Source organism: endosymbiont of Galathealinum brachiosum (genome assembly GCA_003349885.1).
In the GTDB taxonomy this organism is placed as follows: domain Bacteria; phylum Pseudomonadota; class Gammaproteobacteria; order SZUA-229; family SZUA-229; genus SZUA-229.
Map to the genome: position 1 here is coordinate 749725 of QFXC01000013.1, position 44830 is coordinate 794554.

The window sequence follows — 44830 nt, forward strand, 5'->3', positions numbered from 1 at the left end:
ACTTTACTGGTGCGTCCCTTGTTTTAGATCAAATGGGTGAACCGGATAATGCTTTTACAACGATATCTGGTGACAACTTTGGAGCCAGTTATATAAACCTCGATTTACTTAAAAAAATCCACGCAGCTTAAATCCCGGAAATCATTCACATGTGGACACAACACGAAATCAAACTGCCTGCCAGACACAGAGGCTTTCATTTGATTACCCGTGAAGTCATCAATGCTCTGACGGAGATAAATACTATCCAGACGGGCATACTGCATTTGTTTATCAAACACACCTCTGCTTCATTATCAATTAATGAGAACGCAGATCCATCTGTCAGGTCTGATCTTGAAAGTCATTTTAATAAGTTTGTACCTGAAGGTGCAGCCTACTATCAGCATACTGACGAAGGAGAGGATGATATGCCTGCCCACATTAAAAGCTGCATTCTGGGCTCCAGCCTGACTATACCCATTTCTAACGGTAAACTTAATATGGGGATATGGCAGGGAATTTACCTGTGCGAACATAGAAACCATGCATCTGGTAGGGAACTTGTAGCAACAATCCAGGGTCAGGTATACTGATAACCCTGAAAACATTAATACTTATTCTTCTCTATTACGGTGAATAAAGAGCAGCACTGCTATACTTTAAATGATAAATAAACAGGAATATGACAGGAAAATATTTATGTCAGATACCGCACCACAAATTAAAGATGATGAACTTTACCGCTTATTGAGAGAGGGTAAAATTGATGAATTCAACTCACGCAAAGCGAGTGGTGAAAGCTGCGATCTGAAATATGCTGATTTTCGCAACGTAGACTTAAAAGGTCTGGATGCAAAAGGTCTGGATCTGAGTAATTGCTACTTCAGAATGAGTAATTTACGGGGTGTTGATTTTTCCGGTACTCGCCTTGAAGGCGCAAGCATACATGGTGCTCAAATTTCAGGCGTATTTTTTCCTTCTGCCCTCGACGCAAATGAGATTTTACTTTCGCTTGAGCATGGCACTCGCATGAGATATAAGGCTTGATTCGATAGCATGAACTCAGTTAATTCAAATACAGATGCATTTAAAGTCCTGCTAAATCAACCTGACAATGATATAAGTCTGGCTAAAGCGGCTCTCATGATTGCAAGATTAGAATATCCTGAGTTAGACATTGATGATTATCTATCAAAAATACACAATATTGCCGAAGAAATAAATAACAGACTACCCGCCACTGCTAATGCTGCTGAAATTTTAAAACAGTTAAATCATGTGCTTTTTATTGAAAAGGGCTATGAAGGCAATAGCACGTCTTATTATGACCCCAGAAATAGCTTCTTAAATGATGTTATTGAAAGAAAACTCGGCATTCCTATTAGTTTATCTATTCTTTACATCGAACTAGGTAACGCTCTTGGCCTGCCTTTAAGTGGAGTGTCTTTTCCTGGTCATTTTTTAGTAAAGCTTGAAATAAGTGATGGAGCAATTGTGCTTGACCCGTATTTTGGCGGCATTTCACTTAATGAAGAGGATATAGAAGAGCGCTTACGTGAATATTATGGTTCAAAACTTAATAAGTCACGGGCTCAGGGTGTACTCGCAAGCAGTACTAACAAAGAAATTGTTCTTCGCGTAATGCGCAACCTGCGTAACCTCTATTTACAGGAAGAGAACTGGACAAAAGCACTACCATTAGCTGATATTATGGTGGAAATGGATGACGATCAGGCTGACGCACTCAAAGCACGTGCCGCAATTTACGATCAACAGGAATGCCACACACCTGCGTTAGCTGATTACAGCGCCTACCTCAAACTATCACCGGATAATCCAGGTAATCAATTCATACGCGCCAGAGTAATTGAGCTGGCAAAATCTGTACGCAAGGTCTGTTAAAATACTCCGATTGCATTTTTGACAGCCACCCCCATATAAAATTAGAATAGCGCCTGAATTTAAAAATCATCTCCAGTATATTTTACTGTTTATCAATTAGGGTTAAATGAAAACTTCAAAACCACCTGTCGTACTTTGCTTTTCCGGTTTAGATCCAACTGGCGGTGCAGGTATACAGGCAGATATAGAATCCATAGCAAAACATGGTTGTCATGCTGCGCCAATTATCACGGCAAATACGGTTCAGGACACTCATAACGTCATTAGTTATGAACCAGTTAATGCGACATTATTACTTAAACAGGCTCGTGCGATTTTAAAAGATATGCCCGTAAGTGCCATAAAAATAGGTATGTTAGCTTCGGGTGAAATTGCTGAAGCCATATACACACTCTTTAGACAGTACAGTGATATCCCTGTTATTTTAGATCCTGTTTTAACTGCGGGCGGTGGCACATCACTTGCGAAAAAAAATCTAATTGATGCCATTAATACACTCATTATCCCGCGCACATATATTCTAACGCCTAATATTCCAGAATCTTTATTGCTAACTAATACAAAGTCAAACCCCGAATCTGCTGCTCAGCTTTTAAACAAAATGGGCGCTAAATACGTTTTACTCACTGGCACACATGCAAAAAACACCGATGTTATTCATAAGCTTTACTTAAAATCCAGAAGTCAGAAAACATACAAATATAAACGACTAGAAAATGAATATCACGGCTCTGGTTGCACTCTTGCAGCCAGTCTTGCTGCACTGATTGCACAAAAAATGGAACCCATCAATGCATGTCAGAATGCACTGGACTTCACCCATAAAGCACTCACTTATGCAAACGCATTAGGCAGTGGTCAACTTATACCCAATCGATATGTATGACAAAAAAACTATCCGGCCTTTATGCAATCACCAATGAAACCCTGATGCCTGAAAATCTTTTTTTAAGCATGGCAGAAGCAGCATTAACATCTGGTGTTTCAGTTTTACAATATCGCGACAAAAGCACCAACCAGAAAAAAAGACAATATCAGGCCAGTCAACTTAAATTACTTTGCGATCAACATAGTGTGACTTTTATTATTAATGACGATATCAACCTTGCAATGCAGGTTGATGCAGACGGCGTGCACATTGGAAAAAATGACCAGTCTATTTATGAAACAAAAAATCAGCTAGGTAAAGACAAAATCATTGGTGTTAGTTGTTACAATCAAATGAGCCTGGCGACAGATGCCATTGAGAACGGTGCGGATTATATTGCTTTTGGGAGTTTTTTTGGATCATCTATAAAACCAGAAGCGCCTCAGGCAAACCGTGAATTAATTACCACAATCAAAAACCAGTACAGCACACCAGTTTGCTGTATTGGCGGCATAACCACTGAGAACCACAAACCTCTGCTTGATGCTGGCACTGATATGTTAGCTATTATTAGCGATATATTTTCTCATACCGATAATGCCTACATATCTCACCAATGCACACAATTCAAAAATGCCTTTGACAGCAGAAAAACAGGTTAACACTTTCGATCAAATACCCAAAAACACAGTGCCTATTATTAACTGTGGCCTTAATGTAAAATACCCGACCTTGTAAACACCGCACTCAGGAAACCCAATATGTCCCAGAACAAATCTCAGGCTGACCTCTTTAATCAGGCTCAATCCGTTATTCCAGGCGGTGTAAACTCACCTGTCAGGGCATTTAAAGGCGTTGGTGGAGATCCGATATTTATTGGCAGAGCTAACGGTGCGTATATATGGGACACAGATGACAAGCGATATATTGATTATGTCGGTTCCTGGGGGCCAATGATTCTTGGTCATGCTCACCCTGAAGTAATTAAAGCGGTAAAAACAAGTGCTGAAAAAGGCCTGAGCTTTGGCGCACCAACAGCCATTGAAACGGAAATGGCCGAACGAATTTGCCAGCTGATCCCTTCCATTGAATCTGTGCGCATGGTGAGCTCAGGCACTGAAGCGACTATGAGCGCCATTCGTCTGGCTCGTGGTTTTACGGGGCGTGACAGTATTGTAAAATTTGAAGGCTGCTATCACGGCCATTCAGACTCTCTTCTGGTTAAAGCCGGTTCAGGTGCATTAACACTTGGCGTACCCAGCTCACCAGGCGTTCCAGCCTGTCTGGCCGAGCACACTATAACGCTCACTTATAACGACCTTGACCAGGTAAGAGACACTTTTAAAAATGCCGGCGACAAAATTGCCTGCATTATTGTAGAGCCGGTTGCAGGCAATATGAACTGCATTCCACCAGTTGAGGGCTTCCTTGAAGGTTTGCGTGAAGTATGTGATGAACATGGTTCTGTCTTGATTTTTGACGAAGTAATGACTGGCTTTCGTACAGCTTTAGGCGGCGCTCAATCGGTATACAAAATTAAACCTGACCTGACTACACTCGGTAAAGTTATTGGGGGGGGGATGCCTGTCGGCGCATTTGGTGGTCGAAAAGACATCATGGAGTACATTGCACCAACCGGGCCTGTTTATCAGGCAGGCACTTTATCCGGCAACCCTATTGCTATGGCTGCAGGCCTTAAAACACTGGATCTCATTTCTGCCGATAATTTCTTTGAAGACTTAAATGCCAAAGTAAACACGCTGGTAACAGGTATCATGCAAAAAGCGGCAAGTCATAATATTCCCATGACACAGAATATAGTAGGCGGCATGTTTGGCCTGTTCTTTACTGACGAAGAAAAAGTAAGCAACTTCGCTCAGGCTACACAATGCAATGTTGAAAGATTCCAGAAATTCTTCCATGGCATGTTAGAACACGGTATTTACCTGGCTCCTTCAGCATATGAAGCCGGTTTTGTCAGCCTCAAGCACAGTGATGAGGATATTCAGGCAACCATCGACGCCGCCGATAAAGTACTGGGAAGTTTGTGATGCCATTACCAACTTTCTGCTACATATATCGCTGCGGCGCCAAACAGGATATGTACATTTACCTTGCCGAGGAAAATGATTTTGACTGCATCGACGAAAGAATAAAAAACTCTCTGGGTGAACTATCTCTGGCGATGACTCTGGAAATTAAGAAAGACACCAAACTCGCAAAAGAAGATCCTGAAAAAGTTCTGGCTAACTTAAAAAAACAGAAATTTCATTTGCAACTACCACCGGAAACTTCAATAGAAGCATTGATGGCTAAACTTTCAAAATAACGCCTGTTTACACTGGTAGGGTTTTAATTTTTAACTATAATAAGATTTCATTTTCAGTTAGTAAAAACACAATTTCGATATATTTTTTGAACATAGAAGAATACACAGCACTTTTATGGGGATTTACTTTTACCCGACGCTGTCATTTATATTTATTACATTTGCATTAGGAAACACTTACATGAACTCAGCTTTATTCCGCACAATTACTATCAGCTTATTAACAACCGCCATTGCAACCGGCATTTCTACACAAGTTTTAACACTTGAGAACTTTTCTACAACAAACGGTCTAATCACACTCGCAGCTTTAATTTTTGCATCAACTTTAGCAACTGCATTAGTCACATCTAATAAAGCTAAAGCAAAATCAGTTAAAACTGCGCAAAATGTCTCAATTTCTGATAATTCCCGTGAATCGGGCACTGTAAAGTGGTTTAATACGAGCAAGGGCTTTGGCTTTATTACCCGTGATGCGGGCGATGATGTCTTTGTTCACTTCCGCTCAATTCGTGGCCAGGGTCATAGAACTCTGTTTGAAGGGCAACGCGTTGAGTTTAATATCACCGAAGGTGATAAGGGGCTACAGGCAGAGGATGTTGCCATCGCCTCATGACGTTGTGTCTTTGATATGCTTATGGATGGGTGTACCAAATAAAATGATAATTAAAAAGGTATAAGTAAATGTCTGATCGTGAGATAGGAACCGTTAAATGGTTCAACAATTCTAAAGGATATGGTTTTATAGAGCGTGATACTGGTGATGATGTATTCGTTCACTTCAGAGCAATTCGAGGTGATGGGTTCAGAACACTTAAAGATGGCCAAAAAGTTGAATTCAATTTGATTGATAGTCAAAAAGGCCTACAGGCGGAAGACGTTAGCCACACTGACACATAAATAAAAAGGCTGGTTTTTAAACCAGCCTTTTTATTTGCTATCCGTAAAAATGAAAATGTAATACTTCAGCTTATCTCTATAAGTTGAAGTATTGCTCGCCCTATATTACTCACCCCATCTGGGTAGCAAATCCTGCTTAACCCCAAGATGATCCAGTACCCGGGCAACCATAAAGTCCACGATATCTTCAACCGTTTGTGGTTTGTTATAAAACCCCGGATTAGCCGATAACATTACCGCCCCCATGCGAGAAAGCTTGAGCATATTCTCCAGATGAATATCAGAAAAAGGAGTTTCCCGCGGCACCAGTATTAAATTCTTGCGCTCTTTCAAAACAACATCTGCCGCCCGCTCTAAAAGATTTGCACTCGCTCCCACCGCTATAGATGAAAGCGTCCCCATAGAACAGGGACAAACAACCATCGCATCCACAGACGAAGAGCCACTCGCTATAGGAGAAGCCCATTCAGACTCACCACACACTTTTAGCTGCTTATCATCTACGCCATAACGCTTGCATAACTGATCGTGTAATTCATGATTATTAGCTGGCCAGGACAACTCCGTTTCCATACTAATCACCACATGTGCAGCACGAGTAACCAGCAAATACACCTTATGCTTGTGAGTTAATAGCTGTTCCAGTAGACGAATACCATACTGCACACCGGAAGCACCAGTGATAGCTAGAATGATAGTTTTGTTATTTGAATTCATTGTCTAGTAATTCCTCTGGAAATAATAACCTCTGAGACTCCGCATCAAAGCTTTTCTAAAATCTTATGATGTATTCCACCAAACGCACCATTACTCATAACCAGTATATGATCACCCGGCTGAGTTTGCTCAGCTAACAGATCAACGACATCATCAATTGAACGCATCAATTTCGCCGAGCCACTCACCTCATCCACCACAGATTGCATATCCCAGTCTACATCAGCAGGTTGAAACAATATCACTTCATCTGCTAAATCCAGCGAAGGTGCGAGCTGCTTTTTATGTACTCCCATGCGCATTGTGTTTGAGCGAGGCTCTAATACCGCCCATATTTTTGCCGAACCGACAGCATCTCTTAATCCCTTCAAGGTTTCAGTAATAGCAGTAGGGTGATGCGCGAAATCATCATAAACTGTTTTATCATTAACCTCACCCGCCACTTCCATGCGCCGTTTAATACCTTTAAATTCTTTCAAAGCATCAATCGATTGCTCAACCGGCACACCCACATGTTGTGCTGCAATAATTGCTGCCAGCGCATTCATACGATTATGCGGCCCGAGTAAATTGCCTTTTACCGTACCTAATTTTTTCTGTTTATATAACACATCAAAACAACGTCCATCTGAAGAAACGTTATCAATCATCCATAAACTTTCTTTTTTACCGGCAAACCCGGCCCGCTCACTCCAACAGCCTTTTTGTAATACATCCTGTATATTTTCTTCATCATCATTGTGCACAATAAGGCCGTCACCCGGCACCGTTCTCACTAAATGATGAAACTGTTTTTTTATCGCATCTAAATTTTCAAAAATATCCGCATGATCAAACTCAAGATTATTTAAAATTGCTGTTCGAGGATGATAGTGAACAAACTTGGAACGCTTATCAAAAAATGCAGTATCGTACTCATCGGCCTCTACAACAAAAAAAGGCCCTTCACCCAGTCTCGCAGAAATACCAAAATTAGCCGGTACGCCGCCAATCAAAAAACCCGGCTGCAGCCCTGCATATTCCAGTATCCAGGCCAGTATTGAGCTGGTTGTTGTTTTGCCATGAGTACCTGCTACTGCCAGCACCCATTTATCTTTTAAAACATTTTCAGCTAACCATTGTGGCCCAGAGGTATAACTCATATTTTCATTCAGCACATGCTCAATAGCCTCGTTACCACGAGACATAACATTGCCCACCACAACCTGATCCTGTTCAGTCAGGTGCTCAACCTTAAACCCCTGCATCAGCTCTATTCCCTGCGCCTCTAGCTGCGTACTCATTGGTGGGTAAACATTCGCATCCGATCCGGTCACTTTATGACCCGCCTGCCTTGCAAGTACTGCGACACCACCCATAAATGTTCCACAAATACCTAATATATGTATATGCAATATAAACTCCGTTAAAAATTATTGAATTAGCTCTGGAAACAGAAGACTACTTATAATTTGACTCATGAACCCATAACAGATGACTAAACCAATCGCTGCTGGTAAGCGTATTGAAAAAGATTCTTTAAATATATAGACGTAAATAGAAAACATCCATATAGCAACAAGTAAAATCAAACTGAGAGTCGGGTCCCCCTGTTTCACATCTACTCCAATTTCAGATACCAGTGGATACATTAAGATCTGAAAAAAAACACCCACAAAAGCCAGACTGGTTATCGTTTGAATATACCTGGCAGATTTACTAAATGCCTGCAGACAAAAATAGACGAATAGCATAAGCAACGCCACATCTAATGCCATTGCTAATATAGCCTTTTCAAGACCAGCATGTGTCATCACACTGGGTAAACCCGTTACAAAGTAACCCAAAAGGCATATACGCATCAATGTAATTGAGTGAGGAAAATCCTGTGGCCCCTTATTAAAAATAAGAACCCCTAATAGAAGCTTTAAAAAACTATTCATATTTAATTTGGCAATATCTGTTTAATCAATGATAATTATAACTCAAGAAGACGAGGCTCTGATAATTATGCAAATCACTATAATACGTCCTGATGACTGGCATTTACATGTACGTGATGATGACGCACTTAAATACACAGTGCCTTTTACGGCTCATCAGTTTTCCCGCGCGATTATTATGCCCAATTTAACGCCGCCTAATATCTCAACCAGTCAGGCATTGGCATACCGTGATCGCATTCTTGCAGTTACCCCTGAAGGATCAGACTTCCGTCCTTTAATGACATTGTACCTGACAGATAACACACCAGCCGATGAAATTGAAAAAGCCAGGCAAAGCGGGCATGTTGTTGCCGTAAAATTATACCCCGCTGGCGCAACAACAAACTCAGATGCGGGTGTAACAGATATTACAAAATGTTATAAAACACTTGAAGCATTACAAAAACACAATATGCCCTTGCTTGTTCACGGTGAAGTAACTGACCCGGATGTAGATGTATTTGATCGGGAGAAACAATTCATTGATAAAGTATTAACACCAACCCGTAAAGCATTCCCTGAACTTAAAATTGTCTTTGAGCATATCACCACAAAAGACGCAGTAGATTACGTATTAGCTGAAGATAAATTCACAGCAGCTACCATTACACCACAACATTTACTTTATAACCGTAATGCTATTTTCAAAGGCGGAATCCGCCCACATTACTATTGTCTACCCGTTTTAAAAAGAGAAGAGCATCGCGTTGCATTGAATAAAGCAGCCTCTTCAGGAAATACAAAATTTTTTCTGGGTACCGATAGTGCTCCACATGCACAAAACAGAAAAGAAAGCGCCTGCGGTTGCGCAGGAATTTTTTCTGCCCCTCTGGCTATTGAATTATACGCCCGGGCATTTGATGCTAATAATGCATTAGACAAACTGGAAGGTTTTGCCAGTTTTTATGGTGCAGATTTTTACGGCATCGAGAGAAACACCGAAACGATAACTCTGGAGAAAAAAGACTGGGTTGTCCCGGACAGTTACCCTTTTCTAGATGGTGAGATTGTGCCTTTACACGCGGGTGAAACCGAGAGCTGGCAGCTGGTTTAACTGACGTAAAATTATGTAATTAAAGAAATAAACTACTTCGTTCAATTTTTGGTGGTATTACAACAGGGAGGGGCAGACTTTTAAAAAAAGCCTTCCTCAACTTAAATAAAGCCATAAACAGACAAGGTTAAGGCTTATATCACCCGGGGACAGAGATTCTTTATATCTCTGTCCCCTGTTGTAATTCCACACTAATAAATCGGAGTAACCTCGTACCCCTGCTGCTCAAGCAAGTGCAAAACACCTTCTTCTCCCGGTAAATGCAGCGCACCAATTGCGATAAAGGCATTCCCCTGTGTTAAAACAGGTGAAATTCGTTTTGCCATTTTCACATTACGAACGTCTAACAGCTGATGCATAAACCGATCATCAACCTCTGAATCATCATACATAAATGCCTGTTGAATTCTCACCAGTTGCGCCAGGTCTCTACCTACATAAGCATTTAGCATCTCTGGTAACTGCGCATCCGTATTATCAATTTCTTCAATTGAACGATTTAACATCCACAACTGATCATCCATACTCATAGATTCAAATACAGCAACTTGCTCCTGCGCAGTTTCAAGCCCGGTTAATTTCACTTTTCTCTGGCTCGCTCGTCGATAAAGAACCATATCAAGGGCAGCACCGCTCTGTGCCTGCTGGTCAGCAGGCATCATTAGCAACATTAACACTGCCCATGGTTTCATGTGCTTGAGAACATCTTCAGAAAGAAATATACGCTTATTTACCAAACTGGTGAGACGTTTATATTCCAGGTGCCCCATTACATCCTTTAATGTTCGCCCATCACTAAAAAAACTGGCACTTGCCATATAACCCATTGCTTTAAAGTTCATTAGCACTTCCATTACAAAATGATCCGCCTGCATAAAGGCTCGCTCAACCTCTGGAGCTAAATTAACAACTCTGGGATCGCCTACGTGCATCGTGCCATAAAGGTAGCTATCCTCCATTCCCTGCTTTTCAATTTTCCATAACAGGCCATAGGGGTGTAGAATACCCTGCCTAACTTTTGACTCAGCGTAACTATTCTGCAAAGCAGTAAAAAGCAGCAACGTCAGAATTAACCATAATTTAATATTTTTCATACGTAAAATATATAATAACTTACTAAAAGAATCATCACCCATATGAGTACAGACACAAATAAACCAACACCTATGTCACGACGCTTCAGAGGTTTTATGCCTGTAGTTATCGATGTTGAGACAGGGGGGTTTAATGCAAAAAAAGATGCTTTACTGGAAGTTGCAGCCGCCACACTAAAGCTTGATGACAATGGCATCATAGAAATTGACGAGCAAATTTGTCGTCACATTGTTCCTTTTGAAGGATCAAATATGGAGCCTAAATCACTGGAAATAACCGGCATTGACCCTTACCATCCTTTTCGTATGGCAATTGCTGAGGCTCAGGCACTGGGTGAAATTTTTTCCTTTATTCGTAAGAGCCTGAAGAAAAATCAGTGTAAGCGCGCCATTATGGTTGGTCACAATACCGTGATGGATTTAAGTTTTATCAACGCTGCAGCTGAACGCTGTAATATAAACCGTAATCCATTTCATCCCTTCAGTACTTTCGATACGGTTTCCTTTGCCGGTCTGGCTTATGGCCAAACGGTACTTTCGAGAGCCGTTAAAGCTGCCGGGATTGAATGGGATAACGATCAGGCTCACTCGGCAAGTTATGACACACTAAAAACAGCTGAATTATTCTGCACAATTATAAATCGCTGGCGCAGATCAACTGGCCTGGTATGGACTGCACAAGTCGACGATTAGTGGTAGTATACGCCTCGATCGCCCCACGCTGGTTACGGTATAACCAGTTCAAAAATAGTTTTCAGGGTGAATTAAGCTCAATTAACCGGGCAAAAGGGAAAGCTGTAGACCTTTATTAAAAAGGCAGGTTTAATTTTATTTAGACCACAGTTAAAAAAAATAGCTATAATTTGAGAAGGCAACTATCATGGCACCAGCGTATGCTCGTCTATCCTATTTAGACAGCCATTATAAAAAAAGGGCTAGAAACAAAGCACAAATGTCGAACAAAGACGTATCAATTATCATCGTAGATGACATGCAATTTAGCCGTGTGGTGATTCAGGCCGCACTTAAAAAAGCTGGATTCAGTAATATTCGTGTGGCATCACGAGCACAGGAAGCACTTAACATGATGGCTGATTTGCATGCCGATGTAGTGCTTGCTGACTGGGTTATGCCTGAAATGGACGGCCTTGAGCTCACAGATATTATTCGCCAGAAAGACGAAGAATTAGGCGTTTATACCGCTATCATTCTGTTTACGGCACAAGAAGGAATCGAACCACTGGTTGAAGCCTTTGACCGTGGCGTAGATGATTACATTTGCAAACCGCCCAATCCACATGAGTTAGCTGCCAGAGTTAATGCATCTGCACGAATTGCTTCTCTTCAAAATGATCTGCTAGAAACCTCACAGCAACTTGAAGACACCGTAAAACACCTGGAAGAAATGGCGTTAACTGACCCGTTAACCGGTGTCGGTAACCGCAGATTACTCACTCGACAAATGGAATACCATTTGCTCGATGCATCCGCTCGTCATGGCGGTGTATGTTTTGTAATGCTCGATATAGATCACTTTAAGAAAATCAATGATACCCATGGACATGATGTGGGCGATGAAGTTTTGATTGGTTTTACACGCCGTATAAGACGCACTGTACGCCCAACTGATCTGGTTGCTCGTATGGGTGGCGAAGAGTTTGGCATTATTATGCATTACACTCGCGCTGAAAATTTCCGCCATTCTACACTTGAACGTATGCTTGCCAGTATTAACCAGCGCCCGTTTAAAACATCTGTAGGCGACTTAACGGTAACCGCTTCAATTGGTGTATGTTTCTACAAAGGAGAAGGTGAACAGCCTTCTGTACAGGGGCTCATCAAATGTGCAGATGAAAAACTCTATAAAGCAAAAGCCAATGGGCGTAACCAGATAATATTCTAAAAATATCATCCGATTACAGACATAAAAAAACACGCTAAAAGCGTGTTTTTTTATGTTCAGGATATAGCGTCAGATATTAACCAACCGCTTCATGTATCATCGTTTTAAGATCACCCTTCTCAAACATATCAAGGGTAATATCACAACCACCAATTAACTCACCATTTATATAAACCTGTGGGAAAGTCGGCCAGTCAGCATAACGAGGTAAATTCTGAAAAATCTCCTGATCAGCCAGTACGTTACAGTAACCAAATTCTTTTTCGCACTGCTTTAAGGCATCTACCGTACGACTGGAAAAACCACATGATGGAAACTGGGGCGTACCCTTCATAAATATAAATACTGAATGTCCCTTAACTGCTTCATCAATCCGATCCATTACGTCCATACATCACCTCTAAAATATGTTAAAAATTTGTTGGTACTACATTGGGGCTATTTTACGGGATTCAAGTAGGTTATACACATGCTTGTTGAAGGGGAATTGGGTATGACAGCTATTACACCGAGGCGAGCGTTTTAAGAGTTACCAACTGGTGAGAGTGTGTGCTGTTTTGGTGTGTATCCATCGGGGACTGAGCATCTTTCCCGCTCTGTCCCCTGTTATGAAGCCACCAAGAGATGACAGTGTAGCGAGTAGACTTCGTAGTGGTCTTGATGGTTTCATAACAGGGGACAGGGCGCAAAAAGCAGCGACCTTTCCCCGTTGGAGAAATAACTGAACAGCGCACACTCTCACCAGTTTATAAGTCTGTAAAATACCTGCTCCTGACTAACTTCAGATATTACGTTGTAACCACATCTCCAGTAATGCCAGATGCCACAGTTTACTGCCCTGTAGACGCGTATGATAACCCTCAGGATTGGCCAATAATTTTTCAACATAATCGGCTTGAAATAAGCCTCTCTGCCGGGCTGCATCACTGTGTAAAATTTCGCGCATAAAACCTAGAAACTCTCCACGAACATATTTAAGTGCAGGCACGGGAAAATAAGCTTTAGGGCGATCGATAATCGGGTCAGGCACAATTCCACGAGCGATTTTTTTCAATACATGCTTGCCCTGGCTCTGTAATTTCATTTCAGGAGGCATACTGGCCGCGAGCTCTACCAGCTCATGATCAAGAAAAGGTACTCTTGCTTCCAGCCCCCATGCCATCGTCATGTTATCAACCCGCTTCACCGGGTCATCGACTATAAGAGTGGTTACATCCAGTTTTAAAACTTTATCCAGATACTCATCTGCATTACCTTTAGCAAGCAGATTTTTTACCAGATTACCCGTGTGATCCTCGCCCTGAAACTGTTTACTGACCGTTTGCAAATACTCTTCATGATCACGATCAAAATAACGCGATGAGAAACGCGTCAACTCATCCTCACCCTGCGCTTCATGCATTTGTGGATACCAGAAATAGCCGGCAAAAACCTCATCTGCTCCCTGACCACTTTGCACCACTTTAACTTCCTTGGCCACCTGCTCAGACAACATATAAAAAGCCACCGCATCCTGGCCCACCATGGGTTCTGCCATTACATCAACTGCATCTGGCAGATAATCCAGCACCCTGTCATTTCGAATAAAAAATTTATGATGCTCGGTATTATATCGATCGACAATCAGGTCAGAGAACTCAAATTCATTACCTTTTTCTTCAGGCTGATCTTCAAAACCCACGGTAAACGTTTTAATATTCCCAACACCGGCTTCGGCTAATAAGCCGACTAACAGACAAGAATCAAGACCACCCGAAAGCAAAACACCTACGGGTACATCAGCAATGGTTTTACGCTTTTCAACCGCCGACTTTAGTGATTCATGTATAGCATCAGTCCACTCTTGCTCATCCATTTTCTCTGCTGGACGACAGGCACTTAAAGTCCAGTATTCACGCTCACTGAGCCCCCCATCGATACTAAAACACATACAATGCGCCGGACGCATTTTTTTAATACCATTTAAAATAGTATGGGGAGCAGGAATAACTGCATGCAGAGTAAGCTGATGATGCAAACCAACTGAGTCTATTGAAGTATCAATTTCGCCTGTTGCTAATAATGCCTGTGCATTTGAAGCAAACAAAAGACGCTTACCATCAAAACTATAATACAGGGGTTTAATGCCTAAGCGATCACGCCCCAGAAATAATCGTTGTTTTCGCATATCCCAGATAGCAAAAGCGAACATACCATGAAGCCGCTCAACACAGGCTTCACCCCATTCAGCATAAGCTTTGAGAATAACTTCTGAATCACCACTTGAAAAAAAATGATACCCCTTATCCTGTAATTCGGAACGTAACGCAGGGAAATTATAAATCGTGCCATTAAACACTAATGACAAACCTAACTGTTGATCAACTAACGGCTGATTAGCATGTTCAGACAGGTCGATAATTGCAAGCCTACGGTGTCCCAGAGCGATAGGCCCATCAGAATAGGAGCCACCATGATCAGGACCTCGACGCTCTAATCGAGTCATCATTTTATTAGTTCGCGCTAAATCTGGCGCCAAACCATCAAACCTGAACTCTCCACAAATGCCGCACATATTTTTCTCTTTAATTTAAAAAATTATTTTGCTCGAGAGGAGACCGCCTGAGAAATTAGAATAACTGCTCAGGAATATCACCTTTATTCTCTGTATTTGCAGGCATTGAATCGTCTGCTACCTCAGTTGGAGCCAGTTCAGCACGAAACACCTCAAATACAACATTTGTATCCTTTGCATTTGCCAGCTCACCTGTTTCCGCATTAATTTTAACATTAACCAGACCTTCCGGTCGCTGCATGCTTGTTTCAGGCATGCCCTTTAAAGCCGTTCGCATAAACTCTATCCACATTGGCAGCGCAGCCTTAGAGCCCGTTTCATAATTACCCAATGACAATTGCTGCTGATCAAACCCAACCCATGCCGTACTCACGAGATTATGATTAAACCCGTTAAACCAGGCGTCTTTCTGGTCATTCGTTGTACCTGTCTTTCCGTGCAAATCTGAACGACCTAATGCTCTGGCCCTTCGGCCTGTGCCTCGCTTAATAACATCCTGCAGTATCGTATTCATAATATAAATAATACGCTCATCCACAGCCCTTTCAGCCTGTTTAGGTAGCTTATACCCCAGATTGGTTTCCTTAGAAACATCGCTCTGTGCATCAACCTGAGGCTCACTGGTATCTACATTTTGCTGCTGTTGTAACGCCTCGCTAAGCAACTGCTCCTGTCTTAGCATTTCAGCCGCATCATCATCCTGTGGTGTAATACCCTGTTGTTCAAGAGGCAAAACAATACCTCTGGCTTTAAGCTCACAACTCACACAGGCTACATCCGGATCAGCCTCAAACAATACATTGCCATCAATGTCTTCTATTCGCTGAATAAAATAAGGTTTTACTTTATAGCCACCATTAGAAAAAACAGAATACCCTGCAGACAACTGTAGAGGACTGACCTCGCCACTACCCAATGCCAGAGATAAATCATGTGGCAGTAAATTAGAGTTAAATCCGTACTTTTTCGCAAAATTAGTGGCGTAAGCTACGCCAATTGAACGAAGGATACGAATAGACACAAGATTACGTGATTTAAATAATGCTACGCGCAATCGAGTTGGCCCAAAGAATTTGCCACTATAATTTTCAGGCCTCCAGGTCCCTTCAAGAACCGGGTCATGAAAAACTACAGGGGCATCATTTATTAACGTTGCCGCCGTATAATCACGACTTAGCGCAGCACTATATATAAACGGTTTAAAACTGGATCCGGCCTGACGTTTAGCCTGTGTTGCGCGATTAAATTTACTATGATGGAAATCATAACCCCCTACCAAAGCCTGTATCGCACCGTCATTTGAACGTACTGATGTTAATGCCCCCTGCACCTCTGGAATTTGTCCCAGCACCCATTTTCCATCTTCATTATATATCCGAATTATATCTCCGGCTTTTAAGATATCACCTGCCTTTTTCGGCTCTTCTCCCTGCCTGTTTCTATCAAGAAAAGGTTTGGCCCACTTTAAACCTTCCCAGTCCAGATTAATGAGACGACCGCCCCTAAGGTAAACTCGAGCACCTAATTCTGTTACTTCAAGCACCAGAGCAGGATGTAAACCTCCCACAGTCCCTAGATCTTCTACTGCTTCACGCCATAAGATTTCAGATTCTTCACTGTCCAGCTCTATTCCATCCGGGCTTAACTCTATATTCTGCTTAGCACCCCGGTATCCATGGCGTACATCATAAGCACGAAGCGCATGTCGCAAACTCATATTTGCAGCTCTCTGCAAGCGCCCATCTATTGTCGTAAATACATTCAAACCCTTAATATAGGCATCTTCACCAAACTGCTGGGTAATTTCCGAGCGTACCATCTCCGCCACATAAGAAGCAGAAACATCAACCGGTGAATCATGTAGACCGGCTGTTGCAGGCTTGGCTTTAGCAAAACGCATCTCTGCATCCGTAACATAATCCAGAGCCAACATACGTTTTAGTACATAATTTCGTCTGATTAATGCACGCTCAGGATTAACAATAGGGTTGTATCGAGAAGGCGCCTTGGGCAACCCTGCAATCATTGCCTGCTGAGACAGATTGAGCTCTTCTAATGACTTACCGTAGTAAACACGGGCAGCTGCCGCCACACCGTACGCACGATTACCCAGATAAATTTTATTTAAATAAAGTTCCAGTATCTGATCTTTCGATAACTGTTGTTCAATTTTTAATGCCAGAAAAATTTCATTCAACTTACGAGCAAAGGTCTTTTCCCGACTTAGATAAAAATTTCGCGCAAGCTGCATGGTAATCGTACTACCACCCTGTCCACGTTTACCTGTTGTCGCTAACACCATTACTGCTCTCAATATCCCCTGATAATCCACACCGGGGTGTTCATAAAAGCGATCATCTTCCGCTGCCAGAAATGCATGCCTCAGACCAGCTGGTATATCATTTATCGCTTTAGGAGCACGACGTTTTTCCCCATACTCGGCAATCAGACCACCTTCTGAGCTGTACACTCGCAATGGAACCTGCAACTGAATATCACTTAAACCTTCAATGGAGGGAAGCTTGGGTTCGAGATAAAGATACAGACCAAGAAGGCTGGTAAAGCCCAAAACAATGACTGCGAACAAAATTTTTGAACTAATTCGAAGAAATTTTAAAAATTTTTGCATATTATTTCATTTAACCCTTTTGTAATCATTTTACGATTACGAATCCTGTATTAAACCCTGCATAACGAGAATGAATAATTCACTAAAAAAACAGCTTTATCCAGTGAAATTAACATACTTTTCAGATACCTAACTATTATCTGAGTCTATTGCAGTCAATAAGTTGTTTTTCTTTTTAGACTATAAAGTAGATAAAGAAGCATCTTTTTGTGCATGAATTATAGTCTCAGAATGCAAATCAAGCGACAGTATTTTGAAAATAGACTAGTATTATTCGATACTTGCAGCTAATATTTAATGCAAATACACACAAAAGAGCTATAACTACTTATACTCAAAGTGGATTAAGGGGATTGAGCGTGTTTCAACTGAAACGCAAAAAACCATCATTACTGGGCATTGACATTAGTTCAACTTCTATAAAGGTAGTTGAGTTGTCTCAAACTGATTCTGGCTATCGAGTAGAAAGTCTCGCAGTTGAACCATTACCAGCTAATGCGGTTGCTGAAAAAAACATACAGGATGTTGAAGCTGTCGGGGAGTCCCTGGTTAAAGCTTTAAAAAAGTCCGGTTCCAAATGCAAATTGACGGCATTAGCTGTGCCCGGCTCATCAGTAATAACAAAAGTTATCACTATGCCAGCCAGCTTGTCCGATGCTGAAATGGAAGCCCAGATTGAGCTTGAAGCTGATCAATACATCCCCTACCCATTAGAAGAAATTAATCTGGACTTTCAGGTTTTAGGTGAAACCGAAGCCAACCCGGATACAGTTGATGTACTACTTGCTGCTTCGAGAAGCGAAAACGTGGAAATGCGTACAGCCGTTGCAGAAATTGCAGGCCTCACTGCAAAACTAATTGATGTTGAAGCCTACACCATAGAAAAAGCCACCAGTTTATTATCTACCCAGACAAAAGTATCAGATGATGAAGATGACTCTGATGGCTCTGATAGTTTTGTCGTTGCTGTACTCGATGTGGGCGCCACCATGACCAGCCTCAATGTCATTGAAAATGGTGAATTAATTTATACTCGTGAACAGGCATTTGGCGGGAAGCAACTTACTGAAGAAATTATGCGCCGCTATGGCCTTGCATATGAAGAAGCAGGTCGACTGAAAAAAGTAGGTGGTTTGCCCGACAACTATATTCCTGAAGTATTAGAACCATTTAAAGAAAATATGGCTCAACAGGTGAGCCGATTTCTACAGTTTTTCTATACTGCAGGGCAACACGAATCTGTAGATATGATTGCCCTGGCAGGTGGTTGTGCTTCAATTCCCGGCATTGACGAATTAATTGCATCACAACTTGAAATTGAAACCATTATCGCCAATCCTTTTGCCGAAATGGATCTTTCAAATAAAGTTAATTCTCAGGCACTCAGCAATGATGCTCCGGCATTAATGATTGCCTGTGGACTAGCCATGAGGAGTTTTGACTAATGGCACAAATTAATCTACTTCCATGGCGCGAAGAATTACGTAAAGAGCAGACCAATCAGTTTTTGACTATGACCGGTCTGGCTTTGATGCTAACGGCCTCAATTATCGTACTCGTTCACATGAATATTTCGCGCATGATTGATCATCAGAAAAGTCGAAATAATATTTTACAGAATGAAATCAAACAACTTGACGTTCAATTATTGAAAATAAAAGGCCTGGAAGATACTAAAGAAAAACTATTGTCTCGTATGGAAATCATCCAGTCTTTACAACAAAAACGTCCTCAAATTGTTCACCTGTTTGATGAAATAGTTAAAACTATTCCTGAAGGTTTACACATTACTGAAATCAAGCAAACCGCTAACAGCATCACTATAGATGGCGTTGCAGAATCGAATGGCCGAGTTTCAGCCTATATGCGTAACATTGACGCCTCAGAATGGATGACAAAACCCAGACTGCAGGTAATTGAAAGCACCCGTAAAGACGGCCGTGGCAGCAAGTTTATTCTAGTCGCTCAACAATCAGCACCTAAAACTGATGAAGAACAGGCCGGGGAATTATAATAATGGATCTATCAAAACTACAAGAATTTGACATCAATGACATTGATGTTAATGACATTAAAAAAATTGGTAGTGCACCAACACCAGTAAAAGCTTTTCTTATCATTCTATTATGTTTAATCGCCGGTGGTGCTGGTGTATTTTTAGACACAAAAAAACAACTGGAAGCACTAGAAACGTTTGAAAAAGAAGAGCAAACACTACGAGTTACATTTGACCAGAAACAAAGTAAAGCAGCTAATCTTGAAGCTTACGCTCAACAGCTAGAAGATATGAAACAGTCTTTTGGTGCACTGCTTCGTCAATTACCGAATAAAACTGAAATCGAATCTCTGCTTACCGACATTTCTCAAACAGGGATCGCCAGTGGACTTGAAATTGAGTTTTTTAAACCTGAAGGTTTATCACCTAAAGAGTTTTATGCTGAATTCCCAATCAAATTAAGGGTCACCGGCCGATACCACCAGTTTGGAAAGTTTGTTAGCGGTGTCGCCGCCTTACCTCGCATTGTAACCATGCGAGATATTAGCATTAGCAAACCCAAAGATACCTCAGGTGTTCAACTGCAAATGGAAGTTACCGCAGTTACTTATCAATATCTAGACGAACAAGAGGATGTTTAATAATGTCCTTAAAACTTAAAAGTTCACTCTTGATATTAACCGTTATTTTAAGCGCATGTTCAAAAAACAATGACGATCTAACTGCTTATATTAACGAGACTAAAACCAAACATCTGGGTAGTGTAAAACCACTTCCTACGTTTGAACCTTATAAAAACTTCACATATGAAGCCGCTGAATTAAGAGATCCATTTGAAGCCGCTTTTGAGGCTGAAATAGGTAACGAAAACATATCAAACTCCAGTGGTTTACGTCCAGCAGCAAGTCGGCCAAAAGAACCTTTAGAGACTTACCCGTTAGACACGTTAAGAATGGTTGGTATTCTGGTGCAAAATGAAAACACCTGGGGCCTGGTAAAAGATCCAAACAATGTAGTACACAGAGTACAAACAGGTAATTATGCCGGCCAGAATGAAGGTCAGATAATTTCTGTTACAGAAAAACAAATAGACATTATTGAAATAATTCCGGATGGACTTGGCGGCTATATAGAACGTACAGCCTCTCTTGCCATTGGATCAAAATAAAAAAGTATGGAGCAATCATGAATAGCCTAATAACAAGCATTAAAAGTTCAATGCGTATAAAAATCATGCTTAGTTTCATGCTTATGATGCTATCGGGTTTAAATGTACAAACAGCAATAGCTGCTATTAATAATATTGAAGAGATAACGTACTCATCACTTCCAGGTAACCGGTTACAAATTAATATTAGACTAACTGAAGTGAGTGAAAAACCACTAAGTTTTAATATTGATAACCCTGCACGTATCGCTTTTGACTTTAAGAATACAAAAAGCAACCTGCCTAAAAGAAAACAACAAATAGGTATTGGTGTTGCTCAATCTTTAACAACTGTAACCGTTAAAAATAAAACCCGCGTCATTTTAAACTTATCAGATACTGTTCCTTACGATGTTTCAGTTAACAGAAATGTTGTATCTGTCACTCTTGAAAGTGAATCAACTAACGCTATAGAATCTGCGAAAGCTAAAAGCGGGCTTGCTGCAATGACGGATACTAGCGGCGGCAGCAGTAGAAGCGTTACAAAAATTGATTTCCGACGTGGAGACAAAGGAGAAGGTAGAGTACTGCTGTCTCTATCTGAAGCCAGCATTCCAATGGATATCTCTGAAGAGTTCGGCAAGGTTGTCGTGAGCTTTTCAAATACATCACTTCCGAAAGACCTTCATCAACGTCTTGATGTACTGGATTTTGCAACGCCTGTTAAAACCATTGATAGTTTCCAGATCGACGGTAATTCGCGCATTCTTATTGAACCAAGTCATAAAGATTTTACACATCTGGCCTACCAGACAGATAAGTTATTTACTATTGAGTTTATTCCAGTTTCAAAAAATGACCTAGAAGAACAGAAAAAAGCTAAATTCGGTTACACAGGTGAACGCCTGTCATTAAACTTCCAGGACATACCCGTCCGCGCAGTACTACAACTTATTGCTGATTTTACCGGCTTGAATGTTGTAGTGAGCGACTCGGTTGATGGCAATCTAACATTACGTCTGAAAAATGTTCCATGGGATCAGGCTCTCGATATTATCCTGAAAGCCAAAGGCTTATCAAAACGTGAATCTGGCAATGTAATGCTGATTGCACCGAGTGAAGAAATTGCCGCTCAGGAAAAAATTGACCTCGAAGCTCAGTCACAAATCACAGAACTTGCACCTATCCGTAGCGCATTTTTCGAAATTAACTTTGCTAAAGTGACTGATCTAGCACAGTTATTTGAAGGTGACGGTGAAGAAGGCAGTCTGACACTGCTCTCTCCTCGTGGCAGCGTGATAATGGATGAACGTACAAACACACTAATAGTGAAAGACACTGACGCTGTTATTTCTGAAATCAGACGCACACTGGCGAAACTTGATATCCCTGTTCGTCAGGTATTAATAGAATCACGAATTGTTATCGCAACCGATAACTTCAAGAAAGAACTTGGTGTTCGTTTTGGTGCTACCTCGGTAAGAGCTAATGGCTCAGATGGACTTAAAGCCACATCAGGCACAATTGGTGGTACTAATACAATTGTAGATAGTGGTATCGATAATCTGGGCAATACAGGTAGTGTTTTCCCTGTGACTTCACCTTCAGGTATAAGTGCAGACAGGTTAAACGTAAACATGCCCGTTGTTGGTGCGGCTGGCAGTATCGCATTTACAATTTTAAGTGGCGGCAACCTGTTAGATCTTGAGCTTTCGGCCTTACAGGCTGAAGATGATGGTGAAATAATATCTAGCCCTCGAGTGGTTACTTCTGACCGCCATGAAGCTTTCATTGAGCAGGGTGTAGAAATACCCTACTTATCAGCTACATCAAGCGGCGCAACTCAGGTTGAATTCAAGAAAGCGGTTCTTAGTATTAGAGTGACGCCTCAAATTACACCTGATGATCGAATCATAATGGATCTATCGGTTAATAAAGATGCGGTTGGTGAAGTGTTTGCCAATATACCAAGTATTGATACGCGCCAGGTAACCACTCAGGTACTGGTAGAGAATGGCGACACGATTGTTCTTGGTGGTATTTACGAAACTGAAACCCGCAATGAATTAGACAAAGTACCCGTATTAGGCGATCTACCATTAATAGGCAGTTTATTCAGGCATACTTTAGAAAGCACGGATAAACAAGAATTACTTATATTTGTAACGCCGAAGATTTTAAAAGATTCACTAAGTCTGTAATTAAAATATATTCGGGATATTGAGCATGAATAATAAATTAAAAATTTTAGCAACAGCATTAATGACGTTAGCGATGATAAGTTGCGCTGAAAACGAATCACCCTTTATTGAAGGTGGTAGTTCATCCAACAATATTGTTTCGGCAAAAAACTTTGCGCTTTCATTCGATGACCTGAGCCCTGATGTCTATGATGTTGCGAACGACATAACATTTACGAGCATACCTGTAGTCATTACTGTGAACGCCGGTGACCGTTTTCAAGCCAAGGTAACCGGAGGGACTGTTTTCTTTCGTACTGAAGTAGGTTTATTAGATAGCAGTAGTTGTGAGTTAGTTAATGGTACATGCTCGGTAAATTGGGTTAGTGCAATTGAACCTAACGCTAGACCTGCAGATAACATAAATACAGTCACTGCCTGGATGACAGGTGAAGAAGGTTTTACTGATTTGAATGGAAGCGGCATTTTTGATGACGGTGACATTTTCACACATGACTTATCAGATCCGTTTTTAGATCTAAGTCATGATGGACTCACACCAACTTACAATGCAGGCGTGGATGCTCTTATTATCGATACTGCATTTGATGCAGCCGATAGTGCGTATAGTGGAACAGGGTGTGCCCATTCAACATTGTGCGCCACTACATCCTCTACCTTTTTATTTGACACTCAGGAAATGGATTTAGCATTTTAAGTTTATAATTTGACCGCTAAAAGAACACTCTTTCCGGTTTCAGCTAAATAGTCACATTAAAAAACATTCCCTGTTTAACAGGGATTTGAAATTATCGCATATAGATAAAAAGCGCCTCCCTGACTGTTAGAAGCTGCATTCAAACTCTTAATATGACACTTCCCCTATAGCCTTACACTTTTACTGAATTTAACCCAAAAGGGATACGCGCACTTTTATAAATGATAAACTCCATTTTCTATGACCAACAAACAAAACATCTTTCTAATTGGCCCTATGGGCGCAGGCAAAACCACAATGGGGCGGCAGATAGCCAAGCGCCTGAACATGGATTTTGAAGATAGCGACCATGCTATAGAAGCACATACCGGTGTTGATATTCCTTTGATTTTTGAGAAGGAAGGTGAAGACGGTTTTCGTAAACGCGAAACCGCCATTATTGATGAACTGACACAAAAAACGCATTTAGTATTAGCCACTGGTGGTGGCGCAGTACTGGCTAAGGAAAACCGTCAGTACTTAAAAAACAGAGGCACTGTGATTTATCTTCACAGTGATATCAAGCATTTACTCGAGCGAGTCGGACACGATAAAAACCGCCCTCTTCTGCAAACTGCAGACCCCGCTGCTACCCTTAGAGAGATTATGAAAATTCGTGAGCCTTTGTATCGGGAAACCGCCGATATCATTATAAATACTGGGCAACAGTCGATTCGGGCAGTAATAAACGTTATGCTAGACAAATTAAGAAAATTCAATAGTACGTCAGGGTTAAAATGATTTCGTTAAAAGTTAATCTGGGTGAACGCAGTTATCCAATTTGTATTGGAGAAAACCTGCTTGATCAAGGTGAATTACTCACTCAACATATTCCCGGTAATAGTGCGCTTATCGTCAGCGATGAAACTGTTGCCCCTTTATACATGGACAAGGTAGAAAATGCTCTGAGCAATTTTCGCCATAAAACACTGGTTTTACCTGATGGTGAAGAGCACAAAAATTTAAATGTTTTAAATACTATCTATGACTCCCTGTTAGAAAACAAACTTGACAGAAACACCACCCTGATTGCTTTAGGTGGCGGAGTGATTGGTGATATTACCGGATTTGCAGCCGCTACATACCAACGTGGGGTTCACCTGATACAAATTCCCACCACACTGTTATCACAGGTAGATTCATCTGTTGGTGGTAAAACAGCGGTCAATCACCCGTTGGGTAAAAATATGATCGGGGCTTTTTATCAGCCTAAAGCCGTAATTGCCGATACCAGCACTCTGGATACACTCGAGCAGCGACAGTTATGTTCTGGTATTGCTGAAGTAATTAAATACGGCCTGATTCGAGATACTGCATTTCTTGAATGGCTAGAAAGCAATATCGACAAGTTACTTGATCGAGACCCTGAAGCACTTGCTTACGCTATTGAACGCTCCTGTCGCAACAAAGCAGAAGTCGTGGCAGCCGATGAAAGAGAAAGCGGTCAACGAGCATTACTCAATTTGGGACACACATTTGGACATGCCATAGAAACAGGTATGGGATATGGCGCGTGGTTACATGGTGAAGCAGTTGCCAGTGGTATGGTTATGGCTGCCCGTTTATCTAATAAACTGGGGTGGATAACAGAAAGCGATGTAGATCGAGTTATCAATATAATTGAACGAGCCAACCTGCCGGTTAAAGCACCTGAACAAATGAGCAGCGACAAATTTGTTGACCTTATGTCTCTGGATAAAAAAGTATCTGATGGTGTATTGAATCTGGTACTTTACAAATCATTAGGTAAAGCCGTTATTTCTAAAGACTATACTGATGCTATATTAAGAGAAACCATTTCAGAAAGTTATTAAGTCAGTATTTATTAGCCGGGATAAGAGAATATGAAACATGCATGAAGGATATGATTTACGCAATCTGGCGCCATATGCATGCAGTGAAGCAACTTCACGGGGGCGACTACATCAGGAGCCTGACCCTGTTCACCGGACACAATATCAGAGGGACAGGGATCGAATCATACATTCAGCCGCTTTCCGTCGTCTTGAATATAAAACACAGGTTTTTGTAAACCATGAAGGTGATCTGTTTCGTACTCGCCTGACCCATTCTCTTGAAGTTTCTCAAATTGGCAGATCTATTGCCCGTGAATTACATTTACATGAAGACCTTGCTGAAACTATCGCTATCGCACACGATCTGGGGCATGCACCCTTTGGCCATGCAGGTCAGGACGCATTAAACCGCTGCATGAAAAACTACGGTGGTTTCGAACACAACTTACAGTCGTTACGTGTCGTCGATGAGCTGGAAGAAAAATATGCAGAATTCCCCGGTCTTAATCTAAGTTTTGAATCCCGCGAAGGCATACTCAAACACTGTTCGACAAAAGATGCCCGTAACCTTGGTGAACTGGGCCAGCGATTTATCGATAAACATCAACCCAGCCTTGAAGCGCAGGCGTGTGATAAAGCAGATGAAATAGCGTATAACAATCACGACATAGATGATGGCGTTAGATACGGCCTAATTACCATTGAGCAATTACAGGAAACTCAACTGTTCAGAGAGCAATATGAAATTGTCATGCAGAAGTATCCTGACATTACACATAATTGTCTAATACACGAAGTCATTCGACGCATGATTAGTCGCATGGTTGTTGACCTGATTGATACCAGCCGCAATAAAATTCACGAACTGAATTTAAATCACCCCGATGATGCAAGGAACCAGAAGAAACAGGTCGTAGGCTTTAGTGAAGATATGCAAAAACAGACTCTTGAGCTAAAACGTTTCCTGATGACAAATTTATACCGTCATTATCGTGTTCAAAGAATGACAACAAAAGCAGAAAGAGTTTTAAATTCATTATTTGAAGCTTTTATAAATGATTTGCGCATATTACCGCCGGATGCTTTACAACATTGCAATAATTTAAAAGATAAAATTGGTGATAATGGAATTGCCCGGGGTGTATCTGATTATATCGCAGGCATGACAGATCGTTATGCTATTGTTGAATATGAGCGCATCTTCAACCCCAGACAATTATCTTTTGCTAACCTGATACCTTAAAAGTACCTTTATGGCTAAAAAAAATAACAATAAAATTACTGGTGAACTGAGCCAACAAAGCCTGGATTATTTAACATTAAAAAAACAACCTTTTGCCAGAGAAATACTGACTGAAGAAAGTTTTTTTAATAATCAGTCTCTCACTAAAATCACCGATAGCCTGAGTCACCAGATTCAATTTAGCGATTTACTTTTACTGGTTGAAGGAAGTGTGGGCTCTGGCAAAACATCCTTATTCAGACAGTTCATTCAATCAGATATTGCCAATACAAAAATTTTATCTATGCAGGCCGAGGCCACAGATACACTGGTTCAAATTCAACAGAAGATGTCTATTCATCTTCAGGATCTGGGGGATGCAAACCATCTGGAAGATAATTTAAAAAGCCTGCAAATGTTTGATCAGACACCTCTGATTATAATGGATAACACACACGTATTAAGCGACACCACATTACAGGAATTATTCCGCTACCAAAATCAGTTAAAACGGGAAAATGAGATCAACCTGAAAATACTGTTGTTTGCCAATTCAGGCATGATCGACACACTGCAAAAAATAACAGACATACAAACTGATCAAATGTATGTTCAAACTATGCCCGAACTTTCACCCAAACAACTGGATAGTTACATTACACATAAATTACGATGTGCAGGTTACTCCGGAGAACCTTTACTGGAAAGTAGTGACATTCAACAGTTGTTTAAAAAAGCCAATGGAACGCCTCTGGATATTATGAATCAGACAGCGCCAGTGATTGATAAAATTGTGGCTAACAAAATAAAACCACCTACTGCGGGCTGGATTAAAACGCTCATTATCATATTAATATTATCTGTGATAATTATCGGTAGTTATATTATTTATACTTATTTATTAAATGACAGGACCAATAATGCTTTACCTGCTGACACCGCAATTTTTGAACCTGACAGTGTCAAAGTAAACGCAAACACTCAAGAAATAATTGAACCTGTAATAAATAATGAAACAGATATAGCAGAAGTAATTAATGTACTTGAAAGCGATGAGACAGATGAAATTTCATTAGACGCGACACAGACAGGAGAGCCTCAAACTGTTCACGTCGAAACCAGCACAGATGATTCCGTAATAATGGAAACGACTGAAGCTGATAACATAAACATCAAGCAGGAAAGCCTTCAGGAAACAGTAGATGAGCCAGTACTCGAGCCAGAGGTAGTTGAAGAAAAAACCGTTGAAATAATCCCCGAGCCAATACAGGAAGCAGTTAAACCACTAAACCCTGCATTGTTACAACTTAATAAAATGGGCTTGCAGGATGCTAACTGGCTAAATCAACAAAACAGCAATAACTGGGCATTACAGATATTAGGTGCCAGAGAGCCAGAAACACTTTTAAAATTTGCCCGACAAAATAATTTAAGTGCAGACACTGCCTGGTATAAAACCTGGTTAACATCCAAACCCTATTATGTGCTGGTACATGGTAACTATATTAATCGAGATGAAGCACGTGTTGCAATTGCCGCTTTACCGCCAAAATTACGTTCATTGAAACCCTGGGTCAAAAGTATGAAATCAATACAACAGGCGTTGAAATAAACTTTTCAGTTTAAATTACAGATAAAAATTCACACTGCCGTGGAACACTTCCCTCGGGGAAAGAACGCTGCTTTTTGCGCTCTGTCCCCTTAACCCATACCACTAAAAACTGACAGTGCAAATACCCAGCTCCGTAAAACTCTTGATGGCATCAGTAAGGGGACGGAGCGCAAAAAATGCGATCCATCCCCAAGTGATACAAGTTTTGACTAACAACTAAAATGAAGTTTAATCTTTTGTATACCCACCACCACCGGGTGTTTTAATTGTTAAACGGTCACCTGCTTTTAACAGGCGTGAAAACTTTGCAGAACAACGCTCTCCATTTATCAGGTTTTCTCCCACTGCACCGTCACTCGCATTAATTCCCCACGGCGCATTTTTTCTCCTTTCTGTTAACAGAGTGACATGAGTATCCTGTAATAATGTAAATGACCGGATAAGTCCTTCTCCACCTGAGAACTCACCTTCACCTGCAGCTCCTTTTCTTAATGCATACTCATTTACCCTGAGTGGATAATTCATTTCAAGCACTTCAATCGGCGTATTGAGCGTATTAGTCATATGAGTCTGCACACCACTTAATCCATTAAACAAAGCATTGGCCCCCATACCGCCGCCTATCGTTTCATAATAATCCCATGCTTTATTATTGCTGGTCGCAACCGCGCCCATTGCCAGATTATTCATACTGCCATGGCTGGCAGCAGGCAGTTTTTCGGGTATCGTTTTTACTAACGCACCAATAATCACATCAACGATTCGAGTACTGGTTTCAACGTTACCTGCGGCAACCGCGGCCGGGCGACTGGCATTGAGCAAACACCCCTCAGGAGCTGATAAACTGATATGCCGAAAACTACCCGCACATGCCGGGGTATAATCAGGCATCAAACAACGAAAAACATAATAAACCGCGGCCGCTGCAACGGATAACGGGCAATTAATATTACCTTTGACCTGATTCGCAGTACCCGCAAAATCCACCATAATTGATGATTCATTAACCGTAATGGTTGCTTTGATTTTTATATCTATATTGCCCTGCCCATCATCGTCCATAACATCCGTAAAGTTATAAACACCCGGGGTAATTTCTTTTGTTGCATCTCTGGCAATACTGGCTGCATAGTCATTTAAGGCAATTAAAGCCTGTTCATACAGTTTTATTCCAAGACCTGAGATTAACTCCTGCAAACGCAGCAGGCCTCTTCTATTTGCACTGATTTGTGCCGAAAAATCACCATGAGACTGTTGAGGATTTTTTAATACAGACAATAGTTCATCCATAACATCGGCATCAACCCTGTCATTTTTTAGTAAATGAGTTGGAGGTATTATCAACCCTTCCTGACTTAACTCAGAAGATACCGGCATGGAACCGGGGCTATCAGCTCCAATATCTGCATGATGAGCTCGATTTGCGACAAAGCCCAATAGACTTTCCTCAAAAAATACCGGTGCAATCAATGTTATATCAGGTAGATGCGTACCACCGAGGTAAGGATCATTTAACACCACCATATCCCCTGGCTCCCAGTTGATCGCACGCACTATATCCCGGGCGGCATACGCCATACTGCCAAGATGCACTGGAATATGTGCAGCCTGTGCGCATAACTCTCCCTGCGCATCAAATACGGCGCATGAATAATCCAGACGATCTTTGATATTGGGTGAAAATGCGACCCGCTGAAGTACCGCACCCATTTCGTCACATACGGCCTCAATCCGGCTGGAGAACACACTTAACGCTATAACATCCATTGAAAACCCTAAAAACAATGATATAAGTCAAATAATACCTTGAAAAACAGACGCTTCTCACTTATCTTAATGCCCAACTAAAACACTCAAGTATTTTAACTGAAAATTAACAGGAAATTATTATGAATCCTTTATTATCTATCAAAGGCACAATTGCCGTTGGTTTTATTCTTGCTATGGCAGTAGCATTTGGCATGGGAACTCTAGAAACATTTAAAGGCATAGCAACAGTCTGGTTACATATTGCTGCTGGTATTACCTGGATCGGCTTACTGTACTACTTTAACTTTGTTCAAGTACCCGGTGTTGGTGCAGCATTAGCTAACCCAGATGGTCCACAGCCAGCAGCGATCAACAAATACATCGCGCCTACTGCATTACTTTGGTTCCGTATGGCAGCAGCCGTAACGTGGTTAGCTGGTATGGCATTATTAGCACAGCCTAAATTTTCTGCATTAGGCGGCGTTGTAGGTGCCTTCACATTCCAGGAAGGTATGCAAGTTATTGGTCTAGGCGCATGGTTAGGTACAATTATGTTATTTAACGTATGGGTACTGATCTGGCCTAACCAGAAGAAAATTCTAGGCCTTGACGGTCTTACTCATGAAGCAGATGTAATTGCAGGTGCTAAGAAAATTGCCCTACTAGCGTCTCGTACCAACACTGTACTATCTCTACCGATGCTATTATGCATGGTAGGTTCTGCTCACGGGCTATAAGAAATAATTAAGGTTATTTTTGCTTAACCTTAATTATGAAAAAAGGCAGTCCAGTTTCTGGACTGCCTTTTTTTTCGTCTCGAATAAAACGACCTGACGAGGTAAATACTTAAATACTGGTCTATTCTTTACAGTCATACAAACGGTAAAAACACATGACCAGTAAAAAACAGTCCTCATTTTTTAACGCCTGCCTCACCTGCCTGCTTTTGCTTACATCATTACAAATAGCCTATACATCAATTTCTTCTGCTGAAGATTTACCGGTCTTCACTTTAGGCGTCATCCCGCAGTTCAAAATGCACCGTATGCATGCAATATGGCAACCCGTGATAAAAAACCTTGAGAAAAGGACAGGATTTAAAATTAAATTAATCGTCCCAAATAGCATCCCTGAATTTGAGGGTCGCCTGTTATCAGGTGAATTTGATTTTGCTTATATGAACCCTTATGAAGTTTTACTCGCAAATAAATCAGCAGGTTATTTACCCGTCGCATTTGATAAAAGCCGCAAACTTCAGGGCATCATTGTGGCAAAGAAAAATGGGGATATTCGTGATATTTCGCAACTCGATGGCAAAGATGTTGCGTTCCCGTCATTTAATGCGCTGGGTGCGTCACTACTAGTGCGAGCTGAACTTAAGGATAAACATAATATAACAGTTAATAGCCGTTATTTACGCTCTCATGACAGCGTTTACTTTAATGTTGTGCAAGGGAATATCTCCGCAGGTGGTGGTGTTCAGAAGTCGCTGGCCAATCAACCTTCCATGTTACAGAGCAAACTAAAAGTCATATATAAAACGCAGGAGGTATCGGCCCATCCATTTGCCGTACACCCACGGATTAAAAAAAATATTAGTCAGCATTTTTATCAGGCCCTACTTGATATGAGCCAGACCCCTGATGGGTTAAAAAAACTAGAAAGGATTCCTTTATCCAGTATTTCACCGGCAAAACTAACAGACTATAAAGCACTCTCAAACATGCAACTGCATCGATATTACTCACAATAATAAGCCAGACACTCACATCAGATTATCTCTTACTCATCTATAATTTGAAAAAGCTGCAAAGACTAGTATAATTACGCGTTTCGCGGCAGCATTTACTGCCGTTTTTGCATTTTGGGCACATTAAAAACTAAAGCTGGAATTTAGCTGGATAACAAATGAGTGGATCTGATCATCTAATGAAAACCTATGCTCCTCTTGATGTCTGTTTTGACAGAGGTGAGGGCGTCTACCTGTATGATGACAAAGGTACAGAGTATCTGGATGCACTGGCGGGAATAGCCGTATGTGGCCTGGGTCATGCTCACCCGACTGTAACCAGCGCAATTCAGAGTCAGGCAGAAAAACTGTTGCATACATCAAATCTGTACTGCATCCAGAACCAGCAGCAATTAGCCGATAACCTGTGTCATGTTTCAGGTATGGAGCGGATATTTTTCTCCAACTCTGGTGCCGAAGCAAATGAAGCAGCGATAAAACTGGCAAGACTTTATGGTAACCAGCAGGATATTGAGAACCCCTCTATTATCGTTACCGACGGTAGTTTTCATGGCCGCACACTGGCAACCTTAAGTGCCACAGGTAATCGTAAGGTTCATGCAGGCTTTGAGCCTCTGGTAAGTGGTTTTATCCGCGCCCCATACAATGATGTTGAAGCGATTAAATCAATTGCTCAAAACAGCAGTAACACAGTAGCTGTACTGGTAGAACCCATTCAGGGTGAAGGTGGTATAACACTACCTGATGAGAATTATTTAACTGAATTACGCGCCATCTGCGATGAGAACAACTGGTTATTAATGCTTGATGAAATTCAAACAGGCATGGGCAGAACAGGCGCATGGTTTGCCTTTCAGCATAACAATATCAAACCTGATGTTATGACACTCGCCAAAGGTCTGGGTAATGGCGTACCGATTGGTGCCTGCCTGGCTCACGGCAAAGCTGCTGAGTTATTTCAACCGGGCAACCATGGCTCAACTTTTGGTGGTAACCCTCTGGCTTGCGCAGCGGCCAATGCAGTTATAGAAACTATTACTAAAGACGACTTATGCAAACGAGCAGATGAGCTTGGCAGAAGAATGCTTAATGGTTTTGAAGAACAGCTTAAAGGGCTTACATCTGTTAATTCGATTCGCGGAAAAGGCCTGATGATAGGCATTGAACTGGATCGAGACTGCCCTGAACTGGTTGCTCAAGCACTGGCTAAACATTGCTTAATCAATGTCACTGCCGGCAGTGTTGTACGCCTGCTTCCACCACTCATTTTGTCTGATGAACAGGCTGATACCATTGTTAATCTGGTCAGCTCGTTAATTAAAGACTTTTTAAACTAATTTAATAAGCGGAGACGCCCAATGGCGACGCGTCATTTTTTAAGCCTACTCGACCTCAACCCTACTGAACTCAAGCAACTAATTAAGCGCGCAAGCGAACTTAAAAAGATGCAACATGCTGGTGAGGTTTATGAACCATTAAAAAACAAAGTGCTGGCAATGATTTTTGAAAAGTCATCTACCCGCACCCGGGTTTCATTTGAAGCAGGAATGGTACAGCTGGGCGGTCACGCCATGTTTTTATCACCAAGAGATACTCAACTAGGTCGTGGCGAACCCATTGAAGACACTGCGCGCGTATTATCAAGCATGGTCGACATTATAATGGTGCGAACCTTTGAGCATGAGAAGATAACAACGCTCGCTAAATACTCATCTGTACCTGTTATAAATGGTTTAACTGACTGGCTTCATCCCTGCCAGTTACTGGCTGATATGCAGGCATGGTCAGAGCATCGAGGAGATATGCAGGGAAAAACGGCAACTTATGTTGGTGATGGCAATAACATGTGCCATTCCTATATCAATGCAGCACGTCAGCTAGATTTTAATTTAAATATCGCCTGTCCTGAAGGTTATGATCCTGACCCTGAGCTTGTTAAAGCAGCCGGTGACAGAGTTAACATCATCAGAAACCCCAAAGAAGCCTGTGAAAATGTAGATATGATCGTGACTGATGTCTGGGCCAGCATGGGTCAGGAAGAAGAACAAAAAGTACGTGAAGCTGCATTTGCTAATTTTCAGGTAAATGATGAACTAATGGGCGTTGCGAATAAAGATGCCCTGTTTATGCACTGCCTGCCAGCTCATCGGGGCGAAGAAGTCAGCGCCAGCGTTATCGATGGAAAACAAAGTGTAGTGTGGGATGAGGCAGAAAATCGTCTGCACGCTCAAAAAGCATTACTTGAGTTTTTACTAACCTCTGATTAGCCTGTTATCAACGTAGGGGAATCTTCCCCTATGCAGTCTGCGTCTTACGTAGTTTAAGGTATTTTTCTAAGACCTTATCCGTATCTTTAGCAAACTCGGTATACACAAAAGCCAGCCCATATAAACTCCGGCTCCCTATCACGATAGAACGTACAATCCTGGCTTTAACCAGCACTCTTTTGAATTCATCAGTAAAAGGCAGATCAAATGCCAGTTCAAAAACCTTACCCTCATCTGCTGGTGCGCCATATTCTATATAAATCCCGCCCATTGAAAGATCAACAGCCTGCCCATGAACGATGGATCCATCAGAAAGCCGTATGAAAACCTTTAAACTAACTCTAAATCGCTCATGACTTCTCTGTTCAGAAGGATCTGGCGCTTTTTCTGGCACACTTTCGGCTGATACTTCCTCTTCCATATCAATAACTTCTTCTGCCAATGGATATTCCTTCTACTAATTAGGTCCAATCAAGATACAATACGCGCATTAATAACAATCCACACCTGTAATCATCTAAGAATAATGAATTTCAAGCATCTCTGTTTATATAGCACCCTATTGGCCACCTCGCCAACACTGTTATGGGGATCTGATCAAGGTAACTATACCGGATCACTCGACTCCTGCCCTGCAGGTGACTACTCTGCTATCAAGTATAGTCCACCCCCGATATTTCCGGCTGATTCTATAGAATCAACAGACGTAAGTGCTGAACAGGTAAAAAATGCCGGTAAATCAGTTAGCACCTTTTCTGGTAATGTCGTGATAGAACGACATCAACTACGTTTACAAGCTGATACCGTTACACACAATAAAGATGCTCAAAAACTGGAACTGAACGGTAACATCCATGTCGATACTCAGAATATGGCACTGAGCGCAAGCAGCGGCTGGATGAACCTTGAGACCAGTGAAAGTGAATTTAAGGACAGCACTTACTATTTACCTGAAATGGGCCTAACGGGAAACACGCCTTTATTTAGTATCTCAGATGATAAAAGCACAATTCTACAGGACACACAATTTTCAACCTGTCCCACCAATAAACTCGACTGGCATATGGATACTGGCTGGCTTGAACTCGATCAGAGCACTGCAACCGGCACTGCAAAACACACTGTTTTCTGGTTAAGTGACGTACCTGTGTTTTATATCCCATGGATTCAGTTTCCACTGGGTGACGAAAGACGCAGTGGTTTTTTAATGCCCGGCATTGGTTTAACCAACAAAAGCGGTTTCGAATTCAGCACTCCCTGGTACTGGAATATCGCACCTAACCAGGATGCAATTATTACCCCCACTCACTTACGTAAACGAGGAGCCATGCTCGCAACTGAGTACCGCTACTTAACTCAAAGCAGCAGGGGTAATCTCGATTTCGAATATTTAGACCGGGATAAAGAGTTCAATGACAGACGCTATCTTGTACACTTTGAAAATAAAAGCAACCTGACAGAAAACTTAAACCTGAACCTGTTAGTTAATGATGCCTCAGACTCGGATTATTTACAGGATCTAGGCTCTAGTATTAATGTCGTTAATACAAGCCATCTGGAAAGAAATGCTAAATTAGATTATAAGAATGGCGCATGGAATGCAGGTTTAATGGTTCAGTCATATCAAACAATTGATGAAAATATTACACTTGATAACAGACCATACAAACGCCTTCCTCAGATCACACTAAACGGCAAGGGTGAACTTGCTGAAATGGATAACAGTTATCTTCTGGGCTCCCTTGATACTGAATGGACTGAATTTGAACATGAAAATACCTTAAAAGCTCAGGGCTCACGATTTCATATTTATCCAAAACTAAGTCTGCCAATTGAAGGCAACGCATGGTTTGTTAAACCCAGTGCCGGTTATATATTTACACAGTATGATACCACTGATAACTCAGGCAATGATGCCAACCTTGATAACCTTGGCCTGAGTGTATTCAGTCTGGATAGTGGATTATTTTTTGAACGTGACATAAGTGAAAGCCCCTTTTTGCAAACACTGGAACCACGCCTGTTTTATTTAAACATTCCGTTTGAAGACCAGTCTTTAAATCCTTTATTTGATACCTCAGAGCAGGACTTCAGTTTTGCGTCTCTATTTCGTGAAAATAGATTTAATGGCATCGACCGTGTTGGTGATGCCAACCATTTAACACTGGCATTAAGTTCACGTATCATAAATAAAGAAACTGGCCGTGAACTTTTTAATATGAGTATTGGTCGTATTTATTACTTTGATGATCAACAGGTCACCTTAAACACAAATGACCCCGTTAATACATCTGATAGTTCTGACATCATTACTGAAATTGGTGGCAACCTTGATCTGTGGCGAGCCAGAGCAACTTATCAATGGAATACAGAAACAAACACATCAGACAAACGCAGCATTCAGTTCAGTTATGCAGCCTCTGATGAAGCTGTATTCAATATAGGGTACCGTTTTCATCGTGAAGAAATTGAAACAGAGAATCTGGAACAAACCGACATTTCATTTGCATGGCCATTTGCACAGAATTACTCGTTATTAACCCGTTGGAATTATTCCCTGACAGAAGAACGTGATAATGAAACATTAATAGGACTGCAATATGAATCCTGTTGCTGGGCATTACGTCTGGTTTCTCAACGTTATATTACAGATGATTTAGATGATCCTTACGACACGTCTATTATGCTTCAATTTGTGCTTAAAGGTTTCGGTAGCATTTCAGACAAAGACGCAACCAGCACACTCAAACATGCTATCCTTGGATATCAACCGGACTATTAACATGCAGCACAACAGAATGAATTTTTTCTCTTTATTATTACTCTCTGGAATTACACTTTTTTCTTCTCAACTACTTGCTATTGAAGAAATAGACTCGGTTGCAATTGTTGTAAACGAAAACATTATTAGCAATCAGGAAATAAGTATTCGATTTGATGATTTCAAACGCCAGTTAGAATTACAGGGTAAATCTCTTCCACCTGAAAAGCTCCTTAAAAAGCAGGTTATTGAACGAATTATATTAGACAGTATTCAATTACAACTAGCTAAAGCCCAGGGCATTCGTATCGACGATCTTCAACTAAATAAAGCACTTGAGTCTATTGCAAAAAAGAACCGCACTACACTCGATGAAATGCATTTACTTCTTGAACAAAAAGGCATCAGTTACAAAAATTTTCGCGAACAAACTCGTAAAGACATGATCATACGCCAACTTCAAAAACGTATGATTTATAGCCGCGTAAAAGTATCACAACAGGAAATTGATATTTTTCTGGAACAACAAAAACAGTCCGGTGATTCAGCTAATGATAAATACCATCTGGCCCATATCCTTATTGCTACACCTGAAGCAGCATCACCTGAAGACGTAACTAAAGCATTAGAAAAAGCCGATAAAGTCATTGACCAGTTAAACCAGGGGCAAGCTTTTAATGATGTCGCATTACGCTTTTCAGACGGTCGCCACGCATTAAAAGGTGGTGACCTGGGTTTACGTAGTGCGGCACAACTTCCTTCATTATTTCTTGATGCTGCTCGACGATTGAAGGTAGACGAAATAACTGTCCCGCTGCGCAGTGCTGGCGGATTTCACATACTTAAACTGATCAACAAAAAAACAAAACAGCATATTGTTAAACAAACTCACGCCAGACACATCTTGATTAAAGCAGATGAGATAACCAGTAATGAAGATGCTCGAAAACAACTTAACGAAGTTAAACTAAAGCTGGATAAAGGTGAGGATTTCGCAAAACTGGCAGCCGAATATTCTCAGGATCCAGGATCAAAGAGTAATGGCGGCGACCTCGGCTGGGCATCAGAGGGTACATTTGTTCCCCGCTTTAATGAGGTGATGAATTCACTTAATGAAGGCCAGTTATCAGAACCATTTAAAAGCCAGTTTGGCTGGCATATTCTTCAGGTTTTAGAGCGCAGACAACAGGATGAGACTGAACAGCTTATTCGACAAAAAGCAGAGCTTGCCATTCAAAACCGTAAGGCCGATGAAGAACTTCAGCTGTGGCTGCGACGTGCACGCGATGAAGCATATGTAGAATACCGCATCGAGACAGACAGTTAAAAATGTTACCTGTTATTGCTATCACTCCCGGTGAACCTGCAGGAATAGGCCCTGATCTGGCTATATTAACCGCACAGGATAATTACGACTGCAACAGAGTTTATTTTGCTGATCCAGAGATGCTGCATCAAAGAGCGCAGGCTCTTGGCATCAATATTAATATCGAAGTTATTCAATCAGCTGCTCATATAAAAGAACCACGAGACAACACGATGTACGTAGTCCCGGTTGAGCTTGCCAGCTCTGCAACACCTGGAGTACTCGACAAATCAAATGCTCAGTATGTACTGGAATGCATACGCCTGGCAGTAGAGTCACAGCAAAACAATAATACTCATGCGTTAATGACCGGTCCGATACATAAGGGCGTGATTAATGAAGCAGGCATTAAGTTTTCTGGACACACTGAATACCTCGCAGAATTAAGCTCTGGAACACCGGTTATGATGTTAGCCGCTGAAGCCGAAAAATTACGCGTAGCATTAGTCACAACACATTTACCCATTAGCCAGGTAAGTAATGCCATTAATAAAGAAAACTTAAAACAGACCATTTCAATCTTACATAATGACCTTCAAAAAAAATATGGCATTAATAAACCACACATTCTAGTTTGTGGGCTGAACCCACATGCAGGTGAAAATGGTCATATGGGAATGGAAGAAATAGAAACTATATCTCCTGTTTTAGAGAACATGCGACAACAGGGAATGAATCTAACCGGTCCATTACCTGCTGATACACTGTTTACTCCAAAGTACTTAAAAGATGCTGATGCTGTACTGGCTATGTACCATGACCAGGGTTTACCCGTTTTAAAGCACGTTGGGTTTGGCCATGCTATTAATATAACCTTAGGTTTGTCTATCATCCGCACATCAGTCGATCACGGCACGGCGCTAGATCTTGCTGCCACCACCCATATTGATAACGGAAGTTATATTGCAGCTTTAGAAACAGCTGTTCATCTGGCAAATAATCAGACCATTACAACGGCGACTTAATTATGGCTATACAACATCGTGCAAAAAAACGTTTCGGCCAGAATTTTTTATCTGATCCAGGCATAATCCAACGCATCATCCAGAGCATTAATCCAAAATCCGGGCAACGCCTCATTGAAATAGGGCCTGGCCTCGGGGCGATAACCTGTCCTGTTTTAAACTTAGTCGGAGAAATGGATGTAATAGAACTGGACAGGGATATCGTGCCCAAACTTCAGCTTAACTGTGGCCTCGACGCCGTACAGAACAATCAACTTCGTATACACAATGTTGATGTTTTAAATTTTGATTTTTCAAAGCTGGGTTATGATGAGCCTTTACGTATTATAGGCAACCTGCCTTATAACATTTCTACACCTATAATTTTTCACCTCGTTGAACACAGTAAATTAATTCAGGATATGTACTTCATGCTACAAAAAGAAGTTGTACTGCGCCTTGCTGCTAAACCAGATACCAGTAATTACAGTCGGTTATCGGTTATGGCACAATATTATTTTCAGGTCGATGCCCTTTTCCTCGTTCCACCTGAGTCATTCGACCCTATACCCAAGGTCGAATCAGCCATCGTACGTCTGGTGCCTCACAAAGATAAACCTGTCAAAGTCGATGACGACAAAGCATTTGGCAAACTGGTAACTCAAGCCTTTTCACAACGCCGAAAAACCTTACGTAATGTACTGAAAGGCATATGTAGCGCACAACAACTAGAATCTATTGGTATTGACCCCTCACTACGCGCCCAATCGCTTACTTTGCAGCAGTTTGCTGATATTTACAATGCAGTGGCATAGATTTAACCACTGAATTTTTTCCTGTATTTTGGTAAACTGTAACCAAACAGACTGGTGATACCTTATGAATAATGACTCTTATAAAATTAGTGTGGAAGTGACCCCTAACTATATTGAAGAACAATCAAAACCAGAACACGAGCATTTTGTCTTCTCATACACAGTCACTATCATCAATGAAGGAGATAAACCTGCACGCCTGCTTACTCGGCACTGGGTCATTACAGATGGGCAGGGTGAAGTACAGGAGGTTAAAGGCGATGGTGTTGTCGGTGAACAACCTTACCTGAAACCTGGAGAAGGGTTTCAGTATACCAGCGGCACCATGATGAAAACACCCAATGGATCTATGGCCGGAAGTTACCAGATGATTGCAGATGACGGATTTCATTTTGATGCCGATATACCCGAATTTTACCTACTATCTCCTACAACTTTACATTAATTTAAATTAATAAATTATAGCGAGAGTAAAAATGGGGCTTAAATTTAGTTATACCCTGTTAGCACCTGTATACGATTCAATAGTTGGTTCTGCAACTCAGAAAATGCGCTTAACAAGCCTGCAAAGACTTAATCGATCAACACCTCAAAATATATTAATCAATGGAATCGGCACCGGGCTTGATATTCCTTTTCTTCCCGAACATCATAATTACACCGCAACCGACCTCACTCCGGCCATGCTTAATAAATGTGATGCACGACTTTCACAACACAATTTAAATATGAAGTTACATACAACCGATGTAATGCAACTTCCTTTTAATGACGATCACTTCGATATTGTTTTAATGAATTTAATTCTTGCTGTCGTTCCTAATCCTGCTTTAGCTCTACAGGAAGCAAGCAGGGTAGTTAAGCCAGGTGGAAAAATTTATATAATGGACAAATTTATTAAACCAGGTCAGTTAGCATTAACCAGGCGTTTACTTAATTTATTTATGCAGCATATAGCAACACGCACTGATGTTGTATTTGAAAAATTACTTGATCATTGCCCCGAGCTTGAATTATTACAAGACAAGCCTGCCCTTATGAGTGGCTGGTTTCGCTTAATTGATCTCGAAAAAAACATTAAATAACCGAATCTGGAAATATAAAAACAAATGGCTACTTACGCAATTGGAGACATACAGGGATGCTACAGACAGCTCAAAGAATTATTAGTAAAACTTGAGTTCAATCCAGATAAAGATAAACTCTGGTTTGCCGGAGATATTGTTAACCGTGGTCCTGATTCATTAAAAACAATTCGCTACATTAAATCACTAGAAGATAATGCTATAACTGTTCTGGGCAACCATGACCTACATTTACTAGCGGTTGCTAATGGCCGAAAAAAACAGAGTAAAAAGGACACCATACAACCAATACTTGAAGCAAGCGACTCAGATAGTTTACTTGACTGGTTATTGCATCGTCCGCTTGTACATTATCAGAAAAAGAATCATATCTGTCTTGTTCATGCTGGCGTTTACCCCGACTGGTCTCTTAAACAAATTTTAAGTTATTCAAAAGAAATGGAGAATATCTTACAGGGCCCTAAATCACATGAATTTTTTCACCATATGTATGGAGACAAACCAAAAAAATGGTCTAACAACTTAACTGGGTGGGATAGACTTCGTTTTATCACAAATTGTTTTACAAGAATGCGTTATATTAATGATGATTTAAAACTTTGCCTAAAAGAAAAAGGTGCTCCTGGTAACAAGGATGATCACATTCATCCATGGTTTGCATTTGAAAGAGAAGAAGAGGACTTAAATATTGTGTTTGGTCATTGGTCGACACTTACCGATCCTAAAGAAAAACACTTTTACCCATTAGACACAGGATGTTTATGGGGTGGAAAACTAACCGCACTTAAAATAAATAGTAAATTAAAAAAAAGAACATCTATAAACTGCCCTAAATCTCAGTCAATTATATAGTTATTTATTTTTTCGCTCATAAGTAACAATATTAAAGTCGAAATTATTTCTTTCATCTTTTCGAATAAAAAATTCGTTAATAATATTCCATTCAAGCACGTCAAACTCTGGAAACCACGCATCACCTTCACATTCTGCATCAACATGCGTTAAATACAACCGATCTGACTTTTCGATCATCTGTTGATATATATTCGCACCACCAATAATCATTACTTCTTCTATGTCACTGACTAACTGAAGTGCAGCATCAATACTATTAACAGAGGTAATCCCATCAGCAGAAAAGCCATTACGACTAATAACTATATTCTGTCGTCCTGGCAATGGACGACCAATTGATTCAAATGTTTTACGCCCCATAATTACGGGCTTACCCATTGTAATTTCTTTAAAGTGCTTAAAATCAGCAGGTAGATGCCAGGGCATTCCGTTATCGGCCCCTATTAATCTATTTTTATCGAGTGCTGCAATAAGAGAAATAATCATATTAAACCGAAAATGGATATGAAATTGGTTCATGATGCTGATAGTCGGTAACTTCAAAATCATCCAGTGTCACCCATGTTTCCAGATCTTCAAGTGATTTAATATCAGGATTAATTTCGAGTCGTGGTGATGGAAAGGGTTCACGTTTAAGTTGAACATCTCTCATTAATTCAAGCTGATCTTCATATATATGCGCATTAACAATCTTATGATATGCCAGTCCCGGTTTATTACCCGTAATTTGTGCCATAATTTTTAAAAAGAAGAAAACCTGAACCTGATTAAAATTTTGCCCCAGAGGAATATCACATGACCGCTGATATGATGTTAAATACAAGGTATCTCCTAGCAACGAAAAAGTATGCGTATGCATACAGGGGCGTAGACAGCCCATATGAAATTCACCGGGATTATAAAAACTTAAAATTTCACCTCGATCATCAATACCTTTAGAAAGGTTATCTACAATTTTTTTCAGTTGATCAATTTTACCGCCATCAGGCTTTTTCCAGTTACGTCCTTGCACACCATAGACGCGCCCCATATCATCTTCACCTTTACGATGTGAATTCTCGAGCCAGACTTTATTATCATTGGCATTTGCATCCCATGTTTTGGTACCAAGAGCACGAAAGTCTGCTGCATTATCATATCCACGTATATAACCAAGGAATTCAGCAATAGCAGATCTCCAATAACTTTTACGTGTCGTAACCAGTGGAAATTCATTCGCTCCAACATCATATGTTAAATCAGCATTAACAACAGTCAGACATTTTTTACCCGTTCGTTTATTCTCAATCCAGTGTCCTTCATCGATAATACGTTGACACAAATCTAAATACTGTTTCATGATGATAAGTTACTTTGTTTTTTGTATGACATTATAAGAATAGTTAAACCAAAAATCACCATAGGTATAGAGAGTTGCTGTCCCTTACTCATCCAGTCGAACATAACAAATCCAAGGTGAGCGTCAGGTGTACGGAAGAATTCCGTTATAAAACGTAACATTCCATAACTGATCATAAATACACCACTTACCGCCATTATTGGTCTTGGTTTGCGAGAGTAAATAAATAAAATCAAAAATAGAATAACACCTTCTGTAAGCGCCTGATAAAGCGATGATGGATGTCGAGCTATTTTATCTCCATAATCTATTGCCCATGGCAAAGCGCTATCCACAGGGCGACCCCATAATTCTTTATTTATGAAATTACCAATCCTGCCAAAACCTAGTCCAAGCGGAACCATAACGGCAATAAAGTCACTTACCTGAAAAAATGTTCTTCCTGTTTTACGGCCGAATAAATACAGGCCTAAAAACACACCTAACATACCTCCATGGAATGACATTCCGCCTTCCCATATACGAAATATAATTACTGGATTTTCTATAAATTTATCAAAATTATAAAAAAATATATATCCTATCCTGCCACCAAGAATCACACCTAACGCGCCATAAAACAACACATCAGATACCTGATCTTTTGTCCAACCAGAGTTAGGTTGCTTTGCACGATAGTTACCAACTGCCCAGGCTGATAAAAATGCGAGCAGATATGTTAAGCCATACCAGTGTATTTGTGCGAAGCCTAAATCAAGGGCAACTGGATCTATTGTGGGGTATAAAATCATGAGAGGAATATTATCAGATTTATCATCTGATATTTAAGTATGTTTTGTATTTGTTAATTTTAAATAACAATCACTGTCAAAAACAGAAAAATAATTAGATATTACTGCGCTTTCCTTCAGTAGGGTGGGACAACTCTAACCCCTTTTTGATGCCATCAAAACTCGTTAGTTTTTTCTCCGACTCTGTTAAACACGGTTGTTAGTTATCCGTTGATAACTATGATGTCCTAACGGAGTCGTCACGACACCAATAACTTCTGTGGCATCACTAAGGGGAGGAGCGCAAACAGCGCGTTCCATCCCCGCGTGCGATGTAGCTTTGCTTTATCTAGCTCGATCTTTATTTCGTTCTTTATCTTGTCTGCTCTTTTTCTGGGATTAAAATACGGCTGTCTCTGCATTTTCTACAGACAAAAAAATACCCGGGCCATTGCGGGCCCGGGTATTTTAGGTGTTAAATCCTGGCAGTGTCCTACTCTCACATGGGGAGACCCCACACTAC

Annotated in this window: 45 protein-coding genes and 1 pseudogene (1 of these 46 cut by a window edge); 34 read left to right on the top strand and 12 right to left on the bottom strand. The window is 40.9% G+C overall.

All coding sequences use genetic code 11. The features are described 5' to 3' along the window. The 10 genes and pseudogenes from DIZ80_16325 to DIZ80_16370 form a co-directional block, all read left to right on the top strand. Positions 1 to 131, top strand: partial view of a phosphatase gene (locus DIZ80_16325; GenBank protein ID RDH81635.1) — the final stretch only. It extends 631 nt beyond the left edge of the window; the window shows 131 of its 762 coding nt (coding positions 632-762); its start codon lies beyond the left edge, outside the window; it ends in the stop codon at positions 129 to 131. An 18-nt stretch (positions 132 to 149) separates the two neighbouring features. Further along, on the top strand, positions 150 to 575 hold the full coding sequence (locus tag DIZ80_16330) for a hypothetical protein (GenBank protein RDH81636.1): 426 nt from the start codon (positions 150 to 152) through the stop codon (positions 573 to 575). Between the two features lie 106 nt (positions 576 to 681). Continuing rightward, a complete protein-coding gene (locus tag DIZ80_16335; GenBank protein RDH81637.1) occupies positions 682 to 1029 on the top strand; it encodes a hypothetical protein in 348 nt (115 codons plus the stop codon). A 9-nt stretch (positions 1030 to 1038) separates the two neighbouring features. Then, entirely contained in the window at positions 1039 to 1884 is an 846-nt protein-coding gene (locus DIZ80_16340) for a hypothetical protein (GenBank protein ID RDH81638.1), read from the top strand. Positions 1885 to 1990: 106 nt separating this feature from the next. Next, complete coding sequence (locus tag DIZ80_16345) at positions 1991 to 2770, top strand: hydroxymethylpyrimidine/phosphomethylpyrimidine kinase (protein RDH81639.1); 780 nt, start codon at positions 1991 to 1993, stop codon at positions 2768 to 2770. Next, positions 2767 to 3414: a thiamine phosphate synthase gene (locus tag DIZ80_16350; protein ID RDH81640.1), complete on the top strand. Its 648-nt coding sequence runs from the start codon at positions 2767 to 2769 to the stop codon at positions 3412 to 3414. Before DIZ80_16345 ends, DIZ80_16350 begins: the two co-directional genes overlap by 4 nt. 99 nt (positions 3415 to 3513) lie before the next feature. Then, entirely contained in the window at positions 3514 to 4803 is a 1290-nt protein-coding gene (hemL, locus tag DIZ80_16355; GenBank protein RDH81641.1) for a glutamate-1-semialdehyde-2,1-aminomutase, read from the top strand. After that, on the top strand, positions 4803 to 5081 hold the full coding sequence (locus DIZ80_16360) for a hypothetical protein (GenBank protein RDH81642.1): 279 nt from the start codon (positions 4803 to 4805) through the stop codon (positions 5079 to 5081). Before hemL ends, DIZ80_16360 begins: the two co-directional genes overlap by 1 nt. Before the next feature lie 412 nt (positions 5082 to 5493). Beyond that, positions 5494 to 5697: pseudogene (locus DIZ80_16365) on the top strand (cold-shock protein). A gap of 68 nt (positions 5698 to 5765) precedes the next feature. Then, a complete protein-coding gene (locus tag DIZ80_16370; protein RDH81643.1) occupies positions 5766 to 5981 on the top strand; it encodes a hypothetical protein in 216 nt (71 codons plus the stop codon). A gap of 105 nt (positions 5982 to 6086) precedes the next feature. On the opposite strand, the gene DIZ80_16375 is transcribed toward DIZ80_16370, so the two are convergent. Genes DIZ80_16375 through DIZ80_16385 form a run of 3 tightly spaced genes read right to left on the bottom strand, consistent with a single transcriptional unit; the run spans position 6087 to position 8620 of the window. Further along, positions 6087 to 6698, bottom strand: a complete 612-nt coding sequence (locus DIZ80_16375) for an aromatic acid decarboxylase (GenBank protein RDH81644.1) — start codon at positions 6696 to 6698, stop codon at positions 6087 to 6089. Between the two features lie 44 nt (positions 6699 to 6742). Then, positions 6743 to 8092 (bottom strand): UDP-N-acetylmuramate:L-alanyl-gamma-D-glutamyl-meso-diaminopimelate ligase, encoded by a 1350-nt coding sequence (mpl, locus tag DIZ80_16380; protein RDH81645.1) that lies wholly within the window; start codon positions 8090 to 8092, stop codon positions 6743 to 6745. Between the two features lie 18 nt (positions 8093 to 8110). Beyond that, complete coding sequence (locus DIZ80_16385; protein RDH81646.1) at positions 8111 to 8620, bottom strand: hypothetical protein; 510 nt, start codon at positions 8618 to 8620, stop codon at positions 8111 to 8113. Between the two features lie 28 nt (positions 8621 to 8648). Between DIZ80_16385 and DIZ80_16390 the strand changes: the two genes are divergently transcribed. Next, entirely contained in the window at positions 8649 to 9716 is a 1068-nt protein-coding gene (locus DIZ80_16390) for a dihydroorotase (GenBank protein RDH81647.1), read from the top strand. A gap of 191 nt (positions 9717 to 9907) precedes the next feature. Here the strand turns inward: DIZ80_16390 and DIZ80_16395 are convergent, their stop codons facing one another. After that, positions 9908 to 10852, bottom strand: coding sequence for a hypothetical protein (locus tag DIZ80_16395; protein ID RDH81648.1), 945 nt, complete (start codon positions 10850 to 10852; stop codon positions 9908 to 9910). Between DIZ80_16395 and DIZ80_16400 the strand changes: the two genes are divergently transcribed. Beyond that, complete coding sequence (locus DIZ80_16400) at positions 10853 to 11503, top strand: ribonuclease T (protein RDH81649.1); 651 nt, start codon at positions 10853 to 10855, stop codon at positions 11501 to 11503. A 259-nt stretch (positions 11504 to 11762) separates the two neighbouring features. Further along, complete coding sequence (locus DIZ80_16405) at positions 11763 to 12713, top strand: diguanylate cyclase response regulator (GenBank protein RDH81730.1); 951 nt, start codon at positions 11763 to 11765, stop codon at positions 12711 to 12713. A 76-nt stretch (positions 12714 to 12789) separates the two neighbouring features. On the opposite strand, the gene grxD is transcribed toward DIZ80_16405, so the two are convergent. The 3 genes from grxD to DIZ80_16420 all read right to left on the bottom strand — a co-directional run bounded on the left by grxD (position 12790) and on the right by DIZ80_16420 (position 17896). Beyond that, positions 12790 to 13104 carry a Grx4 family monothiol glutaredoxin gene (grxD, locus tag DIZ80_16410; GenBank protein RDH81650.1) on the bottom strand — a complete coding sequence of 105 codons (315 nt, stop codon included), beginning with the start codon at positions 13102 to 13104 and terminating at the stop codon, positions 12790 to 12792. 390 nt (positions 13105 to 13494) lie between these two features. After that, entirely contained in the window at positions 13495 to 15267 is a 1773-nt protein-coding gene (locus DIZ80_16415; GenBank protein RDH81651.1) for an N-acetylglutaminylglutamine amidotransferase, read from the bottom strand. A 55-nt stretch (positions 15268 to 15322) separates the two neighbouring features. Beyond that, a complete protein-coding gene (locus DIZ80_16420; protein RDH81652.1) occupies positions 15323 to 17896 on the bottom strand; it encodes a peptidase in 2574 nt (857 codons plus the stop codon). A 359-nt stretch (positions 17897 to 18255) separates the two neighbouring features. Here DIZ80_16420 and DIZ80_16425 point away from each other — a divergent pair, with 359 nt between their 5' ends. The 10 genes from DIZ80_16425 to DIZ80_16470 all read left to right on the top strand — a co-directional run bounded on the left by DIZ80_16425 (position 18256) and on the right by DIZ80_16470 (position 28606). Further along, positions 18256 to 19341, top strand: coding sequence for a pilus assembly protein PilM (locus tag DIZ80_16425; GenBank protein ID RDH81653.1), 1086 nt, complete (start codon positions 18256 to 18258; stop codon positions 19339 to 19341). Then, positions 19341 to 19910, top strand: coding sequence for a pilus assembly protein PilN (locus tag DIZ80_16430; protein RDH81654.1), 570 nt, complete (start codon positions 19341 to 19343; stop codon positions 19908 to 19910). The genes DIZ80_16425 and DIZ80_16430 overlap by 1 nt, the downstream gene beginning before the upstream one ends. Before the next feature lie 2 nt (positions 19911 to 19912). Beyond that, a complete protein-coding gene (locus tag DIZ80_16435) occupies positions 19913 to 20533 on the top strand; it encodes a pilus assembly protein PilO (GenBank protein RDH81655.1) in 621 nt (206 codons plus the stop codon). 2 nt (positions 20534 to 20535) lie between these two features. After that, positions 20536 to 21060 carry a hypothetical protein gene (locus DIZ80_16440; protein RDH81656.1) on the top strand — a complete coding sequence of 175 codons (525 nt, stop codon included), beginning with the start codon at positions 20536 to 20538 and terminating at the stop codon, positions 21058 to 21060. Positions 21061 to 21137: 77 nt separating this feature from the next. Further along, on the top strand, positions 21138 to 23240 hold the full coding sequence (locus tag DIZ80_16445) for a type IV pilus secretin PilQ (protein RDH81731.1): 2103 nt from the start codon (positions 21138 to 21140) through the stop codon (positions 23238 to 23240). Between the two features lie 25 nt (positions 23241 to 23265). Further along, positions 23266 to 23937, top strand: a complete 672-nt coding sequence (locus DIZ80_16450; protein ID RDH81657.1) for a hypothetical protein — start codon at positions 23266 to 23268, stop codon at positions 23935 to 23937. A 240-nt stretch (positions 23938 to 24177) separates the two neighbouring features. After that, the gene (locus tag DIZ80_16455; GenBank protein RDH81658.1) at positions 24178 to 24717 is read left to right on the top strand and encodes a shikimate kinase AroK; all 540 of its coding nucleotides are present in this window, start codon (positions 24178 to 24180) and stop codon (positions 24715 to 24717) included. Next, positions 24714 to 25790, top strand: a complete 1077-nt coding sequence (locus DIZ80_16460; GenBank protein RDH81659.1) for a 3-dehydroquinate synthase — start codon at positions 24714 to 24716, stop codon at positions 25788 to 25790. Before DIZ80_16455 ends, DIZ80_16460 begins: the two co-directional genes overlap by 4 nt. Positions 25791 to 25827: 37 nt before the next feature. Next, complete coding sequence (locus DIZ80_16465) at positions 25828 to 27015, top strand: deoxyguanosinetriphosphate triphosphohydrolase (protein RDH81660.1); 1188 nt, start codon at positions 25828 to 25830, stop codon at positions 27013 to 27015. A 10-nt stretch (positions 27016 to 27025) separates the two neighbouring features. After that, positions 27026 to 28606, top strand: a complete 1581-nt coding sequence (locus DIZ80_16470) for a hypothetical protein (GenBank protein RDH81661.1) — start codon at positions 27026 to 27028, stop codon at positions 28604 to 28606. 228 nt (positions 28607 to 28834) lie between these two features. On the opposite strand, the gene DIZ80_16475 is transcribed toward DIZ80_16470, so the two are convergent. Next, positions 28835 to 30373, bottom strand: coding sequence for a 5-oxoprolinase (locus DIZ80_16475; protein ID RDH81662.1), 1539 nt, complete (start codon positions 30371 to 30373; stop codon positions 28835 to 28837). A gap of 122 nt (positions 30374 to 30495) precedes the next feature. Here DIZ80_16475 and DIZ80_16480 point away from each other — a divergent pair, with 122 nt between their 5' ends. The 4 genes from DIZ80_16480 to argF all read left to right on the top strand — a co-directional run bounded on the left by DIZ80_16480 (position 30496) and on the right by argF (position 34372). Continuing rightward, a complete protein-coding gene (locus DIZ80_16480) occupies positions 30496 to 31092 on the top strand; it encodes a hypothetical protein (protein ID RDH81663.1) in 597 nt (198 codons plus the stop codon). A 155-nt stretch (positions 31093 to 31247) separates the two neighbouring features. Continuing rightward, positions 31248 to 32108 carry a phosphate ABC transporter gene (locus DIZ80_16485; protein RDH81664.1) on the top strand — a complete coding sequence of 287 codons (861 nt, stop codon included), beginning with the start codon at positions 31248 to 31250 and terminating at the stop codon, positions 32106 to 32108. 176 nt (positions 32109 to 32284) lie between these two features. Then, positions 32285 to 33442: an aspartate aminotransferase family protein gene (locus DIZ80_16490; GenBank protein RDH81732.1), complete on the top strand. Its 1158-nt coding sequence runs from the start codon at positions 32285 to 32287 to the stop codon at positions 33440 to 33442. A 21-nt stretch (positions 33443 to 33463) separates the two neighbouring features. After that, positions 33464 to 34372 carry an ornithine carbamoyltransferase gene (gene argF / locus DIZ80_16495; protein RDH81665.1) on the top strand — a complete coding sequence of 303 codons (909 nt, stop codon included), beginning with the start codon at positions 33464 to 33466 and terminating at the stop codon, positions 34370 to 34372. Between the two features lie 28 nt (positions 34373 to 34400). Here the strand turns inward: argF and DIZ80_16500 are convergent, their stop codons facing one another. Beyond that, entirely contained in the window at positions 34401 to 34814 is a 414-nt protein-coding gene (locus DIZ80_16500) for a hypothetical protein (GenBank protein ID RDH81666.1), read from the bottom strand. 84 nt (positions 34815 to 34898) lie between these two features. Between DIZ80_16500 and DIZ80_16505 the strand changes: the two genes are divergently transcribed. The 7 genes from DIZ80_16505 to DIZ80_16535 all read left to right on the top strand — a co-directional run bounded on the left by DIZ80_16505 (position 34899) and on the right by DIZ80_16535 (position 42195). Next, a complete protein-coding gene (locus DIZ80_16505) occupies positions 34899 to 37154 on the top strand; it encodes a hypothetical protein (GenBank protein RDH81667.1) in 2256 nt (751 codons plus the stop codon). Beyond that, positions 37033 to 38460, top strand: coding sequence for a molecular chaperone SurA (locus tag DIZ80_16510; protein RDH81668.1), 1428 nt, complete (start codon positions 37033 to 37035; stop codon positions 38458 to 38460). The genes DIZ80_16505 and DIZ80_16510 overlap by 122 nt, the downstream gene beginning before the upstream one ends. Positions 38461 to 38462: 2 nt before the next feature. Then, on the top strand, positions 38463 to 39464 hold the full coding sequence (pdxA, locus tag DIZ80_16515; protein ID RDH81669.1) for a 4-hydroxythreonine-4-phosphate dehydrogenase PdxA: 1002 nt from the start codon (positions 38463 to 38465) through the stop codon (positions 39462 to 39464). A gap of 2 nt (positions 39465 to 39466) precedes the next feature. Next, positions 39467 to 40258, top strand: a complete 792-nt coding sequence (locus tag DIZ80_16520; protein ID RDH81670.1) for a 16S rRNA (adenine(1518)-N(6)/adenine(1519)-N(6))-dimethyltransferase — start codon at positions 39467 to 39469, stop codon at positions 40256 to 40258. A 64-nt stretch (positions 40259 to 40322) separates the two neighbouring features. Continuing rightward, positions 40323 to 40703, top strand: coding sequence for a Co2+/Mg2+ efflux protein ApaG (locus DIZ80_16525; GenBank protein ID RDH81671.1), 381 nt, complete (start codon positions 40323 to 40325; stop codon positions 40701 to 40703). 31 nt (positions 40704 to 40734) lie between these two features. After that, positions 40735 to 41343: a phosphatidylethanolamine N-methyltransferase gene (locus DIZ80_16530; GenBank protein ID RDH81672.1), complete on the top strand. Its 609-nt coding sequence runs from the start codon at positions 40735 to 40737 to the stop codon at positions 41341 to 41343. A 24-nt stretch (positions 41344 to 41367) separates the two neighbouring features. Continuing rightward, positions 41368 to 42195, top strand: a complete 828-nt coding sequence (locus DIZ80_16535; protein RDH81673.1) for a diadenosine tetraphosphatase — start codon at positions 41368 to 41370, stop codon at positions 42193 to 42195. Here DIZ80_16535 and DIZ80_16540 read toward each other — a convergent pair whose 3' ends face one another. Genes DIZ80_16540 through DIZ80_16550 form a run of 3 tightly spaced genes read right to left on the bottom strand, consistent with a single transcriptional unit; the run spans position 42196 to position 44328 of the window. Beyond that, entirely contained in the window at positions 42196 to 42684 is a 489-nt protein-coding gene (locus tag DIZ80_16540) for a type 3 dihydrofolate reductase (protein RDH81674.1), read from the bottom strand. A 1-nt stretch (position 42685) separates the two neighbouring features. After that, positions 42686 to 43537 carry a thymidylate synthase gene (locus DIZ80_16545; protein RDH81675.1) on the bottom strand — a complete coding sequence of 284 codons (852 nt, stop codon included), beginning with the start codon at positions 43535 to 43537 and terminating at the stop codon, positions 42686 to 42688. Beyond that, a complete protein-coding gene (locus DIZ80_16550) occupies positions 43534 to 44328 on the bottom strand; it encodes a prolipoprotein diacylglyceryl transferase (GenBank protein ID RDH81676.1) in 795 nt (264 codons plus the stop codon). The genes DIZ80_16545 and DIZ80_16550 overlap by 4 nt, the downstream gene beginning before the upstream one ends. Positions 44329 to 44830: the final 502 nt, after the last annotated feature.

Coding starts and splice junctions, on each gene's coding strand:
- DIZ80_16530 (RDH81672.1), top strand. CDS start 40,735: ATGGGGCTTAAATTTAGTTATACCCTGTTAGCACCTGTATACGATTCA.
- DIZ80_16505 (RDH81667.1), top strand. CDS start 34,899: ATGAATTTCAAGCATCTCTGTTTATATAGCACCCTATTGGCCACCTCG.
- DIZ80_16440 (RDH81656.1), top strand. CDS start 20,536: ATGTCCTTAAAACTTAAAAGTTCACTCTTGATATTAACCGTTATTTTA.
- DIZ80_16525 (RDH81671.1), top strand. CDS start 40,323: ATGAATAATGACTCTTATAAAATTAGTGTGGAAGTGACCCCTAACTAT.
- DIZ80_16350 (RDH81640.1), top strand. CDS start 2,767: ATGACAAAAAAACTATCCGGCCTTTATGCAATCACCAATGAAACCCTG.
- DIZ80_16340 (RDH81638.1), top strand. CDS start 1,039: ATGAACTCAGTTAATTCAAATACAGATGCATTTAAAGTCCTGCTAAAT.
- DIZ80_16460 (RDH81659.1), top strand. CDS start 24,714: ATGATTTCGTTAAAAGTTAATCTGGGTGAACGCAGTTATCCAATTTGT.
- DIZ80_16535 (RDH81673.1), top strand. CDS start 41,368: ATGGCTACTTACGCAATTGGAGACATACAGGGATGCTACAGACAGCTC.
- DIZ80_16385 (RDH81646.1), bottom strand. CDS start 8,620: ATGAATAGTTTTTTAAAGCTTCTATTAGGGGTTCTTATTTTTAATAAG.
- DIZ80_16330 (RDH81636.1), top strand. CDS start 150: ATGTGGACACAACACGAAATCAAACTGCCTGCCAGACACAGAGGCTTT.
- DIZ80_16450 (RDH81657.1), top strand. CDS start 23,266: ATGAATAATAAATTAAAAATTTTAGCAACAGCATTAATGACGTTAGCG.
- DIZ80_16405 (RDH81730.1), top strand. CDS start 11,763: ATGTCGAACAAAGACGTATCAATTATCATCGTAGATGACATGCAATTT.
- DIZ80_16545 (RDH81675.1), bottom strand. CDS start 43,537: ATGAAACAGTATTTAGATTTGTGTCAACGTATTATCGATGAAGGACAC.
- DIZ80_16360 (RDH81642.1), top strand. CDS start 4,803: ATGCCATTACCAACTTTCTGCTACATATATCGCTGCGGCGCCAAACAG.
- DIZ80_16415 (RDH81651.1), bottom strand. CDS start 15,267: ATGTGCGGCATTTGTGGAGAGTTCAGGTTTGATGGTTTGGCGCCAGAT.
- DIZ80_16475 (RDH81662.1), bottom strand. CDS start 30,373: ATGGATGTTATAGCGTTAAGTGTGTTCTCCAGCCGGATTGAGGCCGTA.
- DIZ80_16455 (RDH81658.1), top strand. CDS start 24,178: ATGACCAACAAACAAAACATCTTTCTAATTGGCCCTATGGGCGCAGGC.
- DIZ80_16375 (RDH81644.1), bottom strand. CDS start 6,698: ATGAATTCAAATAACAAAACTATCATTCTAGCTATCACTGGTGCTTCC.
- DIZ80_16470 (RDH81661.1), top strand. CDS start 27,026: ATGGCTAAAAAAAATAACAATAAAATTACTGGTGAACTGAGCCAACAA.
- DIZ80_16465 (RDH81660.1), top strand. CDS start 25,828: ATGCATGAAGGATATGATTTACGCAATCTGGCGCCATATGCATGCAGT.
- DIZ80_16480 (RDH81663.1), top strand. CDS start 30,496: ATGAATCCTTTATTATCTATCAAAGGCACAATTGCCGTTGGTTTTATT.
- DIZ80_16445 (RDH81731.1), top strand. CDS start 21,138: ATGCTTATGATGCTATCGGGTTTAAATGTACAAACAGCAATAGCTGCT.
- DIZ80_16510 (RDH81668.1), top strand. CDS start 37,033: ATGATCCTTACGACACGTCTATTATGCTTCAATTTGTGCTTAAAGGTT.
- DIZ80_16390 (RDH81647.1), top strand. CDS start 8,649: ATGATAATTATAACTCAAGAAGACGAGGCTCTGATAATTATGCAAATC.
- DIZ80_16485 (RDH81664.1), top strand. CDS start 31,248: ATGACCAGTAAAAAACAGTCCTCATTTTTTAACGCCTGCCTCACCTGC.
- DIZ80_16520 (RDH81670.1), top strand. CDS start 39,467: ATGGCTATACAACATCGTGCAAAAAAACGTTTCGGCCAGAATTTTTTA.
- DIZ80_16540 (RDH81674.1), bottom strand. CDS start 42,684: ATGATTATTTCTCTTATTGCAGCACTCGATAAAAATAGATTAATAGGG.
- grxD (RDH81650.1), bottom strand. CDS start 13,104: ATGGACGTAATGGATCGGATTGATGAAGCAGTTAAGGGACATTCAGTA.
- DIZ80_16435 (RDH81655.1), top strand. CDS start 19,913: ATGGATCTATCAAAACTACAAGAATTTGACATCAATGACATTGATGTT.
- argF (RDH81665.1), top strand. CDS start 33,464: ATGGCGACGCGTCATTTTTTAAGCCTACTCGACCTCAACCCTACTGAA.
- DIZ80_16430 (RDH81654.1), top strand. CDS start 19,341: ATGGCACAAATTAATCTACTTCCATGGCGCGAAGAATTACGTAAAGAG.
- DIZ80_16420 (RDH81652.1), bottom strand. CDS start 17,896: ATGCAAAAATTTTTAAAATTTCTTCGAATTAGTTCAAAAATTTTGTTC.
- DIZ80_16370 (RDH81643.1), top strand. CDS start 5,766: ATGTCTGATCGTGAGATAGGAACCGTTAAATGGTTCAACAATTCTAAA.
- DIZ80_16400 (RDH81649.1), top strand. CDS start 10,853: ATGAGTACAGACACAAATAAACCAACACCTATGTCACGACGCTTCAGA.
- DIZ80_16490 (RDH81732.1), top strand. CDS start 32,285: ATGAAAACCTATGCTCCTCTTGATGTCTGTTTTGACAGAGGTGAGGGC.
- DIZ80_16335 (RDH81637.1), top strand. CDS start 682: ATGTCAGATACCGCACCACAAATTAAAGATGATGAACTTTACCGCTTA.
- DIZ80_16345 (RDH81639.1), top strand. CDS start 1,991: ATGAAAACTTCAAAACCACCTGTCGTACTTTGCTTTTCCGGTTTAGAT.
- hemL (RDH81641.1), top strand. CDS start 3,514: ATGTCCCAGAACAAATCTCAGGCTGACCTCTTTAATCAGGCTCAATCC.
- pdxA (RDH81669.1), top strand. CDS start 38,463: ATGTTACCTGTTATTGCTATCACTCCCGGTGAACCTGCAGGAATAGGC.
- DIZ80_16395 (RDH81648.1), bottom strand. CDS start 10,852: ATGGGTGATGATTCTTTTAGTAAGTTATTATATATTTTACGTATGAAA.
- DIZ80_16550 (RDH81676.1), bottom strand. CDS start 44,328: ATGATTTTATACCCCACAATAGATCCAGTTGCCCTTGATTTAGGCTTC.